General features: G+C 47.8%; 36 protein-coding genes, 2 pseudogenes and 2 riboswitches. Of the genes and pseudogenes, 4 read left to right on the forward strand and 34 right to left on the reverse strand.

Annotated features, from left to right (window positions below; all coding sequences use genetic code 11):
• The 19 genes and pseudogenes from WG8_RS17515 to WG8_RS17605 form a co-directional block, all read right to left on the reverse strand.
• Positions 1-1,676 (reverse strand): annotated as a pseudogene (locus tag WG8_RS17515) (contractile injection system protein, VgrG/Pvc8 family); the annotation flags it as partial.
• 32 nt (positions 1,677-1,708) lie between these two features.
• On the reverse strand, positions 1,709-2,182 hold the full coding sequence (locus WG8_RS17520; RefSeq protein WP_007431557.1) for a DUF4280 domain-containing protein: 474 nt from the start codon (positions 2,180-2,182) through the stop codon (positions 1,709-1,711).
• On the reverse strand, positions 2,179-2,721 hold the full coding sequence (locus tag WG8_RS17525) for a hypothetical protein (RefSeq protein ID WP_007431558.1): 543 nt from the start codon (positions 2,719-2,721) through the stop codon (positions 2,179-2,181). Before WG8_RS17525 ends, WG8_RS17520 begins: the two co-directional genes overlap by 4 nt.
• A gap of 48 nt (positions 2,722-2,769) precedes the next feature.
• The gene (locus WG8_RS17530; RefSeq protein WP_043891212.1) at positions 2,770-3,909 is read right to left on the reverse strand and encodes a pentapeptide repeat-containing protein; all 1,140 of its coding nucleotides are present in this window, start codon (positions 3,907-3,909) and stop codon (positions 2,770-2,772) included.
• A 43-nt stretch (positions 3,910-3,952) separates the two neighbouring features.
• Positions 3,953-5,446, reverse strand: a complete 1,494-nt coding sequence (locus tag WG8_RS17535) for a phage baseplate assembly protein V (RefSeq protein ID WP_007431560.1) — start codon at positions 5,444-5,446, stop codon at positions 3,953-3,955.
• Entirely contained in the window at positions 5,443-6,069 is a 627-nt protein-coding gene (locus tag WG8_RS17540) for a hypothetical protein (RefSeq protein WP_007431561.1), read from the reverse strand. The genes WG8_RS17535 and WG8_RS17540 overlap by 4 nt, the downstream gene beginning before the upstream one ends.
• A gap of 24 nt (positions 6,070-6,093) precedes the next feature.
• On the reverse strand, positions 6,094-6,870 hold the full coding sequence (locus WG8_RS17545) for a hypothetical protein (RefSeq protein ID WP_007431562.1): 777 nt from the start codon (positions 6,868-6,870) through the stop codon (positions 6,094-6,096).
• A 45-nt stretch (positions 6,871-6,915) separates the two neighbouring features.
• Positions 6,916-7,500 (reverse strand): RDD family protein, encoded by a 585-nt coding sequence (locus WG8_RS17550; protein WP_007431563.1) that lies wholly within the window; start codon positions 7,498-7,500, stop codon positions 6,916-6,918.
• 54 nt (positions 7,501-7,554) lie between these two features.
• Entirely contained in the window at positions 7,555-8,067 is a 513-nt protein-coding gene (locus WG8_RS17555) for an RDD family protein (RefSeq protein WP_007431564.1), read from the reverse strand.
• Positions 8,068-8,132: 65 nt separating this feature from the next.
• Positions 8,133-10,784: a hypothetical protein gene (locus WG8_RS17560; protein WP_007431565.1), complete on the reverse strand. Its 2,652-nt coding sequence runs from the start codon at positions 10,782-10,784 to the stop codon at positions 8,133-8,135.
• 32 nt (positions 10,785-10,816) lie between these two features.
• Positions 10,817-11,506 carry a hypothetical protein gene (locus WG8_RS17565; RefSeq protein ID WP_007431566.1) on the reverse strand — a complete coding sequence of 230 codons (690 nt, stop codon included), beginning with the start codon at positions 11,504-11,506 and terminating at the stop codon, positions 10,817-10,819.
• Positions 11,503-12,822 carry a hypothetical protein gene (locus tag WG8_RS17570; protein WP_007431567.1) on the reverse strand — a complete coding sequence of 440 codons (1,320 nt, stop codon included), beginning with the start codon at positions 12,820-12,822 and terminating at the stop codon, positions 11,503-11,505. Before WG8_RS17570 ends, WG8_RS17565 begins: the two co-directional genes overlap by 4 nt.
• Before the next feature lie 52 nt (positions 12,823-12,874).
• Positions 12,875-14,779, reverse strand: a complete 1,905-nt coding sequence (locus WG8_RS17575; RefSeq protein WP_007431568.1) for a PP2C family protein-serine/threonine phosphatase — start codon at positions 14,777-14,779, stop codon at positions 12,875-12,877.
• A gap of 22 nt (positions 14,780-14,801) precedes the next feature.
• The gene (locus WG8_RS17580; RefSeq protein WP_007431569.1) at positions 14,802-15,632 is read right to left on the reverse strand and encodes a PP2C family protein-serine/threonine phosphatase; all 831 of its coding nucleotides are present in this window, start codon (positions 15,630-15,632) and stop codon (positions 14,802-14,804) included.
• 35 nt (positions 15,633-15,667) lie between these two features.
• Positions 15,668-16,195: an FHA domain-containing protein gene (locus tag WG8_RS17585; protein WP_007431570.1), complete on the reverse strand. Its 528-nt coding sequence runs from the start codon at positions 16,193-16,195 to the stop codon at positions 15,668-15,670.
• A gap of 66 nt (positions 16,196-16,261) precedes the next feature.
• Positions 16,262-16,810, reverse strand: coding sequence for an FHA domain-containing protein (locus tag WG8_RS17590; protein ID WP_007431571.1), 549 nt, complete (start codon positions 16,808-16,810; stop codon positions 16,262-16,264).
• A 32-nt stretch (positions 16,811-16,842) separates the two neighbouring features.
• Positions 16,843-17,292 (reverse strand): DnaJ domain-containing protein, encoded by a 450-nt coding sequence (locus WG8_RS17595; protein WP_007431572.1) that lies wholly within the window; start codon positions 17,290-17,292, stop codon positions 16,843-16,845.
• A gap of 132 nt (positions 17,293-17,424) precedes the next feature.
• Complete coding sequence (locus tag WG8_RS17600; RefSeq protein WP_007431573.1) at positions 17,425-17,850, reverse strand: hypothetical protein; 426 nt, start codon at positions 17,848-17,850, stop codon at positions 17,425-17,427.
• Positions 17,851-17,969: 119 nt separating this feature from the next.
• A complete protein-coding gene (locus tag WG8_RS17605) occupies positions 17,970-20,138 on the reverse strand; it encodes a hypothetical protein (protein ID WP_043891231.1) in 2,169 nt (722 codons plus the stop codon).
• A 638-nt stretch (positions 20,139-20,776) separates the two neighbouring features.
• Here WG8_RS17605 and WG8_RS17610 point away from each other — a divergent pair.
• Positions 20,777-22,867, forward strand: coding sequence for a VWA domain-containing protein (locus WG8_RS17610; RefSeq protein ID WP_043891232.1), 2,091 nt, complete (start codon positions 20,777-20,779; stop codon positions 22,865-22,867).
• Between the two features lie 41 nt (positions 22,868-22,908).
• Here WG8_RS17610 and WG8_RS17615 read toward each other — a convergent pair whose 3' ends face one another.
• The 14 genes from WG8_RS17615 to WG8_RS17680 form a co-directional block, all read right to left on the reverse strand.
• Positions 22,909-23,820 (reverse strand): serine/threonine protein kinase, encoded by a 912-nt coding sequence (locus WG8_RS17615; protein WP_007431576.1) that lies wholly within the window; start codon positions 23,818-23,820, stop codon positions 22,909-22,911.
• Between the two features lie 178 nt (positions 23,821-23,998).
• Entirely contained in the window at positions 23,999-25,249 is a 1,251-nt protein-coding gene (locus tag WG8_RS17620; RefSeq protein ID WP_007431577.1) for an L-lactate MFS transporter, read from the reverse strand.
• Between the two features lie 192 nt (positions 25,250-25,441).
• The gene (locus tag WG8_RS17625; protein WP_007431578.1) at positions 25,442-26,206 is read right to left on the reverse strand and encodes a LytR/AlgR family response regulator transcription factor; all 765 of its coding nucleotides are present in this window, start codon (positions 26,204-26,206) and stop codon (positions 25,442-25,444) included.
• Positions 26,203-27,864: a sensor histidine kinase gene (locus WG8_RS17630; protein WP_007431579.1), complete on the reverse strand. Its 1,662-nt coding sequence runs from the start codon at positions 27,862-27,864 to the stop codon at positions 26,203-26,205. The genes WG8_RS17625 and WG8_RS17630 overlap by 4 nt, the downstream gene beginning before the upstream one ends.
• A 37-nt stretch (positions 27,865-27,901) precedes the next feature.
• Positions 27,902-28,888, reverse strand: coding sequence for a S66 family peptidase (locus WG8_RS17635; RefSeq protein WP_007431580.1), 987 nt, complete (start codon positions 28,886-28,888; stop codon positions 27,902-27,904).
• A 173-nt stretch (positions 28,889-29,061) separates the two neighbouring features.
• Positions 29,062-31,941 carry a glycoside hydrolase family 9 protein gene (locus tag WG8_RS17640; RefSeq protein ID WP_007431581.1) on the reverse strand — a complete coding sequence of 960 codons (2,880 nt, stop codon included), beginning with the start codon at positions 31,939-31,941 and terminating at the stop codon, positions 29,062-29,064.
• Between the two features lie 408 nt (positions 31,942-32,349).
• The gene (locus WG8_RS17645) at positions 32,350-32,991 is read right to left on the reverse strand and encodes a 50S ribosomal protein L25 (RefSeq protein WP_007431582.1); all 642 of its coding nucleotides are present in this window, start codon (positions 32,989-32,991) and stop codon (positions 32,350-32,352) included.
• A 201-nt stretch (positions 32,992-33,192) separates the two neighbouring features.
• Positions 33,193-35,679 (reverse strand): type I pullulanase, encoded by a 2,487-nt coding sequence (gene pulA, locus WG8_RS17650; protein WP_007431583.1) that lies wholly within the window; start codon positions 35,677-35,679, stop codon positions 33,193-33,195.
• A 231-nt stretch (positions 35,680-35,910) separates the two neighbouring features.
• Positions 35,911-37,566: an amino acid ABC transporter ATP-binding/permease protein gene (locus WG8_RS17655; protein ID WP_007431584.1), complete on the reverse strand. Its 1,656-nt coding sequence runs from the start codon at positions 37,564-37,566 to the stop codon at positions 35,911-35,913.
• Positions 37,559-39,712 (reverse strand): DUF454 family protein, encoded by a 2,154-nt coding sequence (locus tag WG8_RS17660; protein WP_007431585.1) that lies wholly within the window; start codon positions 39,710-39,712, stop codon positions 37,559-37,561. The genes WG8_RS17655 and WG8_RS17660 overlap by 8 nt, the downstream gene beginning before the upstream one ends.
• A 219-nt stretch (positions 39,713-39,931) precedes the next feature.
• Positions 39,932-41,077, reverse strand: coding sequence for a mannitol-1-phosphate 5-dehydrogenase (locus WG8_RS17665; RefSeq protein WP_007431586.1), 1,146 nt, complete (start codon positions 41,075-41,077; stop codon positions 39,932-39,934).
• A complete protein-coding gene (locus tag WG8_RS17670) occupies positions 41,074-41,508 on the reverse strand; it encodes a PTS sugar transporter subunit IIA (RefSeq protein WP_007431587.1) in 435 nt (144 codons plus the stop codon). Before WG8_RS17670 ends, WG8_RS17665 begins: the two co-directional genes overlap by 4 nt.
• Complete coding sequence (locus WG8_RS17675; protein ID WP_007431588.1) at positions 41,505-43,583, reverse strand: BglG family transcription antiterminator; 2,079 nt, start codon at positions 43,581-43,583, stop codon at positions 41,505-41,507. The genes WG8_RS17670 and WG8_RS17675 overlap by 4 nt, the downstream gene beginning before the upstream one ends.
• 82 nt (positions 43,584-43,665) lie before the next feature.
• The gene (locus tag WG8_RS17680) at positions 43,666-45,144 is read right to left on the reverse strand and encodes a PTS mannitol transporter subunit IICB (RefSeq protein WP_007431589.1); all 1,479 of its coding nucleotides are present in this window, start codon (positions 45,142-45,144) and stop codon (positions 43,666-43,668) included.
• 572 nt (positions 45,145-45,716) lie between these two features.
• Here WG8_RS17680 and WG8_RS17685 point away from each other — a divergent pair.
• A complete protein-coding gene (locus WG8_RS17685; protein WP_007431590.1) occupies positions 45,717-47,915 on the forward strand; it encodes a DUF6055 domain-containing protein in 2,199 nt (732 codons plus the stop codon).
• Between the two features lie 194 nt (positions 47,916-48,109).
• On the opposite strand, the gene gcvH is transcribed toward WG8_RS17685, so the two are convergent.
• Entirely contained in the window at positions 48,110-48,505 is a 396-nt protein-coding gene (gene gcvH / locus WG8_RS17690) for a glycine cleavage system protein GcvH (RefSeq protein WP_007431591.1), read from the reverse strand.
• 303 nt (positions 48,506-48,808) lie between these two features.
• A riboswitch (glycine riboswitch) is annotated at positions 48,809-49,011 on the forward strand.
• A riboswitch (glycine riboswitch) is annotated at positions 49,012-49,107 on the forward strand. It begins immediately after the preceding riboswitch.
• A gap of 79 nt (positions 49,108-49,186) precedes the next feature.
• Here gcvH and gcvT point away from each other — a divergent pair.
• Positions 49,187-50,287, forward strand: coding sequence for a glycine cleavage system aminomethyltransferase GcvT (gene gcvT / locus WG8_RS17695; RefSeq protein WP_007431592.1), 1,101 nt, complete (start codon positions 49,187-49,189; stop codon positions 50,285-50,287).
• 125 nt (positions 50,288-50,412) lie between these two features.
• Positions 50,413-50,823 (forward strand): annotated as a pseudogene (locus tag WG8_RS28715) (glycine dehydrogenase); the annotation flags it as partial.

Here is a 50,823-nt window from a genome sequence, read left to right on the forward strand (position 1 = left end):
GCCACAACTAAAGGAGCAGCTGCACCCGCTGTTAAAACAGTTACCGCAACACCCCCAGCCACTGCTCCAATAATCATGGCTATTTTTCCAAAGCCTACTTTTTGCTTGCCTGCCTCCAACTTATTCACGAGGGCTTGACGTTTAGCTGCCGCGTTATTATTTACCTGTTCCATCACCTGTTTATCCTGAGCAATTAGAGCACTATCATCGTATTGTACTGCTGGAGCTTTACCAGGTTTGCCCTCATAAAAGATCGTGGCAGCTTGAGCATTGCTTGTGTCCTCAATCCAGATCACCTGTTCCGGATTTACCCCTTCTACCGGACTACGGGAAATAGCTACAAGTTCACCAGCTGTCAATTGAATTTGCTTTGGGGCCGGCATTTCACCAGCAAGATCAATAATGAAATCTGTGGTGGCCTTAACACACATATCCGTATCAGAGAGGATTTCAACCTTTCCGTCGCCTGTAAGCTGGAGCTTAATGCTTTCCTGACTATTGGCCGCAAATACAACATCCTGACCCGTTAGCCTCATTTCCTTATCCGAGTCATTCGTTAATGACTTAATAACAGGATCGGAAGATTTCTGGCTATATTTGCTTTGTTCAACCCCTCTTCGAACGGAGCTTACCGCAATAGCTCCTGTTTCCAAAGCCGTTGGGAAATGAAGCTTGATCGGAGAGCCCGGCTTGGGCATCATGTAGGCACTTTGATTATCCATGCCCGTGGAATAGGGGAACCAGCAAGTACCTGCGTCGTCATTTGTGGAGTCAATATCCAAATGCAGTTTGATCTGATTACGGGATATCTGTGTAATCCGTCCCTCCAAAGAAAGCCCTTGAATAGCAGCGTTCATTATTTTATTGGTTTTGATAGTACTTCGCGAAGTTAACGTATATATATATAGCAGTTCCCCTTTGACAACAGATGCTGCTACTTCACATACAACATACGCTTTATGCTGAAAATCAACTTGTGCTCCTAGTCCTAATGCCGCTCTGCTCTCCACTTTAAACAAAGTATGATCAGTCACGTACGCCATTTGGGAAGATGATTCAAAACGACTTTGTATCGTATAAGAATCATTTTCCAACTCAGCCGTCTCCTGCCCCTCTGGTATACCCAGCAAAAATGACGGAGTCTCTTCGGACATAACCGGGATCACAACGGTATGTAAATGAGAGGCCATACGCTTGATGAATTGCCAATCCGTCTCTTCATATTGCAAAAGTAACTGCCCTGTCTTGATATTTCCTATCGTTTCATCTGAGCAATGTGCTCCAGGGTAATCTTCTAATAGGTTGTCTACAATTTGCCCGTACGTTTTTTGCTTGTTTTGAAACGATCGTTCTTTCCACTCCAAATCCAACTGGTACGTGAATGATATAGCTTCAATCTCTAAATAATTCACCCCCTGCACATGCTGCACAACCGCTTGTTTGATGATTCCTTTAAAAATTGATTTTTCCTTTTTTGCATCTATCGGATGGGCTTTAAAAAGTGAAACCTTATCATCAACACTCATTCTCTGCAGGCTCTCGCCATGATGTTCAGGGATAACGGCTTTAAAACGAAGAACCGCATGTTCATTTATTTTTTGCAATAAGCTTAATTGTTCTACCCTCTGAATGTTATACGGGAAATCAAGTATTAATCCGGCATAAAAAGTTTCCATATCGATTTACCTCCCTTCTTTAATGATTTGACTTATTTACGTTGTCCATTATCAACTATGGTAATGTTGCCGCCAAACAAGCAAGAGTTACAGCAACTGTTTAACATTGCATCCGTGGGGCCCACTTTGACATCCTCTTTTCCAAAATCCCAAGGTCTGACTATTTTAGGAGTACACATAGCCACACATTCTGGCGGGGGGAGCTGCTCAAGAGGAATATCTTCTTCTTTCATAAATAGAGAGTTAAACCAGCCGACATCCTGTTTAGGAGCCTTTACGGCTTCTTCTACCTTTTTCATTTCAGCTTGTACTGCCGGGTTTTTGAGGCTCTTGCACACGCCAAAGGGACGAACATTTCGCTCGGGGAAAAAGTCATGAATATTCAGTTGGGGTTGTTCATGTATGTATTCTCCATGACTTGCAGGTACGATAATTCTCGCTGGTCTTGACCCTTGGTCACAAATTGCGAAGGCACCGTGCACCACAAAACTCTTGTCACCACTCATAGCTTCAGCCTCCCACTGTAAGTTTCTACCTTCTCTATTTTCATTCCAAACAGCTCCCTCCTTAAAATGCTTTCGGTTATGTCCAGATTGATAACAAGCATCGTCTCGTCAATACCTTTAATGCGAAAAACAGCATGTCCACGCGCCTTCTCCGAATCAATAACAATATGCTGTATTCTTCCTGCCTTATCAAAAACGGTTTGATCTGATAAACAGTCCAATCGATCAACAAGCATCAGCCAGTAGGTACTCTGGGATTCCATTTTTATATTTGTTAATACAGCACACTTAAAAATCACACGCTCGTCATACATAGAGATAACTTTTTTTAGCGTGTCGGATACGAGTAGTACCGGGCGTTCAATAAAATCCGGACAAACATGGTCTTCATCTCCGTTCACGAATACAACGGTCAGATCTTTAATAGCTTCTGCTTGATCCGTTGTTACCTCCAACGTAGAGTTGGCTGCCTTTAATCCCTCAAAAGTGATCAGGTGATCCTCAAGACTTTTATCCTGTGAAATGATAAAGTATTCCATACTTCCCTCCTTGACACACCACTCATTGTGTCTAGTGACTCTGAAAATTCAGACATTAGAACATACCTGTATACTATCAAGCTGCTGTCCATTTAACTTCAATATTTTAATATCTTTTTGAAGGAACATAGCGCCTTCCAGATTGGCCTGGGAAAAATCCGTCTCTTTTAACAAAGCCCCTCTGAAATTAGCACCTCTCAAGTCTGCTCCCTTGAAACTCACCTCTTCTAAATTGGCTCCAGCAAAGTTCGTTTCCATAAACGGGGGAATGTGAAATTCCTTTTCTGTGGGTACAACAAAACTTCCTTGAACCTCTTCTAGTTGAGCTCTACATAGATTGGCCCCTCTAAAATCCGCACCGTGGATTAAGCTGTAATCCAAGTTGGCCTCTTGTAGATTAGCATTACGAAAATCTGCACCAATGAGAGGGCATCCTACCAAATAGCTCCCTACCAATGAAGTTTTGGAAAAATGGCTGTAGCATAAGTTAACTAGCTTAAAATACATATGACTAAGATCTAGATTCCTAAAACTTTCATGTGCATATTGATCATTTTCATTAGGATCAAGTCTGCTTCTAACCTCCGTACTTTGCTGCTCTTTAGAGTTGAATTTATATACAAGCTCATTAAAATCCTTATACTCGCCCACGCGAATATACACCTCGTCGTCCTTGCCTAACGCTATAAATTCCTCCGTCTCTACTGCATCTTTCATGACATGTCTTATTAAGTTAGCCATGTAATTTACATAAAGCGAGGCTTCTTCTCTCTTAATTTGAGATATATCAGCAGAATAAATTTTATTGACATATTTTTTACTATCTTGTGTAAGCTGACCCTCAAAGATATCCAGAAAGTAAAATACCCAGTTAGCATCATATTCCTTTGTACATTCTACCGGGTCTATATAGCCTTGATGATCATAAAAATATATCCGACAACTTGCATCATGATTAATTACACGATGTCTAAAAAAAGTAAAATGTATATGCTGAATCTTTCCTTTATCACATTTCTTCTGCAAGTTGAGAGCTTGTATACAACTATCCTTAAAAACAGAAAGAATTTGTCTCGTGAGTTCATCACGATTGTTTATCAAGTATTCGTGTAAGGCTGCAATCTGTTCTATACGATATTTTAGGACACTGTTTTCTCTTAAATGTAATAAAGCTTCATGACGTTTCATCGTTAAGGTTGACCTCCCTTGCTACTTCAGGTTGACAAGAAGATTAGTTCGTGAATACTTCGGTACCTGCAAGCTTGGCATTTCCTGCCTGATCGAGAGTGATCTTCCCCCCCTTATCGCTTCCAATTACAATTTCATCTGTGGCGGTCATCATCAATGTCTTTTCAGCTCTTATTTTTACGTTTTCTTTAGAGTGCAGTGATACTTCTTTTTGTCCGATGATTGTGACTGTACCACTAGCCTCCAGCTTCACAAGCGCCTGTCCTCCGTTAGCTGAAATCTCCACATGTTCCGGCGTGAGCTTAACTTCCATCCCTGCTGGATTTCGGAAATATCGTACATTCGGATCAGACATCCGGTCCCCTGAAGAATTGCCACTTCCACCTGATGCGCTTCCTCCCCCACCGGAAATGCTCCCATGCTGTGCAGAGTCCTCCGAATACGAATTAACTGAACTGATGGCAAAAGCTGCATCTTCCCATTGGCTCGGTAAATTCACTCGTACGCTATCTCCCTTTTCGGGCATGCAGTACCAGCCGCTTCCATCCTCTGAAGCGTATACTGTTGAATATGGAAACCAGTAGGCAGTTCCTTCATCCTGATGATTATCAATTTCCAAATGAACTTTTACTGTATCCCGCTTGATCGCTAGTACCCTTCCCCCTATGGAAGCACCACGTATCCGTTCGTTATAAGGTTTGGCACGATTGATTCCTAAGCGACTTGCAAGCGTATAGCGGTGAACGATTAATCCCTTTTCCATGGTTGATATACTTTTCTGGATAAAATAGGGTCTATCTTGAAAACGAATAGCATCGCCCAGGTTTAATATTTTATGAGTTTCAATCTCGTAATACACAAAATCCGTCTCATGAACGTCTGTCTGATGATTTTTGGAATGTACCAAATATTCTGACAAATTCTTTTTGACGGTATAATTAAAGTTTTCCAGGCGTTCGGTTGCTTCATCATCAGGAATGCCAAAGAATGTTTTTATGCTTTTAAATTTGCCCACTGGCATTAGTACCGTGTTCACACGGGCAGCCATCCGTTTTAAAAAGGTCCAGTCTGTTTCGTGATATTGAAGGACAAAATTCCCAATACTCTCATCACGGTCAGCAGAATATATAACATCAAAATCATCGTATCCTCCGCCAACTTCTTTAATCAGGCGTGAATAGTTAAGTGACGCATTCTGGTAGGATCGAGTTTTAATTTGCATATCCAATAAATAAGAATAGGTATGGGCCTCCGCTTTAAGGTAATACACATCGAGCACTTTCTGAATTTCCATCATGCTAATTAATCCGCAAAACAGCTCTTTCCGTCCACCGCCCTCCAAAACCTGGTATACTTCCACCGGTGTCTGAGCCTGAATGGAGTGAACATATTTATCCTTTTGCTCTTCGGTGATCGTACCGGTAAAGGAAAGTTTGCCGTGTTCATTCACCTGATGAATAATTTTTAACTCTTTTAACTTCACCTGCTCAAAAGGACTTATTTTAACGTTGTCATAAGCAAGAATAGGTGTACTCATTTGCTATTCACCTCCAGTGATGAAATCATACCTTCGGTAATCCACTTCCATAAGCTTCGTTGTCGATCACTACCGTTCACATTAATAATGAGCTGATGATTACCTTTTTCTACAAAGCATAAATAATTGAACACTACTCCATTAGCCACGTTGTTGGTGAACAGACAATAATGAGGCTCTAATGGGTCATGATTAACCGTACCATCCTCGACCCAACTGATTGGCATCTCCATCGCATGAAATTGTTGAAGCATGGAATCTTTCATATGCTTCATAGAAAATTTTTCTTTTGCCTCTATCCAATTAAAAATAACGTTAATTTCATGTTCGTCATTGCAAAAAACCATATGCTCATCAGTTTCAAGGGTGCAGACAAAAAAATCTGTTGGGAAGTTTATACTTAGACCTGTCTTCATTACATTCAACCTTCCAAATTCCAATTGAATGGCATCATTGTCCAAGCTTCCTTTCTCTACTCCTTTGATGATATCTTCAGCCCTCCACTGTTGCTCTTCTTCGTGCTCAAAATCATTCATCGCAGAGTTAACAGAAGGTTCATTCGGAATCTGTTGGTTCCGCTGCTCTTTTTCCAGCTTGGCAATTTCCTCGTCCAAATATTTCATAATGCTCACTCCTCCACATATTTACTAATCCACAATCATCCGCCCGGCTCCGCCGCCTTGCCAGCGGCCTGCTGTGCGCTTACCCCTCCCGGCTCCTTCCAGGATCAGCACCAGCTGTCTATGCAGCTGAGCATGTGAATATTCCCTGTACTCCGTACCGCTTCTGTTGGCGATGTAATGCTGAATGGATTCCTTGTCTACAGCTTCCAGGTTCAGGCACATGAGCGAAAACATGCAATCCATCGGATCTGTTGTACCACTTTTTAGCAGCTCGGACGCAAAGTACCGCATCGTCTCCGGGCGTAATGTACTCTGCTTCAGGCCCGAAAAGGGAGCATGAATATCACTCCATGTATTGAATTCGGTTGCCATGTCGGCAAAATCCTGATAATCCGAACGAAGCACGGCTCCATCTTTGAGCTTGAATCTGCCCAGCTCTACCTCATCCAGACCGATCTCTGCCTCATCCTCCAGCACGATATCTGCGTGATGAGCGGTGAAATCCGGGCGATCTGTTTGTTCCAAAAAGAGCATTTTCAACACCGACAGCCGCCCGGTGGCTGTATACGGTACTTCCTCCTCCTGCTCTAGCAGGTACAGTCTGCCCTTATGCTTCACAATGCCTCTGCCTACGGTCAGCGTGTGTTCCCCGACGGTCACGTTCATCCCGGTAATGATGCCATCCGAATAATCCTGATACCGGATATCGAGAAAGCTGCGGGGGTAGTCCCGCAGGTTCTCCAGCATCTCGGTTTTGAGAATACGGCCTTTCTCAAACTTCGGCACGATATGGGTTAACATGTGTTTTCCTCCTCTCTTCGCTCTGCGCCATCATTACTGTCTTGTCTACTCTTCTTTATTTAGAGGTATAGACAACCGATTCACGCCAGGCGCAGGAGCCGGGACAAGCACCTCTGCCAGCGGTGGATTTTGCTTAATATACTCCGAGTAGTCCAGCCAATTTTTGTTCACCACATAGGTACGAGCGATTTTGTCATGCAGTGTCTGCTTTTTTGCTGTGAAAGCTGCCATGATATAGCCGACAAATATAGTGAAAAATGTAATGATTCTACTCCAGTAGCGAGCACTCGCACGTCCGAAAGTTATTTTTTCATTGTATTCATCTACGACAATAATCCCCAAAGCGAGCTTACCTAAGGTTCCTCTAAATTTAGACGATTCCATGATAGCGTAGTACAGCCAGCCTATCGAAAACAAAACAAATACTCGTGAAATAGTTCCCAATCCATAAAATAACTGTGCCACATGGAAAGTATATACCGAAGGATACAGCGTGCTTCCCCATACAGGGATGAGAGAAGTTAATATCCCTAGCAAAGTGGTAAGCAATACAATGATCATCGTACCTACATACAAAACAACATAATCTAGCAAATAGGCGAAAAACCTTTTCCAAAAACCTGCGTACATTCCAGATGTTCCCCCTGATTGAAAACTACGTTTTATAGAATTTATGATCTACTTTTACATCCCGGCTCCCCGCCCAGACTGCTTCTGAAGGATATAATTCAGCTCGCGTTTGTCCACAACATAGGTATGGGCGATCAGATCGTGAAGAGCCTGTTTTTTGGCCGTGAAAGCCGTCATGATAAAGCCGATCATCAAAATGATGGAGGAAATTAACTTACTCCAATAACGAGCACTCGCACGTCCAAAGCTCAGCTTTTGGTTAAATTCATCTACTACAACGATGCCGAGAGCCAGCTTACCCACCGTAGCTCTGCATTTGGATGATTCCATGATTGCAAAATACAGCCATGAAGCCCCCAAATTCAGCAGAGTCTGTCCTAATAATCGCATTGTAAAAATAGCAGACGGTCCGTCTGTCAGTATTGAGGTTTCTGCCGGGGACGGCATCCAGTTCCCAAAAAGCTGAATTACACCCCAGATCAAACCAATAATCATAAACACGAACCCTAAAATAAGACTGTCGATAATATGGGCCAAAACCCGTTTCCAAAAACCCGCATACAGCATGTTATCCCCTCCAAGTGTTGTGTGTACTTTTCATATTCAGGATTTTGAAAAATCCTCAGCCTGTCCTACTTCGTACCGTCAAAGAAATCCAGCTCGGAAAGATCATTTTCGAAGGCAAAAAAACGTTTGGGCCCCAGATACAGCAATTCATCCCGGCGGGTAATCGGTACTACATAAAAGCCCCAACGGCTGTCGCCAGCAAAAACAAAATATTTCGTTTCCTCATTGCGAATGGAGTCGGTATCATCCTGCGGGATATCCCGCCCGTACAGCACGGCGATTTCCTCATACGGCATAGGCTCAAAGGCTTCCGGCCGGCTGCGGTACACATGGCGCTGACGCAGCTTGCCGCCGCCTGCCGTCAGGAAAAACTCGATCTCAGCCGCGTGAGACGGTCGGGAAATGGAGCCGCGCACCCGATCGCTTTCCAGGCTGGCAATCAGCTCTTTTTCACGCCCCGTATGCGTCCAGGCGCTAACGGTGTACGGAATAGCCGGAATATGATTGGTAATGACAGGCTCAATCGTGCCCATTTTTTTCGCATTCAGGTAACGGATAGCTCCGCGCAGGCAGGCCATTTTCAGCTCAGGCACCCGGCTCAGGTCTTCCGCTTTCTGCCGGAATTCAATGCTGCGCCCTGGCACAAACTCCTTCAGTGCTTCGCGAAATACGTCAATCCGGCAGGACTGCCCGGTCAGCTTGATAATGGAATAGTCCTGCAAGCGTCCCTCCTGATAAAAATCATCCAGAAACTTGCGCACAATATTGTAGATATCCGCCTTAAGAAGCTGCTGTATCTCCCGAATGTTAAACACCACATCAGGCAAGCCATATTCATCGCGAAAACGTCCGTTTTCGATGACTGAAACCAGCCAGCGGTCCAACACCGCAATGTTCAGGTCACTTTCGGCTGATAATACCTGCTCGGACTCGAAGCGGCTGCGCAATATGCCTGTACGCAGAAAAAACTCCTTTTTCATATTTTCTGCCGCACTCCACAGCAGATGAAAATTACTCAGCACCCGCTGATATTCATCCCGTGTCGCATGCTCATATCGTTTGAACGCTGTAGGCAAAATAGCCTCTGCCTCGTGATAGCGCTCCTCCAGCCCCGCATAAACAGCATCTACGCCAAACTCATCCACATGACGGTACAAATCCCCTGAAGGAATACCGATCAGTGCATCAATATCGGTGTCAGGCAATCTGGTTTCGGCTGCATAATAACCTGCAAACACGATTTTCATAAACTGCATAATCCGATACGTGAGATTGTTTCCGCCAAAATTGGTATCCCCATTTTCATACGTCGTGTGAATATCCAGCTTGTAAGCGATACGTCCATCCTCAATCCGGAATCGGCAGGATGACAAATCTGTCGTGCCTCCACCGCAATCAATGACAAGTGCCTGATACTCCTCACCGTCCGCAAAAGTTCCTCGCTCCATCTGATCTGCCAGCGTGTTGTACAGCACAGCCAGCCCTTCATCCAGCGCATCCTCCGCTTCAATCCGATAATCTGGCAAAATGTCGGTAAACATCTCAATAAACTGTGGCTGCAGCTTGACGGGAGCAGAAAAGTGCAGATTGCGAAACCGGCACTTGAATTGCTGCTCAGCGGTGCCTATCACATAACGGATAAACGCCGCCAAAATATCGCTGCGAGAAGCGGTCGCTGTATTCCCCTCCGAATCCATTAATTCCTCGATTCGCTTGTAATCGTTGACCCAACGCTTGATGCCCCGAAATACCGTCGCACGGCTGCCCGCCACGTCTGTTCCACGCAATGCTTCCTCCCCGAAGACATAAACGATATGCTCCGGATTAGTGCAGTCCGCCACGCGAATAGCGGTCGGCAGCACTTCGATCCAGTCGCCTTCCGCACCTGCCGGGCCGGGAAATGACACATAATTGATCGCGTTCAGCTGTACCGTGCTGCTCATGCCTGTATCTGGGGCTGTGACATAGGAGCTATCCAAATAAGAGCCTGCCGTTGTGTTCGAAGTGCCAAAATCGATGGCCAGTACGGCATCTGTTGTTTCAGTGCCCCGAATGATCAGCTCTGCTACCGGAACTCGGTGACCCTGCAGCTTCAGCGGCAGCATCGGCTTATCCCCATAGTAGAGATTATAAAAATATTCCGATTCCTGTCTTCGCAGAAACAGCAGGCTATAGCTATGGTTGGCCGTTTCTCGCAGTTCAGCATCACGATGCCGCGATAGATAATATGCGCCTGTCCGTTCCTCATCCTTCACCACATTCAGAACACCGCACAGTTCTCCCATCGCGTTCACCAGCAGCACATTAGATGAGCTTAACCAAGGCAGATCGGACTCGATTCGGTAGTTGTCCATACGACCTGTCCGCACACCCTGATATAGCGTAATTTTGGCGGGAACCCGGATGCCGCCGCTCTCCTGCCGACGGTCATTCCAATTTCGCCGGAGTGCTGATTCCATACGTTCAAAGCCGCCGGGGTTGGGTCTTGTGATAAGTAAATGCTCCTCTGCGCTCCGAAACCGCAAAATGACGCGAATGAGTTCTTCACGCGTCAGGCGATTGGCAAAGCCCTCGACCAGACGCTCCTTATCGCATATCCCGTGCAACTGGAAGGTCGTCATTTGCTCCAATTCCGCCCGCGTATATTTCGCCGTGAAGCGAGCGCTTTTTCGATCGGTGAGCGGGTTAAGCAATCTGTATGTATAGGGTCCGTTCATCGTTCACATGTCCTTTCTGAGCCACTTGGCCTTTAATAGAGGGCGATAGCGTCTATTTTCATCGTAGGATCTGCCTCCAAAATGCCGAAATGACTTGTCCAATACAGCTCAGTCGTAAAACGTGCCGGAAGAAACAAATCCAGAATCAAATCCACCTTCAGCCGTGACAGCTGCGTTTCCTCCTGGCCGATATAAACGAGCAGTTCATCTTTTTCCTCACAATTGGCATAAATGATCGAGCGATGAAAAACGCGCCGCATCGTTTCTTTTAACAGATGCACAGCTTCCCCTGTCTCATACAGGCGCAGCAGTCCTTCGGCAATCGCATCCTGCTCCTCGCGGTTTAATTGTTCAAAACTCCCCTTCACCTTCGGGCCAAAAATGCCGTCAGCAATATCACGCTGAACAAACCGGATGTGATACTCGCGCCGATTCATCCCCTGATACAAATCAATTTCCGCCAGAAAATGCATCATGATATCAAACAGCGATTCCCTTAGCTCCAGACAATCTTCTGCATCCGGTGGAAACAGGTCCCGAAAAATAGAATAAAAGCGGTAGTACGGATTGATTTCCACCACCTGCTCCAGCTCCGAAGTATTTAAATCTACCAGACTAAGCTCCATATACGGAGAATAGCTGACAGCGGGTACGAAACGGAATTTATCCACGTCCAGCTCCTGTTCCCGCGCGCGCATGAGCAAATCCCAGACATAATTCACACCCATTCTCCTTCACATTTGTACTCTGGAAAATACATCTGCACTTCCGACACCAGAAAGCTCATTAAGTCGGATAACATGTAAGCAGGTGAGGCTGGCGCAGCTTCTTCAGAGCCGCGTCTGAACCCCAGCCGCATGATCTGCTTGCCTTCCACCGTCCGCACATTATCGCTGACAAACGGGTTTAGCGGATACGTCTGGGTTTTGGATACAAGGTTGCTTATATCATTTCTACCGGTGCCTCCCCAGATATCCACACGTTCCAGCTCCAGCCCCTGGGCTGCTTCAAACGAGTTAACGATACGCGTGATTTCCGCTTTGGCCCGGACAATCACGGCCTGCTTGCCTGCATAGCGTCCCAAAAAGCTGTCCTGCCGCCGATTGGACAACACTGGATATGTCTGCCGGCTAAGTCTCGTCGTGACTGGCTTCGTAACCTTTAACACATTCCATTCACCGGATTTATCCCGTGGCGTGACAATGGTCAGTTCTTCTTCCGTACGCTTGATATACCGGATATCCCCTTCAGCGCCGTCGATCAGATAGCCGTGCTCAGGTCCTGTTTTACGCAAAGGCAGCACATGCTCAAAGTTCACGCGATCCATAGCGGGTATCGGGAAACCGCTGTTCTTTAGAGAGAGCCGTTCAATGTTCCAAAGCGGAAAAACATCGCCTTTCTTAAAAGCGTCGAACTCCTCCAACGAGATCGTAATTTCATGAATTTCTTCGTGTGCTGCGGGCTCCCCGTCTCCCCCAATCAACACGCAGTCGACGAATTTATGTGCGTACGGATGATTAATCGTTTTCCACGGCATACCATTTTGCAAAAACATATGATACAGCTTTTCAATCTCCAAAATATAGGAACGGTTGTGCTCCAGACGAAAGCGAATGGGATAATTTCCGGTTTCCGTGACCAGCATTCCTGCAAAAATTCGCTTGCTGTGTACCAGCGCTGCGATTCGTTCGGTCTCCATCTCCAGAAAAAGCGTAAACAGCGGCATCGCTCCGCCTTCGCGAACCACCTCCGCTACACGGCTGATGTCCACTTTCTTGTCCTCTGTATCAGACGGTAACACCGGATATAAAAACTCATGAATCGGATCGTAGTCCTCACGCGATGTCAGTGATACATACACATCAAACTTTTCTTCCGTATTCTCTATTTCCTCAAATACCCGCCGTTCCAGCTGGCGGGTCATCTCTTCCTGATATTCGACGAGGTTCATAAACACCCCCGCCATCATATTTTTCAGTAAACGTCTCTGCTCCAGATCATCCATCTTGCTCAAACGGTCCTGCACCAGTTCTTTCACGGCGTTTCACTCCTTTTTCGGCTCCAGCATGCATTCATTGAACATGAAAAACTTAACTTCCGTTCACGGCAGCCTGATCCTGGCTTACTGAATCGGACGCCCCTGCTGTTTTAGAAGCGGAATCAGCAGCTCCCTGCTCCTTGCTCGTGGCCGCTTTTGCCGAAGAGGCGTTTCCATCGCCCGTACTGCTGCTTTTCGCAGTCGAAGTTGAAGGCGAGGAGGCTTCCTTCTTCACGGCCGATGTACTTGCAGAGCCAGTCCCCGTAGAGCCCGTCGACGTAGCCTTTGTCTGCGAATCAGCAGCAGGGGCTGCGGTTGCGGAGGTCAAACCAGTGCCCGCCACGTCCTCTGCGTTCGCATCGTTCAACGCTCCGTCAGGCAAGCCCAATCCGGCTTGAAGCTGACCATTTTTCTGCTGCTCCGCGCTCTGCTTCTCCTCTGCCTTCGCGATGCTCCGCTCCATGGCCAGCACGCTTTCAAGCTTATCGATCTCCTGATAAATCTCCTGTGCACCGCTATAGGCGTCAACGGCTCCTTCATAATCGAGATCCTTCATCAGCCGATCCCCTTTGGCCTGAAGCTTGCCGGCTTGAATCTCCTTCAGCTGCTGCTGGATAGATGCCAATTTATCATTGGTTTCGGTAATCTTCTTCTCCAGCTCTTTTTGCACGGACGTATACCCGGATTCCATCGCAGCCTTGTTTGCTTTTTGATACAGCTTAAGCGCATTCGTGTAATCGCCGCCCTGAAATTTCAAATCTCCGTCCTTCATCCAGCTCGCCGTCTCGGCATAGCTGTCCAGCTGATCGATTTTATGCTCAATATCCTTCACATTAAACGGTGGATACAGTCCCGCGCTTTTCCTTGCTTTTTCGTAGCTGGCTTCGGCTTTGGCAAAGTCCGCCTTTTCCACATAGTCATCTCCGTCAACCACCAGTTGAGAAACTTTCTGCTCAGCCGTATACAACCTCTTATGAATCTTATCGTTGATTTTAATTGCGGCATTTTTCGCCTCGCTGTAGGATTTGAGCGCCTTCGCATAATCCCCTGCTCTTGCGTAATCATCTGCCGTCTGGGCCGATTCGATCATCGTTTCCAGCGCTGCTGCCTTATTCGCAGCCATACGCGCCAGCGTAATCCATGCTCCACCGCCTACAACGATAAAAACAAGTAAAGCAATCAAAATCCGTTTGATCAGCTTGCGACGGTTTTTAGGTTTTTCCTGAAATACTTTGTTTACATAAATGGCCGCGGCTGTATAATTGTTCACCGCCCGGCGCTGCTTGCTCAGCAGCACCTCTTCCAGCGTATCCGTCAGCATGACCGGGTCCTTCGCTTCCTCCAGCGCACCGAGCATTTCCGCCAGTTCAACATCTTCCCACATCCCGGATGTGGCCAGCAGCATGACATCTCCATCTGCAAGCTGCGTCTTTTTGGCATAATGGGCATGAACCCCATTCGGATTTCCCAGGTACTCCAGCAGATTCCCCCGTTCCTCGTGAGTGCTGGTCGCTTCGTCCGGAATGCGCCCGTCATCTGCCAATGACTGTGCCAAGCTGTGATCCTTACTGCGAAAATTAAGCCGTCCATTGCGAAAATGATATAGTCGCACATTACCACACGAAACGTACACCATTTTGTTGTAGTTGGTCACTACCATCAACAGACTGGCCTTGAGCCGAACACGGCGGCTTTCGAATTGCAGCCATTCCTGCGCTTCACGCAGATCTCTCATCAGGCGCCGCTTGGACATGGAAGGCTTCTCCATGAAATTTTCCAGCACCGTTTTGACAACCATTTCCGCGCTGTGCAGCTCCTGATCCGAATCCAGACCGTCTGCGAGGACATAACAGGCCATGTCGTCCGTCTCCATGAATGCAAAATAGTCCCGGTTGTCTATGTAAGAGCCCGCTTCCGACACAAAGGCGGTACTAAAATCGCTGTTGTCCTTGCGCATCGCTACCCCCGTCTTTCTTGTTTCATCCTATCGCCAAAATAAGTACTGTCGCATTATCCTGACTCTTAAAGCCTTTGTCATTAATAGCGTCGATCATGGTATCCGCCATTTCCTGCGGTGTGCCGCCTTTGCGCATGATCTCTTCGAGTTCAATTTCCGTCAACGCCTCCTGGATACCATCGCTGCACAATAGAACATAATCACCCGAATACAGACGAATCGGTGTAGTGCCAAGCTCCATGCTCTCAAAGCCTTCATAGCCCAAATAGTTGACCAGCTGATTGCGTACAGGACTCGTTTTGGCTTCCTCCGAGGTCATTTGTCCGGCCAGTACTCGTTCCTCCAGCAGTGTTTCCGCTGTATGCTTGGAATTGACCGTCTGGAAATGCCCATTGCGATAGATCGTAATCACACTGTCGCCTACCGCTCCGTAATACAGTTGATAGCCGCAAATAATGACTGCCGCCAGCGTCGTTCCTCCGCCCTGCCCATTCAAATTTTGCAAAATGCTGCGGTTGCTTTGGCTTGCTGCTCCGGCAAAATATTCGTTCAAATTCGATGCATCCTCCAGCTTGGCAAACGCCTTCGTAAAGGTCGTCACAGCCAACGTGCTGGACATGCGTCCATTGGCCAGTCCGCTGATACCATCTGCGACAACAGCCAACGTACCGACAGGTGTCGTCATACTTGCAAAATAATCATCCTGCTCGCTTCGACTCCCAATCGTTTGACCATTCCCGATCTCAATTCCACTCACGGTACGGCTGCCGGAACTTCGTGTCAGTCGTATGCGGATGATGAGAAGAACAGCGAATAGCACCGCAGCTCCACATACAACAAAATAAGGCTGCATTCCGTTACCTCCCTGCACCATTGCCCACTTCCGTCCTATTTTTCGTTATCCCACTCAAAATGGGCACCGCACAGCGGAATAAAGATAAATTTGCTGTGTCCCAATTCAATTACATCATAAGCAGCCAGCTCCACTGGTGAATATACCGCTTCATTATTGTGGTATGCCAAGCCTGACGAATCGCCTGGCAGCAAAAAGAAGTTGCGTTTCTTCGGGTCATACACAATCACCGCATGATTTCTGCGAGAAATCGTGTTGTCTCCGATAATGCGGACATGCATTTCCTCTGCGCGTCCGATAAAGTTTTTCTCTGCCATAATGCGATAATCCTGACCCACCTGTGCTCCCTCGATGCACACCAGCCATCCGGTTACCGGGTGAATTCCCACCGTCTCACCCAAATACGGCATCGTTTTGTCATCGTCTCCCGCAGCATTGGTTTTCGCTGCTGGCTCCACGCTCTTGGGCGAAGCTATATTTACTACCGTATTGCAATAAGGACACGTATTTCCGTGCTTTCGTGTACTGAACATGTGTCCGTTCGGGCATCTTGTCAAACTCATAGTCGGTTCCTTCCCCCATGTCTGATTGTCTTTTCCTGCGATCTAGGGATTTTGCAACATCCCTATCTATTTGACGAGCAGCCTCGTATTGGCAATGTATAATAAATCACCCGAATAGATCCGGTGAGGCTCGCCGCTTTCCAGCTTTTTCGTCACACTTTCCTGGGCAGGCCGCAACCCCGTCCCGTTTCCGGAATCCACGTCCTCCACAAACCAGTCGTTGTTCACCCGGTTGAGCACCGCATGCTCCACGCTGATCAGCGATGCATAATCGGTATTCGCCAAATCAATATCCGCCTCAGAGCGGGACGTTGTTTTGCCGATCAAGAGCGATGTTTCACCTTCGATATACCATTCTTTAATGGACTCGCCTTCTTCATCAATCAGCACCAGCTTGGCAATCCGCTTACGCTCTGCCTTTGGCTTTGCCACGGGTACAACGGTCACCAGATTGCGCAGTATGTATACAAGCACACCGATACCGATACCTATCGCAACCACGGTTTTCAAGCCGCTGTAGCCTGTACGGTTAAACACATAAAAGGCGATCGCCAGCATCAGCCCGAACATGGCAACATCTATGATGAAAACCCATCTGTTCTGCGCCGTTTTCACTGCTTGCTTCCCCCGTTTCCATCCTGAAATCATCACTTTTTACGAATACCAAAAAACTGGTTAAACATCGCCGAGGTATCCGTCGGATCACCGGATTTTTTCGTATTTTTCCCAGGTGAGCCCTCCTTCGTTTTCGGATGAAAACCGAAAAATTGCTCAAAATTACTTCCTATGTCAGCCGGATTAAATCCTTTAGCCGCCTTGCGCGTACCTCCGGAAGCTGCAGCTCCTCTTCCTCTCTCTTGCTGCTGTCCGCCAGCTCCCTCAGTTTTTCGGATGAGCTCGGCATCGTATGCCTGCCGCAATGCTTCGTCACGCAAGGTATTATAAGCCTCGTGGATCAGCTTGAACTTGCGCGTTGCTTCCTCGCTTCCCTGGTTGGTATCAGGATGATACTTTTTCGCCAGTTTGCGGTAAGCCTGCTTAATCTCTGCCTCCGAAGCATCCCGGCTGACACCGAGCAGCTCATAGTAGTTGGTCATGGTATGATGTTCCCCTCTCCGAAAAAAATAAATATTAAGAGACCCGCAGGCCTCTTAATATTTATCCACCCTGCACCTGAGCACAGGGTGAGTGTGTGTGTTCAAACTGTGCCTGACATTAAGCCGTCAAGCTTAAACCGGATATCCACCGTCGATTGTAGCCAGCTCGGTTTTGTCTTTCTTTTGTTTGATGTAGAGTGTAAACGCACCTACACCTTCTGTGTCACCGAAGTGCTCGTTGTAGTCTACAACGAACGCATTCGGGAAGTAGATTTTACGCACAACTTGATCAGCTGCGATAACTTCCAGTGTTACTTTACGGTAGCTGTCTGCTTTTTCAGCAGGAACCAGAGACCACAAAGCCAGTTTCAGCGTGTCATCCGCGCTGTCACCGTCTACTGCTGTGATGATTTTACCGCTGATGCGCAGCGTAGAGCCTACGTCAGTGGAGCGTGCATTGGAGTCGTCCGGTGTATCGGTGTCATAAATAACCGTTTGGATGTTATCCAAGCCCAGCTCGATTGTTTCTTGTCCTTCTACTTTCAATCTGAATCCCATGTGTGTTGCCTCCTTGAAATTGGGTAATATGATGGCGGGAGAAGCAGAGCTTCTCCGCAATTTATGTGTAAAGGCGGTTCTGGATAGAAACGCCTCTAACATCTTTCGTAGCGCTCGGATCATGATTTAACCGAGCTTGTTCCTTTAGTGATCATGACTTCCAGGTTCTTCACATTGCCGTTGAAGACCAGATCGATATGGCACATATTGCTTTTCTCATCAATAATGAAGCTCATATCGTCTCCGTCCTGAATGATCGAGTTAACAGATCCTCTGCTGCCCAGCCACTTGCTCTTCTGACTGCTCGGATTGTTGCTGAAGAAGCGGACGATATTTTCGTGCTTGAAGTCTCCTGTCTGGTAGCGCAAAATACGTTCAATGTACGTGCTGACCAGCGTCTTGTAGATGGAGTCAAAGCCGTCCTCGGACATCGCCATGCTTCTCGCCTTGTAAACGGTAATCCGGCGGATATCCTTATCCTGGAGCTGAGCATTCTCTGACGAGAATACAAAACCGAAGTTTTTACGGTTAATGGCATCCTTGATCGTGTTGGTGAACCCGGTGATTTCCTTGGCCATCGTTGTCACTGTGCGCAGACTGTTGTCTCCCGCTTCGATGTCGAAGCGTACGCCAGGGTAGTTTTTGTTGACCGTTTTGAAGGTTTCACGCAGATACTCGGGACATTGATAAGCAGAGACCAGACCGGCGGCAACGTAGGCTGCCCCTACATAGACACCCTCGATCCACAGCTTGAGAATATCCTCTTTTTCCTTGGAGAGCTGGACACCGCTTTCGGTTTGCAGCATTTTGCTGTCGATAATGACACCCGATTTGTCCTTTGGAATAATCGTGAAGTTCGGCACACAAGGAATCGCAAATTCGCTGTATTCTCTGCGAACGAGAGTGGAGCACTTGTCGATATATTTGTCAATTCCGGCTGTCGCCATGCTGTTGAAGGTCGTTTCTTCACCAGATTCAAAATTAAAGAACATTTGAATTTTGTAATCCTTCACAACCTGCAGCAGCATCGAAAGGGATTCCATGGAATTTCCACCCTGCTTGACCACCTTCTCGTTGCCCTTGAAGCGTTCACGTGTAACCTTCACCTTACCGGCTGCTTCCAGCTCGATCGATGGGACGATACCGAACCAGATGGTGTCGCTAAATTCATTTTTAGCATTCACCGTGTTCAGGTACGTTTCCAGACGCGGGATGTTGCTGCTTTTCACCAGCATGTCCAGCTTGTTGTTCGCCACCAGCATCGTCGGCAGCATTCCCTTGCTCTTGGTTGCATATTGATCAAAAAACATTTTCACACCAAGGATTTTTTCCACAAGCGGCTTGACTGCCTTCACGAAATCGTCTTTCGCATTTTTATAGAACTCCAGATACGTGTTGTAGTTTTGCACTTCAACTGCTGTGTCAACCTTGGTCTGAACAGCTGGCAGCGGCACAAATGTACGAACCACCAAATCCTTCACATAATCGGAAGGTGTATCTGTAATGGAGTTATAATCTTCTTCGAACACCTGTGACAGATCACCGGTGCTGTTTTCATCCAGCAGCATCAGCTCGGTGCTTTCGCTCTTCGGCGCTTCGATAATTTTCAGTTCGCCGCTTTCTCCAATAGAGAGCATACCCACCTGGATCAGCTCACCGGAGTTCTCCTCTTGAGCGCCACCGAGCAGAAGACGAGTTTTAATATCCTCAATGGCCAGTGGCAGCATAGCCATCACATTGTTGTAGTTCTGACTTGCTTCCTCGAACATTCCATTCAGCTTGTCGCCCATGTCGAGTTTCTTTGGATCGCCATCATCCAGCTTGTCGTATTCACCGTACATATAGTGAATTTCTTTGCGGACTTGACGAATATCATCCATTACCTTTTTCGGAGAAATCATATCCAGCAGATTTTCAAACTTGAAATCCACATTGGTGATTCCTTGACTGCGTTTGGTATCAATGAGTGTGAACAACATTTTCAGAAAATCATTACTTTGATTGATGCGAATTTCAGAAATGCTATCCTCATCGATCCCCTCAGGCTTTTTAATGGTGTAGACGACTTTTTGATTGGCCGCGTTAAAAAACGAATATACGGTCGGTGAAAACTTATCTAAAAATTCGTCAAAGCTGCGCACCAGAAGGTGCTGGTTAATTTCCTTGATCTTCTCGTCACTTAAGCTGTCAATCCCTTTTACATCACCTACAATGGTGATCAGGTCCAGCTTTTCCGGGTTAATTTCTTCAAAAAGCATGGTCCGGTTCGTTTGATAAATGATTTCCATCGCTGTCGGCAAACGAATACTGTATGGGTATAGGTCTATTGCTCCATAGCCGGACACGGAATGTCCAATCGGAGCAGTAGAATACCCATTTCTAGTTCATTTGCCTCCTCCCCCCTACATAACATTCAAATTAGCCAAAGGATTCGGCTTATACCATCTTCACGGTACAGGCATGTAACCTCGAAAATCAGTCCGAAGCGTGATTTAACTTTTAGCGGCAAAAAATCAAAATGAGATTTAAACACAAAATGAAAAGTCAGATAACAGAGAAATTTTAAATTATTGATTTCGCATTCCTAACTTCAATCCCATTTTTTGCCGCTGATACGAAAGCTATCATACAAAGCACTCTTTGGTTTTGTCAATTTCTGTAGGCTCAGATTAAAACAGGGCATTTCGACTCATTTTATGCGTAAATACGTAATTTTTATGATATGTTAGACCTGTTTCTACAGGGAAATATTCACAAATGGAACTGAATTGCCGATAGAAATCCATTGGATATTTCTGATAAGCGTAAAAGTATCAAATTCATGGCCAAATGTGAGTGTTAACGGCTATTTTGATCCTTTATCCCTTATATCCCAAGGATTAGGAGGGTCGCTACACCCGCATTGGCCTTGTCGACGGAGGAGCTTATGTTCAGGATAAGGAAACTAGGGATTATCATTTTCATGACTTTTGTACTATTTTTTCAAATGGGCTTAAATGGGGGCATTTTCACTGTAAATCAGGCTAATGCAGCATCTTCGGGGACTGCTCCGATTGAGGGTTATGATGCTGTTTTTGTACTGGATACCAGTTATTCCATGAGGGACACCGATCCAGAGGGCATTGCAGCCGAAGTCATCAGTATGTTTATGGACTTGAGTGATGCAGACCGTACACGCGTTGGCTTTGTCGCCTACAACCATCACGTAGTCGCTTCCAAATCCCTGACCTCAATTGCCGTAGCAGCGCAAAAATCCCAGATTCAGCAGGAAATCAGAACGCTAAACCGTTCCGGTTATACGGATTTGGGGCTTGGATTGCGCAAGGGCTCGGAGCTGCTCGCCGCAGGAGCATCCAAGGGACGTCAGCCCTTTATGATCCTGCTATCAGATGGGGAGACTGATTTTGGTGCCTCCTCCGGCTCCCGAACGAAAGGAGATTCCAACAATGATGTGGCTTCTGTCATCAAATCCGCACAGACCAAAGGATATCCGGTGTATACGATTGGTCTGAATCATGACGGTACAGTAAATCGGCAGGAGCTGGAGCGGATTGCTTCTCAAACGGGGGGAGCTTCTTTTATTACGAGCAGTGCCGAGGATCTGCCGGAAATTTTGAATCGTATTTTCGCCAGTCAAATTCGATCCAAGCTCGTGCCTGTTGCCGCCATTACGACCACTGGCGAGATGCAGGAATTAACAGTCAACCTGCCAGACTCCAGTATGGAGGAAGCGAATTTGGTGCTTTTGTCCGAGCATCCTCTTCAGGAAACACAGCTGTATTCCAATTCAGAGAATGTTCGCAGGTATAAGTCGAGCCGATACGCGATTTTAAAAATTGAGCATCCACAGGCAGGCAAAGTAAAGCTGAAGCTGCGTGGGATACGCGGAGACTTGGTCAAAATCAATTTGCTCGGCAGCTATCGGCTGGAAGCCGAAGCTAGTATGGGAGGAAAACAAGGAACTGCAGCAAATGACAACAAGCCAGTACAGTTACTTAAAGGCCAGGCCACACCTTTTCAGGCTCAGCTCCTGTTGCCGGATGGTCAAAAGCTTGCAGATGAAGCAGTATATACGTCACTTCAAGCCCATATTATCGTTACACCTGTAAAGGGCGGCTCAAGCAAAAAGGTACCTATGACCTATAAGGACGGAGCCTTTCATGCCGAATATACGTTCCCTCAAACAGGGGATTATACTTGGCAGCTCGCTCTGGACAGCCCGCAATGGTACCGCAATGGAACCGTGCATAAGGTCCACGCGGCCAATGCGGCACCGCAGGTGTTAAAGGACCTGACGCTTCGCCTGGTGAAAGAAGATGGAGATTCCCGTCGAAGCTTATCGGATTTCTTTGCCGATCCGAATCATGACAAGCTAACCTACAAGCTGGAGACGGGCGCCACTGGGGATGCAGCCCATGCCGAGATCAAGGGTAATGATCTGCTGCTATCCGAGCTTCACACAGGAGACTCTGAGCTGAAGATTACCGCTACCGATCCGGAAGGAGCTTCCAGCAGCGCTACGCTGACCGTTTCCGTGCAGTCCCGGTATACCGCCATTAAATGGACGGTAGCCATAGGTATCGTGGTGGCAGCGCTTCTGTACTGGTTTTTGCGGCCCAAGCCGCAATTTGCCGGAAGAATCGAAGGATATTTTCTCGCAACGGCCAGTGGACAGGAGATTCCAGTAAAATCCTGGCCGCTCACCTCCTTTCCAGGCCGAAAGATTAGCCTGAAGGAATTGTTCCGTACGCTGGACGTTCACGAACCGCTGCCAGAGGCGGAGCGAATCCTGTTTTCCGCAGGTAAAAAAGGAAGTCTGGTCGTCAAACATGATACACGCTGCGCCCTGCAGCACGGAAAGGTCAGACTGACCCGCAATAAAAAAGCGGTAATGGAGTACGGTGACAAACTGTACATCACGTTCGAGGACGGCGTAACTGAAATTGAGCTGCGCTACAAAGCGATCAAGCCGAATACCTCAGTGTACACTGATCATATTCAAGCTCCGACAGGATAACGGGGTCGGAAAACAAAAAAAGGAAGCACCGCCTCTTACGATTAACGAACCGTAAGAGTGCGGCGCTTCCCTTTTTTTATCCAGTATTCCGCACGTAGTGCGGCTTTAAACCATCTGAGTGAGCGACAACGCTTGTTAGCCTGCACCTCCAGACCACGCCGAATCACATACGGCAGCAAGGAAATCCCTGCATTTTCAATCCGAATCCGGTCGGTCCGGTCTGCAAACAATCTGCCAGGCACATCCGGTGGAGGCGATCCTTTCTGGCAATAATACAGCGTGGCGGCCAAGCTATAGATATCCGATACAGGTCCCTGCTGCGAGCGGTTAGAATAAAACTCCAGCGGAGAGTAGCCTGCCGTGGTGAAGATCGGATGCTCCTTGCCCTCAAAATGTACAGCAGAACCGAAATCAAGCAGCTTGATGCTGCCATTCTCCCCAATCATAATGTTGCCAGGCTTAATATCCCGGTGAATAATGCCCTTATCGTGAATATACTCCATGGCATCAATTAAAGACAGCAACGCCTGATACTTAAAAGCAGGATCGGACATGAGCGCAGACTCTTCTTTCATTACCCTGTCCAGCGTCTTGCCTGCACAGTATTCCATCACCAGATAAGCAGTTCCATTTTCCTCAAAGTGATCTATATAACTGACAATTCCAGGATGACTTAACTCCTTGAGCATTTGCCCTTCACACAAAAAATAATGCATAAACTCCACATATTTGGATTGCATAGACGCGCCGCAGGTCACCGTTTTTCGATCCGATCCCCGAAGGGCCAGTGCACTCGGAAAAAACTCCTTCACAATGACCTTTTCTCGATGATCCAACAGCCTTGCCGTATACACGATGGCCAGCTCACTGCGGGACAAGGCGCTTCGAATTTGATATGTATTTCGCAGCTTCGTATTGCGGGCAAGCAGGTTCCCGCTTGTATCCACGATCATGACTCGTCCTCCTGTCAGGTTCTTAGCTTATGTCTTTTGTATATATCGGCTTATTCCATATCTTTTTATTATACCTTAAAATAGATTGCTAGAAAAACAAATAACCTGCCAACATTTCCCACATGGAAATGATGACAGGTCTTTTGGCATTCATCTGGTCCTTTTTTCTCAAACCCTGTTAGCCCAGCTTCGTTCCGGGCTTCATGCCGCGCAAGGTATGAGGACTTTTCTTGCGTTGACTGCGCGAATTGCCTTGATCCGGTGTACGAATCGTCAGCGCGATCAGGAACGATACGACACACAGCACCGCAATGGTCGTAAAGGTCGGGATGAAGCCGCCGAGCAAGGCTGCGATAAAAGATCCCGCCAGTGCACCGAGACCAAAGCCCTGATACACGATACCATAGTTTTTACTTTGATTTTTCAGGCCGAAGAAATCAGCCACAATGGCTGGAAAAACAGTAATGTTGCCGCCAAAGCAGAATGCAATTCCTGCTACACAGGCAAAGAACAAACCATAGTTCAGCGGTACCAGACTAAGCACTGTAACCGCGACCGCTGTTGTCAGCAACGCACCCGCTACCACTTTCAGACGACCGACCTTATCCGATAGCGCACCTAATATGATTCGTCCCGCCGTGTTGAAAATAGCGACCATTGCGACCGCATTAGCGGCTGTGGCTACATCCAGCCCGGCCATCCGTACGCCGATATCCTTGACAACTCCAATCAGATACAGCCCACTCATACAAGCGGTAAAGAACATCACGAACAGCAGATAGGCCTGCTTGGTGCGCAGCATCTCTTTAACGGTGTAATCCCGCTGCGGCGTACCCGCATTTTGTACCGAAGGCTTGTTCACGACTACAGCCTCCCGCACCAGGAAAGAACCGCCCACAATCATGATGAACACGATCATACCCCAATACAGAAATGCCTGTGATACGCCAACGGACTGAATCAGCGAACCATTAATATATTTGAAAATAAGACTGCCTGTTCCGTATGCCCCAACCGAAATACCGGAAATAAGTCCTTTTTTCTCGGGAAACCATTTGATCAGATTCGACAGTGATGTAATATATGCCGTACCGTCCGCAAAACCTACGACAACACCCGCTAAAATGTACAGCAGGGACAGGGAGCTTACCTGTGAGCTGAGCATTAACCCTACACCTAACACGACACCTGCACCTAAAATCAGACGACGCAATCCCCATTTATCCTGCAGCTTGCCTGCAAATAATGTAGCAATTGCCAGCGCAAAGCTGGTAATCGAAAATGTAATGGCGACCGAGCTGAGGTTCCAGCCAAAGCGGTCCACCAGCGGTTGATTAAACAAACTCCAAGTGTAAATCGTTCCTAATCCCATCTGGACAATAATCGTTCCAAGCACGATCAGCAGGCGGTTTCCACTGTTTGTTTTCATATAAATCTCCTCTTTTCATTCCGGCTCTTATAGCGTCAAATTGTCATCATGATAACCGGGAATCCAGTACGCACCTGCGCCCTTGGAGGAGCAAGTCTGTAAGGATCCTCTCTACATGGATCATTATAACGTCGTAAGTTAGCCAGAATTCATTTGAGGAATGAAATGCACATATAGCGGAATGAAGTGCCTTTATAGTCGCATAATTTGCCGAAATTCCTTGGCCTTGCTTCGGCTTACCGGAATCTCCGCTTCCAGGCCGCGCAAACGCAGGAGATACGTGTGATTGAACCAGGGCACAATTTCACGAATTTGCGACAGATTCACCGTGTAGGAACGGTGACAACGGAAAAAGTCCTGCTGCGGCAAGCGGGCATGAAATTCCGAGATGCTCATCGGCATCGTATATTCCTCATGCCTTGTAAACACGCGGGTAACCTTTTCCTGTGCGCACGCATAGTAAATATCGCTCGCATCGGTCACAATAATTTTGTCGTTTTTCAGCAGATTGATGCGACCCGAAGCGCTGACTATGCTTGCTTCAGCAGCTCGAGGCTGTGCAGGTGAGGCCGTATCCTGTGACTGGGCATTCCGCTGCTCATAGGCATTTTCCAGCTTGCGCAGCATGGCGGCGATTCGTTTTTCATCATACGGCTTGAGAATGTAGTCGAATGCCTCCAGTTCAAAGGCCTGTGCCGCATGTTCTTTATAGGCGGTCGTAAAAATAATATAAGGCTTTTTAGCAAATTTGCTAATATTCTGAGCCAGCAGCATCCCATCCAGCGAAGGAACATTAATATCCAGAAAGATGGCGTCCGTCTCCTGCTCCTGCAAAAACCGGAACACATCCAGTCCGTCCTCGAAGCTATTCGTCACCTCAATACTGCTATGCGTCTGAATAAGATACTCCAGCTCTTCGCGCGCTGGAATTTCGTCTTCTACAATTATGGCCTTCATGACTTCTCCTTTGGTATGTCAAAATAAACTTCGGTGCCTGGCTTATGCTTGAGAATAATAACTCCTTCACCATACATAAGCTTGAGTCGTCTGTGCACATTGTACAAGCCTATTTGTTTGACCGGAACCTGATCATGATACAGATTATCCACAACATCATCTCTTATACCCACCCCGGTATCTGCCACGGAAATCCGCACCTTTTCTCCCCGATCCCGTACGGAAATCGTCACTGTACCCGGCCCCTTTTTCTTTAGTATCCCATGATTAATCGCATTTTCAACCAAGGGCTGGATAATTAGGCTTGGAATGTGCACAGACACCTCATCCATCACATACTCCACCTGAAGCCGATTGCCGAAGCGCGCCTTTTCAATTTCCACGTAATCAGATACCTGCTGAAGCTCCTTGTGAATTTCGATCAGATCATCATTAAGCTCCAGATTATAACGCAGATAGCCCGACAAATTAATGATCAGCTCGCGCGCCTTATCCGGCTTGGTGCGTGTAGTCGAGGCAATCGCATTCAGCGCGTTGAACAAGAAATGAGGATTGATTTTGGTCTGCAATGCCTTCAATTCGGCTTTGTTCGCTGCTTCTTTAATTTGCTCCACACGCGACACTTCCATTAACGTGGAAATGATTTGAGACAAACCAATCGCCATCGTCTGCAACGGGTACGTGATTTTATATGCTTTACGGTAATAAATTTTCAGGGTTCCGGTTACCTCCCCCCGCTCCTCTAACGGGATAATGAGCAGAGACTGAATTTGGGGCGTTTTATCATCTGCAATATGATTGCGAATCGTGATTTTTCCGCTGCGGATCGTCGATTTGGTCACATCGCTAATGATCTCGTCACCAATGTGATAGCGTTCCTCGCCAAAACCGACATAGGCCAGCACATTTCGAGTATCCGTAATCGCAACCGCGTCTGCCTTGATATCCTCTTTTATGATCGAACAAATGGTATGCAGCGATTCCGCATTAATCGAACGAAAATAGGGCAACGTCTTGTTGGCAATATCCAGTGCCAGCTTGGCCTGTCTGGCCGCGATATTTTCCTTTTCCCCCTCGACACTCTGGATCAACAGAACGATTAGACCGATACTGACTTCCCCGATAATCATCGGCAATCCGATCTTGGAAACGATGTCCAGACCGAGAGCGTACGGGTGTGCCATCACCAGAATCAGCAGCATCGTTAATGCCTCGCAAATCATTCCTGCGGCGATGCCGACCAGCCATCTCTTGGAACGGCTAACCCGACGACCAATGTATCCAGATCCTACACCTGCCAGAATACTGGTGATCAGACATGGAATTGAGGTTACTCCCCCGATATCAATCAGATAGCGGTGGATACCCGATATAATACCTGTAATGATTCCAACCCATGGTCCGAACAAAATACCGCCCGACATAATCGCAATGATACGAACATTCACAAGCGAGCCTTCAACTTCAATCCCGGTGTACGTACCGAACAGTGCAAACATACAAAAAATCAACGTTAGCAAAGTCAGTTCTCCCGGAGAATGACTGTTCTTTTGCAGGGTTTCCTTAAACCGCGGAATACGGGTGATAAAAAATAAACAAATCAGCAGCAGCGCTGCGCGCTCAAATAGCTGCATCAGCATTTCCAAAAAGGCGTTCACATGTGTTCCCCCTCAAATAAAAACGAACATGCCTACACTACTCACTTATTTCAATATTCACTATGCCATTCCTGGCACAGATGCTTGCCTTTCCGCCAATCGGATATGTAAATTGCGGTGTGGTGTGTCCAAAATCGGCATCTGCAATCACTGGTATAGAGGCCAATTCCTTTTTTGAGCTAATGATTTGCCGCAGCAATTCTTTTGTCATGTGCGACGCCTGCTGAAAACGTCCAATAATAATCCCCCTGGCCTGATCAAATCCAGGCTGGTGCAGCAACGATTGCAAATCCCGATCAAATGTAGCAGGTGAGCTTTCGTAATCATCTTCAACAAATAAAATGCTTCCCTCCAGACTCGGCATATATGGAGTTCCCTGCAGCAAATTCAGGGTGCACAGGTTTCCGCCCACAATCGTTCCCTCTGCTTCTCCATCATGAATCGCATACGGACCTGCATTGCGGTGAAAGATTCTTTTATCCTGATCCAGATACCAGGCATCGTCACTCCACTCGGGCGAAGATTGGATTTGAATGCTGCCCTCTTCCAGCATCAGCTTTTGAAAATACGCCGTCGTATATTCATTTCCTTGCAACATGGCAAACGTCAAAAAAAGCGGACCCGCATATGTGATAAGGCCGGTTTTCGCATAAATAGCATGGCTTAACGCTGTGATATCCGAATAACCACATAATCGTTTGGGATGAGCGCCAATCAGTTCATAATCAAGGTGGGCAAGCAGTTGATTGGCATTATAGCCCCCACTTGAGGTCAGGATACCCTTTACCTTCGGATCGACAAAAGCTTCGTGCAAATCTGCTACTCTGGACGCTATCGAAGAAGATGTAAAATCATCATTTTCCAGTACATGTTGTGAAAAGCTCACCGTAAAACCAAGCTGCTCCAGCCTTTGCCGGGCAATCAGACGATTTTTCTCGGAAACGATCGACAAGCTTGTGGACGGTGAAAGAATGCGTATCTCATCCCCGGCTTTTAGTTTAGGTGCTTGTTTTCTTAAGTTCATGCTCGCTCCCCCTATCCAACATTTAAACTGCCACAAATTATACCATCAGCCTCCAAGTAAATATAGCAAAACCGGGAAATACCGCTTGATCACGATACTCCCCGGCTTATTTAGCCCTAGGATACTGTTGTTTAGTTGAATTGCACAATCAGCGTCTTCGGCTCAGTCTTACGTTACGGTTCAATACCCCAAACGAGCGTACCGTTCTGATACAAGGTTACGTGGTTCCAGTTCGTAAACGAGGTCTTCGTCGGATCGAACGAATAGTCGTCAGCTTCGTTGTAGTTCGTCCAGTCGTTCTTGTTGATCCGCGCCTGAATTTCGCCACTGCTGCCGCCTGCCACGAGGCTGCCCGCGCCCGGACCGAACGTTATTTCCAGATAAGCGTCCGCGCCCGCTTTCGCCGTCGGCATCTTCACCAGCTTACCGCTCACGCTGCTGCAGCCAACCTGCGCCCAGTCGCAGTTAAACGTCTGCGGCTTGTCCCCGTCGATCGTGTACCAATAGCGGATCGTCAGGTCTGACAAAGATACTGCGCTTGAGCCGTTGTTGACGATATTGAATTGCGGCTTGAATTGGTTGTCGCCTGCATTCGTATCCCCGGCTCTGTACTGCAGCGCGAGCGCTCCCGGTTTACCGTCTTCCGAAGCCTGCGGCGTCACGCTTGCCTGATCTGAATCCTCACTCTCGCCGGCACTGTTCGCCGCGCTTACCACGTAATAATACGTGTTATCGTTCGTCAGTCCCGTGTCGATATAGGTTGCCGAGGTAACAGTGGCTATCGTCGTATACGGGCCGCCGCTGGTCGTCGCACGTTTCACACTATAACTCGTCGCCCAGTTCGACGTGTTCCAGCTTACCGTCGCCTGCGCGTTCCCCGCCGTTGCCTTCAAATCCTTCGGCACCGCTGGCACGATCGGAGAGCTGCTTCCACTGTCCGGTTCATTCCCGTATACTTTTACGCCGTTCAAGTAGACCGGAACATAAGGAGAGATCGCCGCTGTTTTCGTAATACCCGTATGGCTCCAGTCGTTCGTCGGATCCCAGTGACTCTTGTAGTTGTGATCCTGCTTGGCGATCAAGCCAAATTGAAGATCACGGTCCCCATATATTTGGGAGTCAGCCCAATCGAATTGGTAATAATAAGTGCCTGTAGCTGCATCGACCGCAAAAGGACCGGTCACCTTAACGGGAACACCGCTGATCGTCTTTTGTTCATCGTAATAGATTTCGAGCGATACGTCGTTAATGCTTTGTCCAGCAGCCAGCAATTCGCTGATCGAGAAATAATATCTCGCAGCCATCCCCGTTTCGAAATGCGGAGGATGAACAGATTCATTATGAACGGTGAGTGTAACCTGCGACCGTTCGGTATTTTCCTGCTCCAGCTTGGCTTCCGCATAATATTCGTCCGTTTGCTCCTCTTTCGGCGGAAAGTCCGCCAACGGCTGCTGTCCCTGACCATAATGCTGATAAAGCCCGGCCAACGCTCCGACAAGGCCTGCGTTATAATCAATCGCCACCTCGTTGTATACATAGTCGGTCGTCACATCATTATGGAAATCTTCCGGATCTGGACCGCCGACGAGAGCGCCCCAGAGAACGTGCCGATGCTCTGTAGGAGTGAGCATATTGTTCGTTTTGGAGCCATGGGCCGCACGATGATGCGGGTGTTTGGCCGATTGCTGCGGAGTTGGAAATCCAACGATATAGGAATACCCCATCGGGTTGTCCCCCATGATATAGTCCATTTGGCTTTTCGCCCATTCCGCAAAGTCGGTCTGACCCGTATATTTGCTGTACACGAGCGCGCAAAGCTGGGCAGCCGCATTATATCGGGCGGACCCCCACGTGCTAATAACCCCGAATCCACCGGGACTCTGCTTCAAATAGTTCTTGTCGTTCGGGTCCTTGTGCTGAATTTTTCCGCCGGACCAGTACTCCAGATTCCAACGGGCAAAATAATCAAAGTCCGGATTGTCTGGAAACAAAGTGGCCAATTTCATGAAAACGCCGCCCCATACGGTATCCCAACTGTGTACCCAGATGTTTTGCCAGCTATCGGAAGTGCTTCTGATGATTTTTTTCATATACCCGGTGTACATGCCGTCCGGTCCCGTAGCATTGATATCGTGGATATAGTTCATATCGCCCGTCGCAGCGTAAAGCCAGACCGCTGCCCAAGACAAATCGTCTTCATCGAAGCTCGAATTGTAAAATCCGTCCGAGTTGCCAAGCCCCCTATAGGTTTGGGCAAAACGGTAAAGTGCCTTAGCGTTGTCTAGACACGTCGCTGCATACTGGGCATCGTCGTTCTTCATATTTAACGACATGATTGCAAGTGCTGCGGCTGCCTCTGCCGCTTGATCGCTGGCCGGCGTTTCCGCTGTGGCAAAAGTAGCCGTACGGGGATACTTCGCCGAGTCTTGTAATTCCGGCGGCCCCCAGTACGTGTGATCTACCGTGCCGTTGCCCACCATGTAGTTAAACGCGATTACATTACCGCTGCTGTCGCGAAAAGTAGACCTTAACAAATAGTCCGAAAACCATTTCAACTCTTCCAGCATATGCTCTTCTTGCCCACTCTGGCGAAACGCATCGCGAAACTCGTAAAATCCCCATCCCAAAGTCGACGCAGTATAGGATTGGGGCAATCCAAACTTGACATGGTCGCCGGCATCGTGAAAACCTCCGCTGACATCCACGGACCCATTGCCATCAGGGTCCAGAACCGCTTTATTACTGTTGATAAAATTGGCCGACATATTCGTCATGTTTGCGCTCGTCCCGTCGATTCCCAGAGGAATATGCGAATCTGTAAGCTCGGAGTCTCCCCGCCACTCCAAATGTCCACCCGTTATGCCCTGGCCGGACTTCTCCGCATCATAAAAATACAGTGATTTTTGCAGGGCCTCCGCATAGTTATACTTGACGTCATCCGCCGCTTTTGCAGGCACGGCCAAAAAAGACAGCGAACTTAATGTCATGGCCGTTGCAAGCACCGCGACTCCGCATGTCTGGAAAACGCCCAAGAAGCGTTTGCTGGTCTTCATTGTATCATCACTCCTTTGCTCTAATTGTTTCATTCTCTGGTAACCACCTTGGAAGAACATGCCGTTCCGGTACAAATTTCCGAGGCCCTAATCTGTTCCCAAACCAAGGCCTATTACATATCTCCTCCCCTTCTCCCAAGATAATTAATTTTAAATAAAATTTCCCAAAAAATTTATTTTGCTTGTTCATTATAACTAAAACAATTTGAAAATGATGTAAGATTTTGTCGAATAAAAGGTGTGATTTTTTAAGTTATTTATGCAAAAAGGGCGAAAACCACAATTGTCGCAGGTGTGAGGGAAGAGCCGGGGGTTATTTGAAGGACAAAAAAAAGAAACCCCCGAAGGAGCTTCTTTATTATTTATAAATAGGTAATACGATTATAGAGTCTGCAACGAGCTATATGATTAGGCTTCCTTGTTTGCGGAAGTCTTTCCGGCGCCTTCAGTTGCCGCCGCATCACCTTCCACAGCAGCATTTTCTACTTCAGCCGCACGCGAGACAATGATAGAAGCAAGCAGCTCTTCTCCAGGAACGTGGAGTGTTACTCCTTTTGGAAGCTTCAAATCGCTTGCGCTGATCTTGTCACCAACCTCCAATGCGGATACATCGACCTCAATGGTAGATGGCAAATCGGCGGGAAGCCCCTCGACTTCAACTTCCGTTTCCTGAACTTGCAAAATACCACCCTTTTTTGTACCTGCAGGGGTTCCTTGATAATCAATAGAAACACGCACGCGAAGCGGCTTGTTTTTGGATATTTTCAAAAAATCGGCATGCAGCCAATGATTGTCACGCTGTTGATAATCTTTAATAATAACCGGGATCGTCTCTTCACCCTCTATTGCGAGGTTAAATACCTCTGAACGTCCAGTCCTGACTACTTTATTAAATTCCTTGGCATCGACATGTACAGGGGTTCCTTCAAGCTCAGAGCCGTAAACCACAGCTGGAATCCGTCCTTTTAACCTCAAGCCACGGATGGCAGAACCTTTCTTCTCTGTTCTCGGCTGGGCGGTTAGTTGAATACTTCCTCCATTAGAACTCATGATATACAACCTCCTTCAGGTTATGTTACCCATGATTTTCTCCAAGAATCTTGCCTGCTAAACAACTCCATAAATCTATTTTACCCCTTTTTTCTGAAACTGACACACGTTTGCAAAAAAAAATAGCATTTCTCGAAATCATCGAAAAATGCTAATTAAAAATGCTATTTTAGGATATCCGAGGCAACCAGCCATAAAAATCTAGCCCGCCCGGTTATCGTTTACCAGCAGCAAATATTCTTCTCGGCCACTATGAATCAACACCTGCATCACAGACCGGGTCGGGTCTACTTCAATATATCGATCTGCCTCAATATCCTTGGCATCCCATTGATTGAGCCGAACAATGTAGCCGATTCGCTGTACATCAAGGGCCACCTGAATACGCGCTACCGCACGACCATCCTCCAGATCGCGCAATTCTACATGTCCGTCCCGGCATCCAGTTCCCCATACCCATACATTCCAGCCGGAATACTGCCGATCTGCACGCTCATAGATCAGTTCAATCGTGCGAAAAGAAGCCGTTTCGCCTGTTGCGATTTCCTGATCCTTTTCCTCATCCGAACCTTCCGCTCCATTCTCCACTTTCCCGGTATCCTGATCCTGTTCAGTTAAAAAGGAAACTTGAGCAGGTTCCTCCTGATCATACAGCACCATCATCGACCAGCGCGAAACAATCACACGATGGCCTGCAACTTCATATCGTATCTCGTTTCCGGCCCCATGTGCATCCACGACAACATGCCAGCGGTCCGATTCTGCAGGCAGCAATACCGTTTGCTCCGTATCCGAACCGTTATAAATGACCACAATATGATTCCATACGTCGCCGTTAGCATGATGCCTCAGCGCAAAAGCTACCACATTTCCGCTGCTTTGCAGCACCTCCATATGCTGCTCTACCAGCTCACGATGATCCATCCGAAACGCCGGGTGACTGCGTCGCAAAGCGATTAACCCTTGATAGTAGTCAAAAACCGGGCGAAACCTCGCTTTGTTAGCCCAACGTATGGCATTCACCGCATCCACGCTGCGATAGCTGTTATGATCCCCATATTTGGAGCGCAGCAGTTCATCACCTGCATGGATAAAAGGAATGCCCTGAGAGGTCAGCACTATGCCGTTTGCAAGCAAGGATTTTCGTACGGTTTCATCCTCCAGCAAATCTTTTTCATCCAGCTCCCGATATGGATCTGCTTCCGCCACAGCTTGCTCGGCTGTTCTCCCATCGCGCGGCTTCCCCTGCTCCCATTGCGGAAAACCACAGTGCTCACGTAAACCTCTTACCGTTAAAATTTTATCCCACAGATTGAGATTATCATGCGCAGTTACATAATTAATGCTCTCCGAAGGGTGGGCTGTAAAATCATGAATAGCGCCAAAGGCGCCTTTAAGCACCTGTTCCTCCTGATTCCATGCCCCCGTAGCAAAGCCGCTCCCGGTACCGTCGCTGTCACCCTTTATAGCAGAGCGGTAGTTGTCGTTAAAAACAGCAAAGCCCTTGTCTCGCTGCGTTCCTTTTAACGTTAGCAAAGGCTGCGGGGACTCTCCCCCCGTCCAAGGCTCACCATAGATCAGTAGATCGGGACGCACCTCAGAGCGCAGCTCTTGTGTAAGCTGCTCCACGGTCGGTGTATCCATCAGCCCCATCAAATCAAACCGGAAGCCGTCTATATGATATTCCTTAGCCCAATAGCGCAGTGAATCCTTGATATACTTGCGCACCATCGGGCGTTCGGTTGCCACCTCATTACCTACACCCGATCCGTTGGTAAGCTGTCCCTGCTCATCTGTTCGGTAATAATAACCGGGTACGACAGGCTCAAACGGTCCCTTTTCCACCGAATACGTATGGTTGTACACGACGTCCAGAATGACACCGATGCCAGCAGTGTGCAGAGACTGCACCAGTTGCTTCAGCTCTCGTATACGTGCTTCCGGGTCGGCCGAATTCGAAGAATACGATCCCTCCGGTACATTATAGTGCTGCGGATCATAGCCCCAGTTATATCCGGTTTTGAATTCCGCCAAATCATTCACCGTATGGAAATCAGCCACTGGGAGCAAATGAACATGTGTAATGCCCAGCTCCTGCAAATGATCCAGCCCGATGGAGTTACCCGCCGTATCCTTTAAACCCGAATACGTAAAGGCCGCAAACTTCCCCTGTACAGCAGACGTGTCTTTTTCACCCGTATTAAAATGTGTATCCATTGAAAAATCGCGCACATGAAGCTCATAGATCACGGCATCAGTAGCCCGCTCCAGTGTAGGCCCCGTGTCCTCTTCCCATCCGTCCGGGTTGGTTGGCGCCAAATCAAGGATCACCGTACGCTGACCGTTGGCTGACACCGCTGTCGCATAAGGATCGACGGCATAATGAACGGTGCTGTCCGCCCACTCCAGCCTGTACATGTAATAATATCTATTCCAGTTGCCTTCCAGTGCTACGGACCATACACCTCGATCATCACGGCTCATCGGAAATTCCCGGCCGCCGCCATGCTCGGGAACGATCCCTTCCTGATCGTACATCCCCGCGTCGTCATACAGCGCTACATGAACCTGCTGCGCAGTCGGCGCCCATACTTTAAACAGACTGCGCGCAGATGTATAAGTCAGACCCAAATCATAGCCTTCATATGTTGGATACGTTGTGTGCTCAAGCTGTTTGAAATCAGACATTCCTGTTCACCACCCATTTCTGTACATCGGCTTCCAGCCTCTGTTCATCCATCATTTATGATGTTAATGACTTGTCAATATACCTCAGGCTTTTGAAAAATTCTCACCTCATAGGCTATCAAAATATGACAAGCTTGAAAAGTCGGATGATTTTCAATACGGATGCTGCTTCCACTTCACACGCACACTCCATTTTATGACAAAACCATGAACAGGCTACAGCATCAGCCCTCAGGATAATCTGCGATTGTCCATTTGGAAAATATCATCGGCAATCCGCATGGTGGAGCTTCGGTGCGAAACAAGGACAATGGTTTTGTCCTCCTGCTGTTCCATTAACGATTTTAAAATAATCGCTTCATTCAGGCTGTCCAAATTGCTGGTAGGCTCGTCCAGCAATAAGAGAGGCGCATCATGGACAAAGGCTCTGGCCAGTCCCAACCGTTGACGCTCGCCACCGGACAGCCTGTCCCCCAATTCTCCGACGCGGCTGTCATACCCTTGTGGCAAGGTCATGATAAAATCATGCACCGATGCCTTGCGAGCTGCTTGCACAACCTGCTCGTGCGTTGCATCAGGCTTTCCGATTTTGATATTGGCTGCAATCGTATCATCAAACAGGAACGTATTCTGATCGACATAGCTTTGCAACCCTCTTAAATGCCAGGTCCCTATTTCCTTCAAATCTTGTCCTGACAGCAAAATTTTGCCCTGCTGCGGGTCCCTGAATCGCATCAGCAGCTTAAGCAGCGTTGACTTGCCAGAGCCGCTTTTCCCCTGAATGCCCGTAATCCGCTTGTGCGGTATCGTGAGACTTACGTCATTCAGCACGGTTTCACCACCGTAGGCGAAAGTAACCCTGTCCACTTGTGCTCCAGTAAAAGCAACGCTTTTTCCGTGAACATTTTCCTCTACCTCAGGTGTCTCCTCCAGCAGGCTCAGCACTCGTTCCCCGCTCGCCAGCGTTTGAAGCAGATTGTTGGACAGATTACTGAGCGCGACCACCGGGCCAAATGAACTGAACAAAGCAATGACAGAAACCAGCATACCCGTAAAGCTAACCTGTCCTTTGGACATGCCGTACAATCCCGCCAGCAGCATCAGGAAGGAAAATCCCACTACAGCAGCATCTGTCAACGCTCTTGTGATGCCTTCATGCTGCTTCAAGCCCTTCTGCTTGGCATCCAGTTGATCCGTTCGACGGTTAATCTCCGCCAGCCGTTGTTCCCCGCGCCCGAATTGCACAATTTCCTTCATACCACGTAAGCTGTCCAGAAAATAACTGCTCAGCTTGCCGAAGCTGCTCCGATATTCCATCCCCTGACGCCTGCCCATACGCGACGTTAACAGTGGAATGAACAGCCCCACCGTTATGTAAGCAAGCGCAGCCAACCAACCTAATCCAGGCTCATAGGAGCCCATAAAAAATACCATGAGCAGCGAAGTCATGATGCCGATCATAACCGGCGCTATCGTATGCGCATAAAATACTTCCAGCAGTTCAATGTCACTTGTAATCAGCGAGATCAGATTTCCCTTGTCCTTGCCTTCGAGCTTGGCTGGGGCCAATCTGCGCAAGACTAGAAGCACCTTGTCACGCAGCACAGCCAGCAGCTTGAATGCCAGATAATGACCACTCATTTGCTCGCCATAACGAAATACACCGCGCAATACAGCACAAGCCACGATGGCTGTCAGCAAAAACGTCATGCTATAGCCTGTGGTGATGCCCGTTGCTGTCAGCAGAGCAAGAGCTCCGTAGACAATAATGCCGATAGCACAAACAAAACCAAGCACCCCGGTAATGATCGTTATAAGCAGCACAGGTAAAAGGGGCCCGGCCAATAACAATAATTGGGCCATGATCCGTAATCCGTGTCTACGCATATACAGCACCCCCTTTGACAAATTGTTCTACCCGGTGTTGACTGAGGTACATCTCCGCATAATGTCCCTGCTGACTCAAAAGCTCCTGATGCGTGCCGGATTCTGCCAAAAGACCTTTTTGCAGCACATAGATGCGGTCAGATTGGACAACGTTTTCCAGTCTGTGGGAGATCAGAATCACTGTTTTTTGGCCCGCCAGCGCATGAATAACCTCCATAATACCTTCCTCACTCTCACTGTCGATGTTAGAGGTAGCCTCGTCAAAAATGTACACACTGCTGTCATGCAGCAGCGCTCTGGCCAGTGCTAGGCGCTGGCGTTGTCCTCCCGACAGATTCGCTCCTTGCTCCTCCAGCTCCAGTTCCAGCCCTCCTTGTGAGAGAATGAAGTCATACAGCTTTACCTCACGCAAGGCTTCCAGCATTTGTTCCTCGTCTGCGTGCTCATTGCCCATTCTTAAATTAGCTTCAACCGTACCTTTGAAAATATAGCTGTTGAAGCCGATCCAGGTCATATGACGCATGCGGCTTTCTTCCGAAATGTCGGTAAGCTCGGTTCCTCCCACGGTCAGGCTTCCTCGATAGTCCTCATGATGGCCAACGATCAATCCGGCTACCGTACTTTTACCAGAGCCCGATTCTCCAACAATTGAAACGAAGCTGCCCTGAGGGATATCCATGGATATATTTCGCAAGGTATCTCTTTCGTCGTAGGCAAAACTCACTTGCTCCAGTCGAATATCCGTATTTTCTATGCTTTCTTTTCCTTGGACAAGGTCCTCCGTGCTCAGCATTTGAAATATTTTGTCACTTGCTGCCATTCCGTTCATGGCGATGTGAAAATAAGAACCCAGCAAACGCAGCGGAATGAAAAACTCTGCCGACAGCAGCACAATAATCAGCGCTCCCGCCAAGCCAATATGGCCCGAACCATATTCGCTCACCGCAACCAGTACGCCCGCAGCGGCACCGCCATATGCGATAAGATCCATGACGGCTACGGAATTTAGCTGCATGGTCAGCACTTTCATCGTCATTTTGCGAAAATCCTCAGCGGCTGTATTCATTTCCTGATGCTTCTCCTGGTCTGTACCATACATTTTGAGCGTTGTCAGACCCTGTACATTTTCCAAAAAGCTGTGACCCAAATTGACATAGCTGCCCCAATATTTTCGAAACAGCTTTTTAGCCATCCGCATAATGACAATGATCGACACCGGAATCAGGGGTACGCAGATCAACAGAATAACAGCAGCCTTGAAGCTGATAAAAGATAGGGTGATGAACAATGTGACGGGGGCTAGCAGACTGTAAAATAACTGAGGCATGTATCTGCCAAAATAAGTCTCAAGCTGCTCTACTCCTTCTACAGCAACCTGAATAACCCCCGAGGTGGATGTATGATCCGTATACGAGGGTCCCAGCTTCAGCAGCTTGCCATAAATTTGCGAGCGCAGCGTTTTTTTAGCATTCACCGAAGCCCGATAGGACAACATGCTTGCCGCATAATTACTGAGGCATCGAACTGCAATCGCAGCAAAAACAATAACCGTCGCCGATAAAACCAACTGACGAGTCACTTGTCCGGTCCATGCCTGCTGCAGAACATAAGACATGGACAACACAGCAGCTATACTGCCTAAAAGACCGATCCACTGCACCAGCACACCCAATACGATATATTTTCGAGAATGTTCTACCAGACCGAGCAGACGGCTGTCGACCATTTTAGATTTTTTTTTTGGCGCAGAAGCAGATTCGGATGGAGCCTGATTGTCCACCGAAGAACCCCTCACGGTCCCGATTCGGAATATAAAGTAATAGTATTTAAACAGAATAACCATAACGATCAGCGTTTTGGCCCACACGGTCGGGGTGAAAATAAAGCCCATAATCAGCATGGTTGACGCTACGCCCAATGATATGATTTTCGTAGACAACTTCAATGATCTTGTTTGGACAAAGCTTTCCAGATGCTTATGGTATAAAGAGGTGTTCGAAAACCATTGGTGAAGCCTTTCAGACCCCCGCATAAAGAAAAAAGCCGCCAGCAGCAAAAACGGCGTAGTCGGCAGCAATGGCACCACCACACCAATAACTCCAAGCGCCAAAAATAGAAACCCTAAGGTAACATATATCGGTTTCACTATAATCCTCCCTAATAAAATAAGATAATAAATATCATTTTATAGATAATGATAATCATTATCAATATAAGATAATTCGGGCAGGTTGTTATGTGATTTAAGTCACGCGCATTAAAAAATCCTCCTGAAGTACATCCCTACAGAAACACTTTCGTGTTGATGCAGATGTTTTTAGTCTTCAAGAGGATTATCAAAAATATGACGCGTTATTTCGTTGTTTTATGAATTTATAATATCATATTGCTCCAAAACCTGCCGGTGTAGCGGGTGGTCTGCAGGTATGGATGTATAACGTGTCAGCGCCACACCCAGTCCTTCGCTGCGGATGACCTGCTGAAGCTCAGCCGCCTCGGGATCTTCCGCAATATCAAATTTACAGGCAGCAGCCATTCCTAACGCCAGATGATCCGTCGGGATGCCATACTCCTGTGCTTGCAGCGCGGGACGTACAAGACGGTCATTGGGAGACAGCTTGCGCAATGGTGAACGTCCGACACGAGTAACCTCGTCTGTCAGATTAGGATTGCGGAAGCGATCCAAAATTTTGGAGATATACTTCTTATGCTCCCCTTGATCCAAACCGAAGCGCTTTACAAGCACCGCCCCTGTTTCCTCCAATGTTCCTTGTATCGAATCCACCACCTTGCCGTCCTTCATGGCCTCCTGAATCGTAGCATAACCTGCTATATAACCCAGATAAGCCGCCACGCAATGCCCTGTATTCACCGTGAACAGCTTGCGTTCAATGTAAGGCTCCAAATCCTGCACATAAAGGATGCCTTCGATCTCTTTATGGTCAGGAGCCATTTGCGAACGATCCACAACCCACTCGTAAAAGGGCTCTACCTGCACATGCAACGGGTCCTCATGATGCTGGATCGGCACAATCCGGTCTACAGCAGCATTGGGGAAATACACCGAAACCTCTGCCTTGGCACGGGTCGCCTCATCCAGCAGTGCAAAAACATGCTCTTTCAGTTGGGCGCTACCCCCGATTGCATTTTCACAGGCGATCACATGTAGCGGCCCTGCCCCTCGTTCTACCCGCCGCTTGATTCCCTCCGCGATACCTGCTGCAATATGCCTGAGGATGCTGACGCCCACTGCGGTCGTTACCAGATCAGCGTGATCTACCGCATCCGCTACAGCCACTGCATCTTTGCCGTCAATCGCCGTTACATTCGTGACCGTCTCCGTGTCCTTTGTATCATTGGCTAACTCTACCGTGTATTGTTTACGACGGCGCAACTCGGATACAAGGGTATCGTTGACATCCGAAAATACAACCTCATAGCCTGCTCGCGACAGAATCAATCCGATAAAGCCGCGACCGATATTTCCTGCTCCAAAGTGGACGGCTCTCATAGTTCCATCTCACTTTCAAACAAATCAATAATTTCCTGAGGGGTCACCGCGTTACGAAGTTTGTCCATGTTTTCTTCCTCCGCACATACCATAGCGATCCCCGTCAGAATCTCCATATGATCGCCGCCTTGTGCTGCGATGCCAATCACCATATATGCTTTTTCTTCCCCAAAATCTACACCTTGCGGGAACTGAATGATCGAGATTCCTGTCGATTGAATTAACGCTTTGGATTCCTTTGTGCCATGTGGAATAGCCAACCCATTCCCGATATAAGTGGACACGATCTCCTCGCGTTCAAGCATCTTGTCAATGTACTCACTTGTAATATGTCCCGCATCCAGCAGAATCTGTCCAGCCATGCGTATCGCCTCATATTTGTCTTTGGCGGTTGCGTTCATTTTTACTTTATCTATCGTCATAATGCTCACGGTAGGTTCCTCCCTGTTCCTAATTTACTGTGAAAAAATTCAGCCAGCTCACTCGATATATAATTGGCAATATGCTCCCGGCTACCGCGCTCCAGTAGCGTAACCATCTCTTCCTGCAAAAGTAATGCACTAATCTCGCTCAATACCTCCAGGCTTTCTCTCGGCAGCTCACGAGGTCCCAACATCAGCAGCACGCATTCTACCTGTTCGCCTGTATCCGTCAGCAGCGGCTCTGTCAGCTTATACAAGGTAAGTGAAGGCTGGCGAATATAGTGGCTGCGCGTATGAACTAAAGCAATCGAGGTATCAGGGATAACCTGACTACCTTGGCGCTCTCTTTCCATGAGTTGTGCAGCAACGGCAGAAGGCTCTGTGACATTTCCCCGCCCCGCCTCCAGCATGCATATGGCCTGTACGGTAGCCTGCATATCCATCCCCTGATTTTCAAGCGGATATACTTGAAATTGCTGTACAATGTGTACAATTTCCTCAAGACTTTTCCGCAGCCCGGTAAGCCACTCCATGTCCTGACCGGGCTGAATATCCTGTTCCTGCTGATGGTCATTGGGATGCTTGAGTGTAATATGCTGGATAAAGTTACGCAGGCGGTCACTCTCCTCCTGCGTCAGCAGCGGGCTGATCTTGAGATATCGATCCGGTTCAAGCTGCAGCTCCACTGTCGAAATGATCAGATCATAATCCTCCTTCGGAATTCGCGCCGCCTCGAACCAAGACGCCCTATCTACAATTTTGATCTGTGGAAGCTCCTTGGCGAGCCTTGTTGCCAGAAGTCTGGATGATCCAATGCCGCTTGTGCAGACAACGATGGCCCGTACCTCTCGCCGGAATTGTCGCAGCCGTTCCAGCGAAGCGCCGAAATGCATGACGAGAAATCCGATCTCTTCATCTGGTACTTCCATGTCTGTCATGTCTGCGGCAGCCTTTTTCACCGAGTCGAACAAGCTGCCGTAATCCTTGCGGATTTGCTGAAGGAGGGGGTTGCGGATCGACTTGCCTTCCTTCAAACGTTTGAGTACCGGAGCCATATGGGCAATCAGCCCTTCACGTAGAACGCGATCCTCTGCCAATGGCGTGTCTGTCTCTTCCTCCACACGGCAAATCAACTCATGAACGGTCTCCAGCAGTACGAGATCATCCAGCGGCAGCAGCCGGGTGGAATGATCCTCGGCATCACGAAACAACAGCCTGAAATAAGATCGTTCCGGCTCTGGAAACTCAATATCCAGCGCCTCTGACAATTCCGTGCATATGCGTTCCACCATGGCCGCGCGCAGCATGATATTCTCGTCCGAATCTGTTTTCGAATACGAGAGACGATGATCCACAACATACCCGAGTCGCAGACGTGCTAGCGAAACACAAATTTGAATCAGCAGCTCCATATATTTGCTTTCCACCATGTTTTCCAGCCATTGATCATGGGGCTGCCAGAGAGTATTTTCCACGGTCAGCAGATTCTCTCTGCCAATCATCTCCAACAATTTGTCGGCGACATGTGTCACAGGACGAAGCTCCTCCCGACTGGAAAACAAATCTGATTCATCCAAATATTCGAGAGCCAGCTCGGAAATCGCCCGTCTTTTGTCCATCTCCCGGCCTGTAATCTCGACACCGTATCCGCGTCTGCGCACAAGCACGAGTCCCCGTTCCCCGATCCAGCCTTGCAATTCGTCCAGATCATGGCTGACAGTAGTGACCGTGACCTTCAAATCAGAAGCCAGCGCCAGCAGCTTGATCGGCTCCTGTGCATCCAGCAGCATACAAAGAACCACGATCTTTCTTTCCTCAGCCGAATATTCGTCCGACTTCGTATGCATCAATTGCTCCCGCAGGCTTGCAAGCTGAGCCGGGTTGGCATCCACATAGATACCGATGCCTGATTTTTTCTCCAGCTTTACCTCATGAGCCGCCAGCCAATGCTCGACTGCGCCGAGTTCACGGTGAACTGTCCTTGTGCTGACATTGATCTTCTCGGCAATTTCCCCGGCCGTAACCTCTTGGGACTGCTCCAAAAGATATTCCACGATGTCAGATTGTCGTTTCGTAATATTCATAAGCGCATACCGTTCCTTCCCAAGCTCTCATCCCTTCAGCAGGAAATACAAACTGTACACAGACGACCTGACTTTACGGGAATTAAGAATCGGATTTCAGACGTTCCACCAGCGCTTCGTACTCAGGACTTTTCAGGAAATTGTCAATGGAAATGTGCTCAGCATTCGGGGCTACCGTTTTAGCCCGTTCTGTCAACGTTTTTTGCGTAATAACAATATCCGCGTCCTGTGGAATTTCACTGATTGCCGTGTTCGTTACCGTAACGTCCACACCCGCCTGCTTCATTTTTTTGCGTAAAATCGAGGCGCCCATAGCGCTTGAACCCATACCTGCATCACAGGAAAAGACGATCTTGTTAACTTCTGATTTATCCTTCAGCATTCGATCTGCGGCAATCTCGGCAGCACGATCAGATTCGCGGTTATCTTCCGTTACAGCGGCGTTAGCGCTTGCACCCCTGCTTTGATTTTTCATATCTTTCATGCGGGATGCAGCTTCCTCCAGCCCCTCTTCTTTTTGCTTACCTGTCTTGAGAAGTACTGCTGCAACAGCAAAGGCTACGACCGCACCAGCTATCACACCGCTCAGCATCGGCAAATATCCGCCTTTTGGTGTCATCAGGAAATAAGCGATGATACTCCCCGGTGAAGGAGCAGCAACCAGTCCGGCACCTGTCAACATGAAGCAGAAGGTTCCTACAACGCCCCCTGCTATAGCAGCAAGAATCAGAATCGGCTTCATCAAAATGTAAGGGAAATAAATTTCATGAATCCCGCCGAAAAAATGAATGATGACTGCACCAGGAGCCGACGACTTCGCAGAGCCTTTACCGAACAGACAGTATGCCAGCAAAATACCAAGCCCCGGCCCAGGGTTGGATTCAAGCATGAACAAAACGGATTTGCCTGTTCTTGCAGCTTCCTCCAGCGCAATTGGACTCAATACTCCGTGATTCAGTGCGTTGTTTAGAAATAATACTTTTCCGGGCTCAATAATGAGGTTGACGAGCGGCAAAAGCCCTGCGTTCACGAGGAACTGTACCCCTGCTGACAACACTTGGCTGATAATTTGTACAAACGGGCCAATTGCCACATGGGCAAGCAGTGCTAGAATGGCACCGATAATCCCGGCCGAGAAATTATTGACCAGCATTTCAAAGCCTGATCTGACTTTGCCTTCAATAGCCTTGTCGAACTTCTTCAATACCCATGCAGCGAGCGGACCTGCTACCATCGCGCCCAGGAACATCGGGATGTCTGCTCCCACAATGACACCCATCGTCATAATGGCCCCGATCACACCTCCGCGCTGTCCGTGAATCATCGTGCCACCTGTGTAACCAATCAGCAGTGGCAGCAAATAATTTTTCATCGGATCAACCAGTTGGGCAAAACCCTCGTTCGGGAACCATCCGGTTGGAATAAAGAGTGCCGTGATCAACCCCCACGCGATAAAGGCTCCCATATTGGGCATAACCATACCGCTGAGAAAACGGCCAAAACGCTGTACGGCGACGCGAGCGCCTCCATTTGAATTGGACTTTGCGTCCACTGTGCTCATATTCATATCCTCCTTGTTGGTAATAGCAACACTACCTTTTCTCAAGATTCATACTAAATGACAGCGTTATCTTCATCAACGAAATGAAAACGTACTTTCGTCATGAACGTTGATGACAACATTTAAATTTAAATTAACGATAAGGTATTTTACCCTGCATAATTCTTCTTAATATGGCCTGTAACTATAGAAATTAGTCGGAAATCCATACTGTCATTTGTACTACTCTTACAAGGAGACAAGCCTCTTAATAGAAGAAAACACACGTAATTACGTCTGCCCAAAAAACAACAAAAAGTGGGGCTTATCTGATTGTCCCATTTCTATAGTTTCCCTATTGAAATTTCTTCTTTTTTCTGCTTGGAAATATAAACTATAAAATTGAATATTAATACATTAATGTATTCACTTTTCATTTTGTCAACCGATAAAAATAATAGGAGAACTCTTTTTTCCTGAAATGAAGAGAAAGGGGGTGCATTGACAACGCTCAAAGAGCATGGCTTATAAAGACCATGAACAGAAAAAGGATTTGCAAAACAAAATGAGGGTTACACAGAAAGGAGAAAAAAATGAAGAAGAAACATGTGACAAGAAAAACAAGAAAAGAGCGTGCGCTTGCAGCAGGAGTGAGTGCCTTGGCCATGACACTGGCATTTACCGGGGGGCTGTCTCTGCATACGCAGAGCGTATCGGCTCAAAGTGAGCCGGAAGTAGAAATGGTTGCCGATTCACTTAGCGAGAGCCGAAATGTGGTAGAAGCAACTTACGCGGTAGAAACAGCCTACGCGGTACAAGCAGCCTACTCTGTACGCGGTGTTCATAATGATGCGGAAGTGATTTCCAGATCAAATGCCAATGTATACGAATCGGAGCATTTTCAGTTCCTATGGGGCAACGGCGGGGAATCTAAAAAAGTAACCAAGGCTTTCCTGGAGGGAAATGCAAAGATTTTGGAGGATAACTGGGATTTATTCATAAATAAGCTTAAAATGACACCGCCTACCCGTTCGACTCATGAGTGGATACGCGATAATAAAGATTACAAGGTCAACGTGGTCATTCTGGGAACCGGGCTTCATCTCTACGAGGGGGGATGGGCTTTTGCCGGACTTGACTCAGAGGGGTATCCATATTTGATGTGCACTCCGGATGCCATGAGTCCCAGAGTGCAGCCAGGTTTGCCAGTCCCTCATGAATTTGGACATGTAGTACAATTTGCCCAAGGAAACAACAGCTGGAGAGGAAATGATTACCTTGGCCCTTGGAGCGAAGCGGTGGGCAACTGGTTCCGCGAGGAATACACGTCCAGTGATGCTTATAAACAACAGTCAGGTACGGAGGGAGCAACCGACTTTTCCGCTCTATATTTACGCGCAAGCACGTTGACCGCCGTAAATGGGCGGGCATATTACGAAGCCTGGCCGCTCCTGAAATACCTTGAGGAAAATCCAGATGGCTTACCGGGTTACGGATCGGGTTTTGTCGCAAAGCTGCTGCAGTCCGGGAAACCGGAAAACCCAACGGAGTCCATCTATGAGGTGATCCAAAGAATTAATCCTCAAGTAAAGGTGCAAGAGATGATTGGCCGATTTGCCAGCAGAATGGCTACTTTTGATTTCCGTAATCAGAAGCTCTACAAACGCAATGTCGAGAACATGCTCAGGTACGGAGAGCTATATTGGCAGCAGTATTATACGATGATGCTTAAAGTGGATGGAAGTGATAATGTCTATACCATTCCTTCTGAGCGTGCCCCTCAGGCTACCGGCTACAACATCATCCCGCTTGATGCAAAGATTCCTGCAAACGCTTCCTCCACCACAGTACGAGTCAAATTGGATGGCTTGGCTAAAGCAAACGGTGCTGGCTGGCAAGCATATCTTATCGTTGAAAATAAGAATGGAAAAAGCCGGTACAGCCGTTCTTTCGGTAACGGGGAATCCGTCCAGGAAGAAGTCTTTAACGGGGAAAAAGCTTATTTGAGCGTAGCGGCAACCCCTACGTTGGAAAGCATGCAAAAAACCAAAATAGGTATTGGAAGCTGGCAAAGAAAGTTCTCCGAAAAAAATATTCCGTTTGAATCCAAACCGCAATATCCTTATCAAGTCACCTTGGAAAATGCTGAACCGCAAATGCGCAAGGTTGAAGAAAGTACCGGCATCAGGGGGCATGTACACAGAAATGGCGGAGGTTTCGTAGCCGACACCGCTCGGGTCGATGATAGTGTCTATGTGGCTAAGAATGCCAAGGTTCTTGACAGTGCAACCGTGACCGGGAATGTCCGCATTGAAGATTTTGCTGTGGTGCGCGGTGCCGCAAGAGTAAGCGGCTCAGCCAAGATTACAGACTATGCGCTGGTGCGTGGAAGCGCCCAGATCGGCGAATCCGCTACCCTAAGCGGGTATGCGATTGCAGACGGTTCTGCAAAAATAACAGGTCATAGTCATGTAGGGGATCAAGCCGTTGTTACTGAACAAGCAGAAGTTTCGGAATATGGACAGGTGGTTGAAAGCGCTTTAGTTAAGGGGTATTATACGGTGAGCGGTCATGCCATAGTTAAGGGGCTTTCGATTGGTCACGGTGGGGCCAGCAAGCGAGAACATGGAGGAGCCACCGGACAGGCCGTTACTTACGGCGATTTCTTCGATGATATGGGATATACCATAAGTAGCGGTTCCTTTGCAGGCTATGAAAGTTTGGAGGCATCTGTGAAAAATTTCAGGGACGGTTATGCCCGATCAGACGGCAAGGGCGGCTATATGCGCTAAAATGGCCAGTCCGCAGACTAGAGTTTAAACGCCGGATACCGGCATGAACAAAACGAAAAATATGTGATATAAAATGACCTCATCCTCCACTTGACACTTTACTGTGGAATATGAGGTCATTTTTGGCTATTCAACACAGCAACTTACAAATTTCAGATCGAAACGTCATAATTCGACACGATATGACTTTATTATTACCCTTCGGCAGTCAATCTCTCGTACTCATCCGCAGACAATAGCTTGCCCAGAGCTTCCTCCACATCGTTGCTGATCTCGACCTCGATCATCCAGCCTTTTTCATAGGGAGACTCGTTCACCAGCTCAGGCGTAGTTTCCAACGTTTCATTCACCCTTAATATGATTCCCGTCACCGGAGCAAACAAATCGGATACCGTCTTCACCGATTCAATCGTACCAACCTCCGCTCCTTGTTCAATTGCTGCTCCCTCCTCAGGCAACTCCACAAAAACAATGTCACCCAGTTGGTGCTGTGCAAAATCTGTAATACCGATTCGAACCTTTCCATCCTCTATACGCTCAACCCATTCATGCTCCTCCGTATACCAAAGCTGCTGTTTCACTTCGCTCATCCTGCTTCCGCCTCACTTCCAAGGGAATGTAATTGCTTCTGCCCACCTATACTAGACAGGTTAAGATTATGACAACAAGAATACCTATGTCAATAATACTAACAAAAATACTTCATATCACTGTAAAAAGCGTTGTAAACCAAAATATGACAAGGTATAACAAACGCTTACATATCCTTATTTATGTATTAAATGTTTTTTAGATTGATTTTCATGACATTTTTATTGACATTTTGAATGAATTTGCGTATTAATGGGTTATAGCCAATGCTTGTGGAAACACCCCGACAACTGCAAACGCGGATGAACGCGGAGGGAGAGACTGCCAGGATTCGCATAGCTATTATCGCTTGTAAGACAGTGCTGTGAGACAGAGGCACATGCGAATCGGAGCAAGTTTTGTTGCTGGCATAACCCGGTAACAGTATTTGTTTCCAAAGGTAGCGCCGAAGGAGTAAACCTGCACGGCAGGTGAATCTCTCAGGCAAAAGGACCTCTGCCGGACGCATCTCTGGAGAGCATTCGCGATGAAGCGGATCACCCAAGAGGAAACCTGGTACACACCGGGGTAACTTTCAGGTATCAAGGACAGAGCTGAAAAAAGAGTATAGACCGCCGTCTATACGTTTTTTTCGGCCTGTCTTTTTTGTTTAGCCGATAATACCGGATAGGAGTGGAAAAATGACTAACTTGCGCAAAACGCCGCTGTATTCTTCTTACGGGACGCTGCCCGGAGTCCGTTGCATTGACTTTGGAGGCTGGGAGCTCCCTGTGCAGTTTAGCGGCATTCAAAAGGAGCATGAGGCCGTCCGCCAACATGCGGGATTATTCGATGTATCGCATATGGGCGAGTTTTTGGTTGAAGGCAAAGAAGCCCAAGCTTTTCTGCAACAGGTAACGACGAACGATGTCAGCCAGTTGGAACCGGGTCAGGCCCAGTACTCGCTCTTGTGTTACCCTGATGGTGGTGTGGTGGATGACCTGCTTGTGTACTGCAAAGGACCGGAGCGCTACATGCTTGTTGTCAATGCCTCCAACATCGACAAGGATTGGGATTGGCTTATGCGCCACGTGCCTGCATCCGTTCATCTCGAAAATGTGTCGGATGCCATAGCATTGCTGGCGTTGCAAGGCCCGGAAGCAGCGCGTATTATGGCAGCCGTGACAGATACGGATATAACCAATCTGGTCTCCTTCCGATTCCGTGAGAACGTGCAGCTGTTCGGAGTGAAAGCACTCGTCTCCCGCACCGGATATACAGGTGAAGATGGTTTTGAAATGTATATACCTGCAGCGGAAGCAGCGGCTGTATGGGAAGGATTGCTTCGCGCAGGTGAGTCGTATGGTCTGATTCCCGCCGGGCTTGGTGCCCGGGATACGCTGCGCTTTGAGGCACGGCTGCCCTTGTACGGACAAGAGCTATCTGCCACGATTTCACCGCTTGAGGCTGGCTTGGGCTTTTTCGTTAAGCTGGGCAAGGGAGATTTTATCGGCAGAGAAGCGCTGCAGCGCCAGAAGGAGCAAGGTATTCCCCGCAAGCTGATCGGACTGGAATTGCTGGATCGCGGTATCCCGCGCGCCCATTACCCGGTATTCGCGGAAGGACAGCAAATCGGTGAGGTTACAACGGGAACCCAATCGCCAACCTTAAAACGCAATCTGGGTCTGGCCTTGGTGGACAGCCGGTTTAGCGCCCTATCCACACCGCTGGAGGTCGAGATCCGTGGCAAACGCCTGCGCGCCGAGGTGGTAGCAGCGCCTTTTTATAAACGTTCACGCTGATCCTAGACTCTTTTCATTTCTATAAAGCGAACAAGGAGATATGGACTTCTGGATTTTCCAGTTCACGATTATGTATTAGCCAATTTACGACTTTACATTTTGCTTTTCGAAAGGAGCCAGAACCTATGAAGCAGCATCGCTATCTGCCCATGACCGAACAGGACCAAACCGAAATGCTGCGTGTGGTCGGCGTATCGTCCATTGACGATTTATTTAGTGATATTCCAGCAGAAATCCGATATCAGGGCGAGCTGCCCATGTCCTCTCGACTGGACGAAAGAGCCTTAACCCGCCATCTGGCCGAGCTGGCCGGGCATAATGCCAACACAGACACACATGTCAGCTTTCTTGGTGCAGGGATTTATGATCATCATATTCCGTCCGTCATTCAGCACATCACTTCGCGCTCGGAATTTTACACCGCCTACACTCCCTATCAGCCAGAGGTAAGCCAGGGCGAGCTGCAAGCCATATTCGAATTTCAATCGTATATTTGCGAATTAACAGGCATGGCTGTAGCCAATGCCAGCATGTAT

The organism is Paenibacillus sp. Aloe-11, assembly GCF_000245715.1.
GTDB classification, from domain to species: Bacteria; Bacillota; Bacilli; order Paenibacillales; family Paenibacillaceae; genus Paenibacillus; species Paenibacillus kribbensis.

What these genes read in the sequence shown, in the direction of transcription:
- WG8_RS17530 (WP_043891212.1), bottom strand. Translation starts at nt 3,909, where the DNA reads ATGAAACGTCATGAAGCTTTATTACATTTAAGAGAAAACAGTGTCCTA.
- WG8_RS17625 (WP_007431578.1), bottom strand. Translation starts at nt 26,206, where the DNA reads ATGAAGGCCATAATTGTAGAAGACGAAATTCCAGCGCGCGAAGAGCTG.
- WG8_RS17535 (WP_007431560.1), bottom strand. Translation starts at nt 5,446, where the DNA reads ATGAGTACACCTATTCTTGCTTATGACAACGTTAAAATAAGTCCTTTT.
- WG8_RS17520 (WP_007431557.1), bottom strand. Translation starts at nt 2,182, where the DNA reads ATGAGTGGTGACAAGAGTTTTGTGGTGCACGGTGCCTTCGCAATTTGT.
- WG8_RS17645 (WP_007431582.1), bottom strand. Translation starts at nt 32,991, where the DNA reads ATGAGTTCTAATGGAGGAAGTATTCAACTAACCGCCCAGCCGAGAACA.
- WG8_RS17675 (WP_007431588.1), bottom strand. Translation starts at nt 43,583, where the DNA reads ATGAATATTACGAAACGACAATCTGACATCGTGGAATATCTTTTGGAG.
- WG8_RS17575 (WP_007431568.1), bottom strand. Translation starts at nt 14,779, where the DNA reads ATGCGCAAGGACAACAGCGATTTTAGTACCGCCTTTGTGTCGGAAGCG.
- WG8_RS17560 (WP_007431565.1), bottom strand. Translation starts at nt 10,784, where the DNA reads ATGAACGGACCCTATACATACAGATTGCTTAACCCGCTCACCGATCGA.
- WG8_RS17545 (WP_007431562.1), bottom strand. Translation starts at nt 6,870, where the DNA reads ATGTTAACCCATATCGTGCCGAAGTTTGAGAAAGGCCGTATTCTCAAA.
- WG8_RS17540 (WP_007431561.1), bottom strand. Translation starts at nt 6,069, where the DNA reads ATGAAATATTTGGACGAGGAAATTGCCAAGCTGGAAAAAGAGCAGCGG.
- WG8_RS17595 (WP_007431572.1), bottom strand. Translation starts at nt 17,292, where the DNA reads ATGACCAACTACTATGAGCTGCTCGGTGTCAGCCGGGATGCTTCGGAG.
- WG8_RS17550 (WP_007431563.1), bottom strand. Translation starts at nt 7,500, where the DNA reads ATGTACGCAGGTTTTTGGAAAAGGTTTTTCGCCTATTTGCTAGATTAT.
- gcvT (WP_007431592.1), top strand. Translation starts at nt 49,187, where the DNA reads ATGACTAACTTGCGCAAAACGCCGCTGTATTCTTCTTACGGGACGCTG.
- WG8_RS17605 (WP_043891231.1), bottom strand. Translation starts at nt 20,138, where the DNA reads ATGGAAATCATTTATCAAACGAACCGGACCATGCTTTTTGAAGAAATT.
- WG8_RS17680 (WP_007431589.1), bottom strand. Translation starts at nt 45,144, where the DNA reads ATGAGCACAGTGGACGCAAAGTCCAATTCAAATGGAGGCGCTCGCGTC.
- WG8_RS17655 (WP_007431584.1), bottom strand. Translation starts at nt 37,566, where the DNA reads ATGCGTAGACACGGATTACGGATCATGGCCCAATTATTGTTATTGGCC.
- WG8_RS17555 (WP_007431564.1), bottom strand. Translation starts at nt 8,067, where the DNA reads ATGCTGTATGCGGGTTTTTGGAAACGGGTTTTGGCCCATATTATCGAC.
- WG8_RS17600 (WP_007431573.1), bottom strand. Translation starts at nt 17,850, where the DNA reads ATGGGATTCAGATTGAAAGTAGAAGGACAAGAAACAATCGAGCTGGGC.
- WG8_RS17585 (WP_007431570.1), bottom strand. Translation starts at nt 16,195, where the DNA reads ATGAGTTTGACAAGATGCCCGAACGGACACATGTTCAGTACACGAAAG.
- WG8_RS17640 (WP_007431581.1), bottom strand. Translation starts at nt 31,941, where the DNA reads ATGAAGACCAGCAAACGCTTCTTGGGCGTTTTCCAGACATGCGGAGTC.
- WG8_RS17610 (WP_043891232.1), top strand. Translation starts at nt 20,777, where the DNA reads ATGTTCAGGATAAGGAAACTAGGGATTATCATTTTCATGACTTTTGTA.
- WG8_RS17620 (WP_007431577.1), bottom strand. Translation starts at nt 25,249, where the DNA reads ATGAAAACAAACAGTGGAAACCGCCTGCTGATCGTGCTTGGAACGATT.
- WG8_RS17580 (WP_007431569.1), bottom strand. Translation starts at nt 15,632, where the DNA reads ATGCAGCCTTATTTTGTTGTATGTGGAGCTGCGGTGCTATTCGCTGTT.
- WG8_RS17665 (WP_007431586.1), bottom strand. Translation starts at nt 41,077, where the DNA reads ATGAGAGCCGTCCACTTTGGAGCAGGAAATATCGGTCGCGGCTTTATC.
- WG8_RS17685 (WP_007431590.1), top strand. Translation starts at nt 45,717, where the DNA reads ATGAAGAAGAAACATGTGACAAGAAAAACAAGAAAAGAGCGTGCGCTT.
- WG8_RS17635 (WP_007431580.1), bottom strand. Translation starts at nt 28,888, where the DNA reads ATGAACTTAAGAAAACAAGCACCTAAACTAAAAGCCGGGGATGAGATA.
- pulA (WP_007431583.1), bottom strand. Translation starts at nt 35,679, where the DNA reads ATGTCTGATTTCAAACAGCTTGAGCACACAACGTATCCAACATATGAA.
- WG8_RS17615 (WP_007431576.1), bottom strand. Translation starts at nt 23,820, where the DNA reads ATGATCGTGGATACAAGCGGGAACCTGCTTGCCCGCAATACGAAGCTG.
- gcvH (WP_007431591.1), bottom strand. Translation starts at nt 48,505, where the DNA reads ATGAGCGAAGTGAAACAGCAGCTTTGGTATACGGAGGAGCATGAATGG.
- WG8_RS17525 (WP_007431558.1), bottom strand. Translation starts at nt 2,721, where the DNA reads ATGGAATACTTTATCATTTCACAGGATAAAAGTCTTGAGGATCACCTG.